Origin of the sequence: Bradyrhizobium sp. NAS80.1, assembly GCF_001908205.1 — a bacterium.
GTDB lineage: Bacteria > Pseudomonadota > Alphaproteobacteria > Rhizobiales > Xanthobacteraceae > Bradyrhizobium.
Window position 1 is genome coordinate 1 of the sequence record NZ_LGHL01000009.1, and the last position, 43,075, is coordinate 43,075.

At 61.6% G+C, this 43,075-nt stretch carries 47 protein-coding genes and 7 pseudogenes; 35 read left to right on the forward strand and 19 right to left on the reverse strand.

Annotated elements, in window-relative coordinates:
* Nucleotides 1-119: pseudogene (locus tag AC629_RS50390) on the forward strand (IS630 family transposase); the annotation flags it as partial.
* A 361-nt stretch (nucleotides 120-480) separates the two neighbouring features.
* On the opposite strand, the pseudogene AC629_RS02490 reads toward AC629_RS50390, so the two are convergent.
* From AC629_RS02490 to AC629_RS02505, 4 genes and pseudogenes are all read right to left on the reverse strand, one after another.
* Nucleotides 481-1,313 (reverse strand): annotated as a pseudogene (locus tag AC629_RS02490) (TRAP transporter substrate-binding protein); the annotation flags it as partial.
* A gap of 82 nt (nucleotides 1,314-1,395) precedes the next feature.
* On the reverse strand, nucleotides 1,396-2,625 hold the full coding sequence (locus tag AC629_RS02495) for an acyl-CoA dehydrogenase (RefSeq protein ID WP_084803193.1): 1,230 nt from the start codon (nucleotides 2,623-2,625) through the stop codon (nucleotides 1,396-1,398).
* Nucleotides 2,537-3,262: a 2-hydroxychromene-2-carboxylate isomerase gene (locus tag AC629_RS02500; protein WP_084803194.1), complete on the reverse strand. Its 726-nt coding sequence runs from the start codon at nucleotides 3,260-3,262 to the stop codon at nucleotides 2,537-2,539. The genes AC629_RS02495 and AC629_RS02500 overlap by 89 nt, the downstream gene beginning before the upstream one ends.
* Nucleotides 3,263-3,280: 18 nt before the next feature.
* The gene (locus tag AC629_RS02505; RefSeq protein WP_084803195.1) at nucleotides 3,281-4,003 is read right to left on the reverse strand and encodes a glutathione S-transferase family protein; all 723 of its coding nucleotides are present in this window, start codon (nucleotides 4,001-4,003) and stop codon (nucleotides 3,281-3,283) included.
* A gap of 219 nt (nucleotides 4,004-4,222) precedes the next feature.
* Here AC629_RS02505 and AC629_RS02510 point away from each other — a divergent pair, with 219 nt between their 5' ends.
* Nucleotides 4,223-5,473, forward strand: a complete 1,251-nt coding sequence (locus AC629_RS02510) for a CaiB/BaiF CoA transferase family protein (RefSeq protein ID WP_084803196.1) — start codon at nucleotides 4,223-4,225, stop codon at nucleotides 5,471-5,473.
* Here the strand turns inward: AC629_RS02510 and AC629_RS02515 are convergent.
* On the reverse strand, nucleotides 5,470-6,414 hold the full coding sequence (locus tag AC629_RS02515) for a LysR family transcriptional regulator (protein ID WP_210418986.1): 945 nt from the start codon (nucleotides 6,412-6,414) through the stop codon (nucleotides 5,470-5,472). The genes AC629_RS02510 and AC629_RS02515 overlap by 4 nt on opposite strands.
* A 131-nt stretch (nucleotides 6,415-6,545) precedes the next feature.
* Between AC629_RS02515 and AC629_RS02520 the strand changes: the two genes are divergently transcribed.
* From AC629_RS02520 to AC629_RS48225, 6 genes are all read left to right on the forward strand, one after another.
* The gene (locus tag AC629_RS02520) at nucleotides 6,546-7,820 is read left to right on the forward strand and encodes a CaiB/BaiF CoA transferase family protein (RefSeq protein ID WP_084803197.1); all 1,275 of its coding nucleotides are present in this window, start codon (nucleotides 6,546-6,548) and stop codon (nucleotides 7,818-7,820) included.
* Between the two features lie 164 nt (nucleotides 7,821-7,984).
* A complete protein-coding gene (dctP, locus tag AC629_RS02525; RefSeq protein WP_168195372.1) occupies nucleotides 7,985-8,902 on the forward strand; it encodes a TRAP transporter substrate-binding protein DctP in 918 nt (305 codons plus the stop codon).
* Entirely contained in the window at nucleotides 8,892-9,482 is a 591-nt protein-coding gene (locus AC629_RS02530; RefSeq protein WP_168195373.1) for a TRAP transporter small permease, read from the forward strand. Before dctP ends, AC629_RS02530 begins: the two co-directional genes overlap by 11 nt.
* Entirely contained in the window at nucleotides 9,482-10,759 is a 1,278-nt protein-coding gene (locus AC629_RS02535) for a TRAP transporter large permease (protein WP_084803200.1), read from the forward strand. The genes AC629_RS02530 and AC629_RS02535 overlap by 1 nt, the downstream gene beginning before the upstream one ends.
* 70 nt (nucleotides 10,760-10,829) lie before the next feature.
* Nucleotides 10,830-11,663: a thiamine pyrophosphate-binding protein gene (locus tag AC629_RS48220; RefSeq protein ID WP_245331681.1), complete on the forward strand. Its 834-nt coding sequence runs from the start codon at nucleotides 10,830-10,832 to the stop codon at nucleotides 11,661-11,663.
* 52 nt (nucleotides 11,664-11,715) lie between these two features.
* Nucleotides 11,716-12,471, forward strand: coding sequence for a thiamine pyrophosphate-dependent enzyme (locus AC629_RS48225; RefSeq protein WP_245331682.1), 756 nt, complete (start codon nucleotides 11,716-11,718; stop codon nucleotides 12,469-12,471).
* Between the two features lie 58 nt (nucleotides 12,472-12,529).
* Here AC629_RS48225 and AC629_RS02545 read toward each other — a convergent pair.
* Nucleotides 12,530-13,324, reverse strand: a pseudogene (locus AC629_RS02545) (DUF3363 domain-containing protein); the annotation flags it as partial.
* Nucleotides 13,325-13,356: 32 nt separating this feature from the next.
* Between AC629_RS02545 and AC629_RS02550 the strand changes: the two are divergent.
* The gene (locus tag AC629_RS02550) at nucleotides 13,357-13,452 is read left to right on the forward strand and encodes a GrpB family protein (RefSeq protein WP_084803243.1); all 96 of its coding nucleotides are present in this window, start codon (nucleotides 13,357-13,359) and stop codon (nucleotides 13,450-13,452) included.
* Nucleotides 13,453-13,484: 32 nt separating this feature from the next.
* On the opposite strand, the gene AC629_RS02555 is transcribed toward AC629_RS02550, so the two are convergent.
* Together AC629_RS02555 and AC629_RS02560 are read right to left on the reverse strand one after the other, a co-directional pair.
* Nucleotides 13,485-14,033 carry a hypothetical protein gene (locus tag AC629_RS02555; protein WP_143198855.1) on the reverse strand — a complete coding sequence of 183 codons (549 nt, stop codon included), beginning with the start codon at nucleotides 14,031-14,033 and terminating at the stop codon, nucleotides 13,485-13,487.
* Nucleotides 14,014-14,625: a LysR family transcriptional regulator gene (locus AC629_RS02560; protein ID WP_084803202.1), complete on the reverse strand. Its 612-nt coding sequence runs from the start codon at nucleotides 14,623-14,625 to the stop codon at nucleotides 14,014-14,016. Before AC629_RS02560 ends, AC629_RS02555 begins: the two co-directional genes overlap by 20 nt.
* Nucleotides 14,626-14,719: 94 nt before the next feature.
* Here AC629_RS02560 and AC629_RS02565 point away from each other — a divergent pair, with 94 nt between their 5' ends.
* The gene (locus AC629_RS02565; protein ID WP_084803248.1) at nucleotides 14,720-15,694 is read left to right on the forward strand and encodes a quinone oxidoreductase family protein; all 975 of its coding nucleotides are present in this window, start codon (nucleotides 14,720-14,722) and stop codon (nucleotides 15,692-15,694) included.
* 8 nt (nucleotides 15,695-15,702) lie between these two features.
* Nucleotides 15,703-15,990, forward strand: coding sequence for a YciI family protein (locus AC629_RS02570; protein WP_084803204.1), 288 nt, complete (start codon nucleotides 15,703-15,705; stop codon nucleotides 15,988-15,990).
* A gap of 42 nt (nucleotides 15,991-16,032) precedes the next feature.
* On the opposite strand, the gene AC629_RS02575 is transcribed toward AC629_RS02570, so the two are convergent.
* Nucleotides 16,033-16,773, reverse strand: coding sequence for a CGNR zinc finger domain-containing protein (locus AC629_RS02575; RefSeq protein ID WP_210418987.1), 741 nt, complete (start codon nucleotides 16,771-16,773; stop codon nucleotides 16,033-16,035).
* Between the two features lie 52 nt (nucleotides 16,774-16,825).
* On the opposite strand from AC629_RS02575, the gene AC629_RS02580 reads away from it, so the two are divergent.
* The 4 genes from AC629_RS02580 (at nucleotide 16,826) to AC629_RS44790 (ending at nucleotide 19,111) form a co-directional block, all read left to right on the forward strand.
* Nucleotides 16,826-17,227 (forward strand): lipocalin-like domain-containing protein, encoded by a 402-nt coding sequence (locus tag AC629_RS02580; protein ID WP_210418988.1) that lies wholly within the window; start codon nucleotides 16,826-16,828, stop codon nucleotides 17,225-17,227.
* Nucleotides 17,228-17,284: 57 nt separating this feature from the next.
* Nucleotides 17,285-17,665: a 5-carboxymethyl-2-hydroxymuconate Delta-isomerase gene (locus AC629_RS02585; RefSeq protein ID WP_084803210.1), complete on the forward strand. Its 381-nt coding sequence runs from the start codon at nucleotides 17,285-17,287 to the stop codon at nucleotides 17,663-17,665.
* Nucleotides 17,643-18,593: a LysR family transcriptional regulator gene (locus AC629_RS02590; RefSeq protein ID WP_084803211.1), complete on the forward strand. Its 951-nt coding sequence runs from the start codon at nucleotides 17,643-17,645 to the stop codon at nucleotides 18,591-18,593. Before AC629_RS02585 ends, AC629_RS02590 begins: the two co-directional genes overlap by 23 nt.
* A gap of 98 nt (nucleotides 18,594-18,691) precedes the next feature.
* Complete coding sequence (locus tag AC629_RS44790) at nucleotides 18,692-19,111, forward strand: hypothetical protein (RefSeq protein ID WP_143198857.1); 420 nt, start codon at nucleotides 18,692-18,694, stop codon at nucleotides 19,109-19,111.
* Between the two features lie 13 nt (nucleotides 19,112-19,124).
* Here AC629_RS44790 and AC629_RS44795 read toward each other — a convergent pair whose 3' ends face one another.
* Complete coding sequence (locus AC629_RS44795; RefSeq protein WP_143198858.1) at nucleotides 19,125-19,550, reverse strand: hypothetical protein; 426 nt, start codon at nucleotides 19,548-19,550, stop codon at nucleotides 19,125-19,127.
* A gap of 205 nt (nucleotides 19,551-19,755) precedes the next feature.
* Between AC629_RS44795 and AC629_RS46455 the strand changes: the two genes are divergently transcribed.
* The 5 genes from AC629_RS46455 to AC629_RS02615 all read left to right on the forward strand — a co-directional run bounded on the left by AC629_RS46455 (nucleotide 19,756) and on the right by AC629_RS02615 (nucleotide 21,925).
* On the forward strand, nucleotides 19,756-19,932 hold the full coding sequence (locus AC629_RS46455; protein WP_168195374.1) for a hypothetical protein: 177 nt from the start codon (nucleotides 19,756-19,758) through the stop codon (nucleotides 19,930-19,932).
* 144 nt (nucleotides 19,933-20,076) lie between these two features.
* A complete protein-coding gene (locus tag AC629_RS02600) occupies nucleotides 20,077-20,427 on the forward strand; it encodes a carboxymuconolactone decarboxylase family protein (RefSeq protein WP_084803250.1) in 351 nt (116 codons plus the stop codon).
* Nucleotides 20,424-20,873 carry a DUF302 domain-containing protein gene (locus tag AC629_RS02605; RefSeq protein WP_084803213.1) on the forward strand — a complete coding sequence of 150 codons (450 nt, stop codon included), beginning with the start codon at nucleotides 20,424-20,426 and terminating at the stop codon, nucleotides 20,871-20,873. Before AC629_RS02600 ends, AC629_RS02605 begins: the two co-directional genes overlap by 4 nt.
* 37 nt (nucleotides 20,874-20,910) lie before the next feature.
* Nucleotides 20,911-21,228 (forward strand): hypothetical protein, encoded by a 318-nt coding sequence (locus AC629_RS48230; RefSeq protein ID WP_143198859.1) that lies wholly within the window; start codon nucleotides 20,911-20,913, stop codon nucleotides 21,226-21,228.
* Nucleotides 21,203-21,925: an SDR family NAD(P)-dependent oxidoreductase gene (locus tag AC629_RS02615; protein ID WP_283845347.1), complete on the forward strand. Its 723-nt coding sequence runs from the start codon at nucleotides 21,203-21,205 to the stop codon at nucleotides 21,923-21,925. Before AC629_RS48230 ends, AC629_RS02615 begins: the two co-directional genes overlap by 26 nt.
* 112 nt (nucleotides 21,926-22,037) lie before the next feature.
* Here the strand turns inward: AC629_RS02615 and AC629_RS02620 are convergent, their stop codons facing one another.
* Nucleotides 22,038-22,925 (reverse strand): LysR family transcriptional regulator, encoded by an 888-nt coding sequence (locus tag AC629_RS02620; protein WP_168195375.1) that lies wholly within the window; start codon nucleotides 22,923-22,925, stop codon nucleotides 22,038-22,040.
* A 129-nt stretch (nucleotides 22,926-23,054) separates the two neighbouring features.
* On the opposite strand from AC629_RS02620, the gene AC629_RS02625 reads away from it, so the two are divergent.
* Together AC629_RS02625 and AC629_RS02630 are read left to right on the forward strand one after the other, a co-directional pair.
* Nucleotides 23,055-23,336, forward strand: coding sequence for an alcohol dehydrogenase catalytic domain-containing protein (locus AC629_RS02625; RefSeq protein WP_084803218.1), 282 nt, complete (start codon nucleotides 23,055-23,057; stop codon nucleotides 23,334-23,336).
* Nucleotides 23,333-24,064, forward strand: coding sequence for a zinc-dependent alcohol dehydrogenase family protein (locus tag AC629_RS02630; RefSeq protein WP_084803220.1), 732 nt, complete (start codon nucleotides 23,333-23,335; stop codon nucleotides 24,062-24,064). The genes AC629_RS02625 and AC629_RS02630 overlap by 4 nt, the downstream gene beginning before the upstream one ends.
* 348 nt (nucleotides 24,065-24,412) lie before the next feature.
* Here AC629_RS02630 and AC629_RS50395 read toward each other — a convergent pair whose 3' ends face one another.
* On the reverse strand, nucleotides 24,413-24,796 hold the full coding sequence (locus tag AC629_RS50395) for a short-chain fatty acyl-CoA regulator family protein (RefSeq protein WP_084803222.1): 384 nt from the start codon (nucleotides 24,794-24,796) through the stop codon (nucleotides 24,413-24,415).
* A 399-nt stretch (nucleotides 24,797-25,195) separates the two neighbouring features.
* Between AC629_RS50395 and AC629_RS02640 the strand changes: the two are divergent.
* The 4 genes and pseudogenes from AC629_RS02640 (at nucleotide 25,196) to AC629_RS02655 (ending at nucleotide 29,416) form a co-directional block, all read left to right on the forward strand.
* Nucleotides 25,196-26,862 (forward strand): annotated as a pseudogene (locus AC629_RS02640) (ShlB/FhaC/HecB family hemolysin secretion/activation protein).
* A 107-nt stretch (nucleotides 26,863-26,969) separates the two neighbouring features.
* Nucleotides 26,970-27,296 (forward strand): annotated as a pseudogene (locus tag AC629_RS02645) (DUF2341 domain-containing protein); the annotation flags it as partial.
* A gap of 407 nt (nucleotides 27,297-27,703) precedes the next feature.
* Nucleotides 27,704-28,387, forward strand: a complete 684-nt coding sequence (locus AC629_RS50400) for a (2Fe-2S)-binding protein (protein WP_502692999.1) — start codon at nucleotides 27,704-27,706, stop codon at nucleotides 28,385-28,387.
* A gap of 36 nt (nucleotides 28,388-28,423) precedes the next feature.
* The gene (locus tag AC629_RS02655; protein WP_084803228.1) at nucleotides 28,424-29,416 is read left to right on the forward strand and encodes a TAXI family TRAP transporter solute-binding subunit; all 993 of its coding nucleotides are present in this window, start codon (nucleotides 28,424-28,426) and stop codon (nucleotides 29,414-29,416) included.
* 352 nt (nucleotides 29,417-29,768) lie between these two features.
* Here the strand turns inward: AC629_RS02655 and AC629_RS44800 are convergent, their stop codons facing one another.
* Nucleotides 29,769-29,936: a hypothetical protein gene (locus tag AC629_RS44800; protein WP_210418990.1), complete on the reverse strand. Its 168-nt coding sequence runs from the start codon at nucleotides 29,934-29,936 to the stop codon at nucleotides 29,769-29,771.
* 256 nt (nucleotides 29,937-30,192) lie between these two features.
* Here AC629_RS44800 and AC629_RS02660 point away from each other — a divergent pair, with 256 nt between their 5' ends.
* Entirely contained in the window at nucleotides 30,193-31,596 is a 1,404-nt protein-coding gene (locus AC629_RS02660; RefSeq protein ID WP_245331685.1) for an MFS transporter, read from the forward strand.
* A 1-nt stretch (nucleotide 31,597) separates the two neighbouring features.
* Here AC629_RS02660 and AC629_RS02665 read toward each other — a convergent pair whose 3' ends face one another.
* Nucleotides 31,598-32,500 carry a LysR family transcriptional regulator gene (locus AC629_RS02665; protein ID WP_084803254.1) on the reverse strand — a complete coding sequence of 301 codons (903 nt, stop codon included), beginning with the start codon at nucleotides 32,498-32,500 and terminating at the stop codon, nucleotides 31,598-31,600.
* Nucleotides 32,501-32,617: 117 nt separating this feature from the next.
* Here AC629_RS02665 and AC629_RS02670 point away from each other — a divergent pair, with 117 nt between their 5' ends.
* The 4 genes from AC629_RS02670 to AC629_RS02685 are packed head-to-tail and all read left to right on the forward strand — an operon-like array spanning nucleotide 32,618 to nucleotide 36,366.
* Nucleotides 32,618-33,319, forward strand: a complete 702-nt coding sequence (locus AC629_RS02670; protein WP_084803229.1) for a haloacid dehalogenase type II — start codon at nucleotides 32,618-32,620, stop codon at nucleotides 33,317-33,319.
* Nucleotides 33,306-34,538: a CaiB/BaiF CoA transferase family protein gene (locus AC629_RS02675; RefSeq protein ID WP_084803231.1), complete on the forward strand. Its 1,233-nt coding sequence runs from the start codon at nucleotides 33,306-33,308 to the stop codon at nucleotides 34,536-34,538. Before AC629_RS02670 ends, AC629_RS02675 begins: the two co-directional genes overlap by 14 nt.
* Nucleotides 34,539-34,549: 11 nt before the next feature.
* Nucleotides 34,550-34,966, forward strand: coding sequence for a PaaI family thioesterase (locus AC629_RS02680; RefSeq protein WP_084803233.1), 417 nt, complete (start codon nucleotides 34,550-34,552; stop codon nucleotides 34,964-34,966).
* Nucleotides 34,963-36,366, forward strand: a complete 1,404-nt coding sequence (locus AC629_RS02685; protein WP_210418991.1) for an FAD-binding oxidoreductase — start codon at nucleotides 34,963-34,965, stop codon at nucleotides 36,364-36,366. Before AC629_RS02680 ends, AC629_RS02685 begins: the two co-directional genes overlap by 4 nt.
* A gap of 323 nt (nucleotides 36,367-36,689) precedes the next feature.
* On the opposite strand, the gene AC629_RS50405 is transcribed toward AC629_RS02685, so the two are convergent.
* From AC629_RS50405 to AC629_RS02705, 4 genes are all read right to left on the reverse strand, one after another.
* Complete coding sequence (locus tag AC629_RS50405; RefSeq protein ID WP_143198860.1) at nucleotides 36,690-37,376, reverse strand: LysR substrate-binding domain-containing protein; 687 nt, start codon at nucleotides 37,374-37,376, stop codon at nucleotides 36,690-36,692.
* Nucleotides 37,377-37,426: 50 nt separating this feature from the next.
* A complete protein-coding gene (locus AC629_RS50090) occupies nucleotides 37,427-37,846 on the reverse strand; it encodes a DNA -binding domain-containing protein (protein ID WP_349531051.1) in 420 nt (139 codons plus the stop codon).
* 141 nt (nucleotides 37,847-37,987) lie between these two features.
* Entirely contained in the window at nucleotides 37,988-38,194 is a 207-nt protein-coding gene (locus AC629_RS48250; RefSeq protein ID WP_245331687.1) for a transcriptional regulator domain-containing protein, read from the reverse strand.
* A 220-nt stretch (nucleotides 38,195-38,414) separates the two neighbouring features.
* Nucleotides 38,415-39,671, reverse strand: coding sequence for an MFS transporter (locus AC629_RS02705; protein WP_084803236.1), 1,257 nt, complete (start codon nucleotides 39,669-39,671; stop codon nucleotides 38,415-38,417).
* Nucleotides 39,672-39,772: 101 nt separating this feature from the next.
* On the opposite strand from AC629_RS02705, the gene AC629_RS02710 reads away from it, so the two are divergent.
* Nucleotides 39,773-40,666, forward strand: coding sequence for a LysR family transcriptional regulator (locus AC629_RS02710; protein WP_084803237.1), 894 nt, complete (start codon nucleotides 39,773-39,775; stop codon nucleotides 40,664-40,666).
* 86 nt (nucleotides 40,667-40,752) lie between these two features.
* Here AC629_RS02710 and AC629_RS02715 read toward each other — a convergent pair.
* A pseudogene (locus tag AC629_RS02715) lies at nucleotides 40,753-41,279 on the reverse strand (antirestriction protein ArdA).
* 555 nt (nucleotides 41,280-41,834) lie between these two features.
* On the opposite strand from AC629_RS02715, the gene AC629_RS02725 reads away from it, so the two are divergent.
* From AC629_RS02725 to AC629_RS49720, 3 genes and pseudogenes are all read left to right on the forward strand, one after another.
* Complete coding sequence (locus AC629_RS02725) at nucleotides 41,835-42,287, forward strand: Hsp20 family protein (RefSeq protein ID WP_084803239.1); 453 nt, start codon at nucleotides 41,835-41,837, stop codon at nucleotides 42,285-42,287.
* Between the two features lie 89 nt (nucleotides 42,288-42,376).
* Nucleotides 42,377-42,681: pseudogene (locus AC629_RS48260) on the forward strand (hypothetical protein).
* A 37-nt stretch (nucleotides 42,682-42,718) separates the two neighbouring features.
* Nucleotides 42,719-43,006 carry a hypothetical protein gene (locus tag AC629_RS49720; protein WP_168195371.1) on the forward strand — a complete coding sequence of 96 codons (288 nt, stop codon included), beginning with the start codon at nucleotides 42,719-42,721 and terminating at the stop codon, nucleotides 43,004-43,006.
* Nucleotides 43,007-43,075: the final 69 nt, after the last annotated feature.

Below are 43,075 nucleotides of genomic sequence, written 5' to 3' on the forward strand. Positions count from 1 at the left end.
CGACCAGTTCGTCATGGCTCAACCAAGTCGAGCGCTTCTTCGCGCTCCTCACCGATAAGAAGATCCGGCGCGGCGTCTATCGCAGCGTAGCCGCCCTCAGGGCCGATATCGCCTCGTTCCAATGCTGCGAACTTCTGGTTCAGGACACTAGCAGGTTGAACGCACGGGACAGCCTCTGAGCCGCTTGGGGCCGGTCCGGCGGGCAGGTGTCCTCCCGAGGGATGGCAGTACTGTCGGAAGTGCCCAATGTTCTTGCTGGTCGGGATATAGGTCGTCAGGCCCGAGGTCCGACCAGCATGGAGACGGAGCTTACCGGTGGAAGAACCTGTAGCTCAAACGAGGGAAAGCAGCAGAGCCACACTCGGGGCTGTAGAGCGCCTTCGGATAGATTCAAATTTTTGGTCCAGCCATCGCTGGTCGACTACCAACGATGCGGCGTAGCTCGCTCGCAAGTAGATTAACGACCTCACGCTTCTCTTTGAGCATGTCGTATTTATCGTACACCTGGGTCGCCTGTTCGAGGACGTTCTGGTAGCGCTTCGGCAGGGCGTTCCATTTATCCAGGTTCACGAACGCCAGATGCATCGTGCCGCGCTCCCACCAGCCTGGATAGTAATAGTGCGGGGCGACCTTGTAGAAGCCGAGCTTCTCGTCATCGTAGAGCCCGACCCACTCGGCGGCATCGATTGTTCCCTTTTCGAGGGCTGGATCGATGTCTCCGCCCGCGGGTTGCTGCGGAATGACGCCGAGCTTTTGCATCACCTTTCCGGCGAGACCCGCGATGCGGAATTTCAGGCCCTGCAGGTCGCTTACGGATTTCAGTTCCTTCCTGAACCAACCGCCCATCTGGCACGTGGTGTTGCCGGCGAACAGAGAGGTGACGTTGTAGTTCTTGTAGAAGTCGTTCAGGAGCTCTTTGCCGCTGCCGACCAAGTACCAGGCCTAGTTCAGTCGCGAATTCGGCCCGAAGGGCACTGACGATCCGAACGCAAAGCAGGGGTCTTTGCCGAAATAGTAGTAAGACACGGTGTGCCCCATCTCGATGGTGCCGTTCTGAACGGCATCGAGGACCTGAAGGCCAGGCACGATCTCACCGGCCCCGAACGTCTGTATCTGGAATTTACCGTCCGTCGCGGCGGCGACCGCTTTCGCGATGACCTCCACGCCTCCGTAGGGAATGTCGAGCGATTTCGGCCAACTCGCCGACATTCGCCACTTCACTTCCGGATCCGACTGAGCGATCGGCGGCGCCGCAACCGCGCTGTCCCGACTGCGGTTGTACCGGCCAGCTTGATGAAATCGCGCCTATTCATGCCTTCCTCCCAGTTTTCGTTTTTTGTTGCGCAAAAAAAGGCCCCGGTCTCTTGAGGCCGGGGCCTTGGAATTCGTCGGCGGTCAGGAGAATGCCTGGATGCCGGTTATGGCGCGCCCGAGTATCAGGGCGTGCACGTCGTGGGTGCCTTCGTAGGTGTTGACGGTCTCCAAATTCTGTGCGTGGCGCATGACCTGGAATTCGCTGGAGATGCCGTTGCCGCCGTGCATGTCGCGGGCGACACGCGCGATGTCGAGCGCTTTGCCGCAATTGTTGCGTTTGACGATCGAGATCATCTCCGGCGCCATCTGGCCGGAGTCCATCAAGCGTCCGACCTGCAGCGAAGCCTGCAGACCGAGCGAGATCTCGGTCATCATGTCGGCGAGCTTCTTCTGGATCAGTTGCGTGGCGGCGAGCGGACGGCCGAACTGCTTGCGGTCGAGCGCGTACTGCCGAGCTCGGTGAAAGCAGTCTTCCGCCGCGCCCATCGCGCCCCAGGAGATCCCGTAGCGCGCCCGGTTGAGACAGCCGAAAGGCCCCTTGAGCCCGGAGACGTTCGGCAGCAGCGCGCTTTCGGGCACGACCACACCGTCCATCACGATTTCGCCGGTAATCGAGGCGCGCAGCGAGAGCTTGCCTTTGATCTTTGGCGCCGAAAGACCCTTCATTCCCTTCTCGAGGACAAAACCTCGGATCTGGTTGTCGTGCGCGGCCGACTTTGCCCACACGACGAACACGTCGGCGATCGGGGCGTTCGAGATCCACATCTTCGATCCGGTGAGCCGGTAGCCGTCCGCGACCTTCTCGGCCCGCGTCTTCATGCCGCCAGGATCGGATCCTGCATCCGGCTCCGTTAAGCCGAAGCAGCCGACCCAGTCGCCGGTAGCGAGTTTCGGGAGATACAGCTTGCGCTGCGCATCGTCGCCGTAGGCGTAGATCGGATACATCACCAGCGAAGACTGCACGCTGTTCATCGAGCGGTAGCCGGAGTCGACGCGCTCGATCTCGCGTGCGGCGAGACCGTAGGAGACGTAACCGGCGTCGGCGCAGCCGTACTCCTCTGGGAAGGTCACGCCGATAAGGCCGAGTGCGCCCATCTCGCGGAAAATTTCGCGATCGGTGTCTTCGTCCAGATAGGCTTCGGTCACGCGCGGCAGCAGCTTCTCCCGGGCATACTCTCGGGCAGTATCCCGGATCATCCGCTCGTCTTCCGTGAGCTGTTGATCAAGCAGGAACGGGTCGTCCCAGGCGAACTGCGCAAGCGCATGCGCGTGGGGACGGCTCGAGGCGGATTGCTTGAGGGTCTTTTCCATCAGCCGGCCACCTGGGAAGGACTGCGGCGAACCCGGCGGGGGGGGTGGGGTTCGTGAGCTCGTCGTCAATGAATTCCATACGGTCCTTGCCCCAGAACATCTCCTCGCCGACGAAGAAGGTCGGGACGCCGAAGGCGCCGCGCTCGAGCCCACGGTCCGTCTCCGCGATGAGTGCGTCGCGGATCTCGTTGCTCTCGACCAGCTTCTCGAACTCGGCCTGATCCACGCCGAGTTCGGCCGCGATCGGCTTCAGGCCGGCGAGTTCGCCGACGGAAGCGTCGTCGCGCTCCCAATAGGCGGCGAAGATCTTCTCCATGAATTCCCACTCCTTGCCGAAACGGCGCATCGCGAGGGCACCGCGCAGGGCAGGGCTGGTCTTCATCGGGAATTTCTTCGGCATTTGGAACGGGAGATCGTACTTTTTCGCCCAGCGCATCAGGTCGATCTTCCGCGAACGCAGCTTGACCTTGGGCTCTTCCATCAGCACGTAGTTCTGCTTCTTGAAGACGTAGCCGAGATTGAACGGGTGCGGCACGACGGTGGCACCGTGCTTCTTCGCGATCGGCTTTATCAGATGCAAGGCGAAGTAGCTGTTGGTGCTGCCCAGATCCCAATAGAAATCGATGGTCTTCGTCACGACTTTGTCTCCGTTTTGTTATTGCGACGAACTGCCGCCCGAGGGTCGGCCGAATTGCTTGTTTCCGAAAAGGTTGTCCCAGGCCGCGCCCTGTGGCGGCTTCTTGTTCTTCTCAAAGCGTTCCTTCAGCACGGCCAGGCCGCGCTGCACGGCGGGGCGCTCACGGACCGCGCTGTACCAGCGCTGTATCGACGGATAATCGTCGAGATGCTGGCCCTGAAACTTGTGCGACCTCAGCCAGGGATAGGTCGCCATGTCGGCGATGGAATAGTCGCCGGCGAGATACTCGTTCTCCGAGAGGCGACGTTCCAGCACGCGATAGAGGCGCTCCGCCTCCGACGTGAAGCGATCGATGGCGTAGGGGATCTTTTCCTTGGAATATTCCCGGAAGTGGTGCGCCTGCCCGAGCGCCGGCGCCATGCTCGCGGCCTGGAAGGCGAGCCACTGCGTCACCTGATAACGCGGACCCATCTCGGCCGGCATGAAGCGGAAACCGTTCTTCTCCGCGAGGTACATCATGATCGCCGCCGACTCGAATAGCGCGAACGGCTTTCCGTCCGGCCCTTCGGGATCGACGATCGCCGGAATCTTGTTGTTCGGGCTAACCCGCAGGAAATCTTCCGCGAACTGCTCGCCCTTGCCGATATGCACGGCCTGGACGTCGTAGGGCAGTCCGAGTTCCTCGAGAAGGATCGAGATCTTGTAGCCATTCGGGGTCGGCCAGAAGTACAGCTTGATCAATCGAGCCTCCCGCGTTCGTTTTATGGTTCGAGACGTTAGGCAGGGGGATTTGTGCCGTCCAAGACTATGAAAGTCATGATTCAGTCGTAAAACGACTTGCTGGGGAGGCGCTTCGACAAGTCGTGCGGCGTCTCAATCGAGTTGCCTTCCGTATTGGACCGCGCGATGGCCCCCAAATATTCGTAGGCCTCCATAACAAACGAACGGGAGCGCCAAGCGATGACGACGAGTGGTACACTGCCCATGCTGTCCGGCATCAAGGTCATCGACATAACCCAGTTCGTCGCCGGTCCCACCGCCTCGCGCGTCCTCGCCGAGATGGGAGCCGACGTCGTCAAGGTCGAATTGGCTCCTTACGGCGACAGGTCGCGCGTGCAGGGCGTCAAGGCGAAGGACGCGCCGGCGGAGGCCGCGCCCCACAGCACCTACTTCTTCCAGCACAATCACTCGAAGCGGGGCATCGCTCTGGATTTCAAGAACGAACGCGCGCGGGAAATCCTCAAGGGCATGATCGCGAAGGCCGACGTGCTCGTCGAGAACTTCAGCCCCGGCGTAATGGCCCGCGCCGGCATGTCCTACGAAGACCTGAAGAAGCTCAACCCTCGCCTCGTGATGTGTTCGATCTCCTTCGCCGGCCAGACCGGCGACCTCAGCGAGAAGCCGGGCTACGACTACATGGGCCAGGCCTATGCGGGCGTGACCGGAATGATCGGAGAAGCAGACGGCAGCCCCGCGATGGTGACGATGGCCATCGGCGACGTCTCGACCGGCGTATCCGCCGCCCTGGCGATTGTCACCGCGCTCTTCCATCGCGAGCGCACCGGCGAGGGGCAACTCGTCGAGAGCACCTTGCTCGACACCTACTTCCACATGCACGAAGCGAGCATCCCTCGCGTATCGAAGCTCGGGCGGAAGTACGTCCAGAAGCGGACCGGTTCGCAGCATCCGGACGGCGGTCCGACCGGCATTTTCAAGTGCGGCGACGGCAAGTACATCACGCTGATGTCCTTGGCCCATCAATGGCCGCAACTGGTGGGAGCGCTCGAGATGCCCGAGCTTCTCAACGATCCGCGCTTCGTGAGCGCGAGTTCCAGGCGCAACAACAACGACCTGCTCAAGGAGATCCTCGAAGGTTGGCTGGCTTCGGTCGGCACGCGCGAGGCATGCCTCAAGCGGCTCGAGAAGCATCGGATCCCGGTGGCGCCGGTGCTCGACCTGAACGACGTTATCGAGCTCGACCATCTGAAGCAGCGCAACACCGTGCGCACGGCGGTTGATCCGATGCTGGGCGAATTCAAGGTGCCGGGGATGCCGGTGCGCTTCTCCGGATGGCAGGGACCGTCTCGCCTTTCGGCCGCGCGGCTCGGCGAGCACAACGCGGACGTGCTGCGCGAATACGGCCTGACCGAAGAGGAGATCGCCGACCTCCACGACAACAAGGTGTTCGTGCGCGACCGCGCGCTCGGCTAACGCGCCTTCAGCGTCCGCTTCTTCCTTTCCGCGCCTTCCGCGGGCTCCGCGCTCGCCTTGGCCTTGATGCGCGACGCCCGCTGGAACAGATGCCGCACCAACGACGAACGGTCGTCCCATCGCTTGGCGAGCCAGACCGCGGTCTGCGCCTTCGGCTCGCGCAGCGGCACGAACTTTAGGCCCTCCAGCGGAAGCCGCTTGAGGGATTCCGGCAGGATCGAGATGCCCATACCCGCGGCAACCAGGCCCATCATCGTGGGCGTCGCGTTCGCTGCCTGCGCGACATTCGGTGCGAAGCCGGAGTCCCGGCACAGGTCAACGATCTTCTGGTACAGCCCGCTGCCGATCGAACTGGCGTAGAGCACCATGGGCTCTTCGGCGAGATCCGCCACTGAGAGGTCGCCCGGCTTGTCGGCCAACGGATGATCCGCTCTCATCACGGCCATCAGCCTCTCGCGCGAGATCTCGACGGATTGGATCGATTCCGGCTTGGGCTGCAGCGGCCGCACGAAGCCCAGGTCGAGGCGCCCGTCGAGGATCGCGTCGACCTGTTGGTAGGTCGGCATCTCCTCCAGGATCAAGTCGACGTCGGGATGCTCGGCGCGGAAGTCGAAGACGAGCTTCTGGAATCCTTCGACGAACGGGGCGGACCCGAAGAACCCGACTCTCACTTCGCCGACCTGGCCGCGGTGGATCCGCTCGGCGCGTATCGCGGCAGCGTCCACCCGTTCGAGCACTTCCTTGGCTTCCTTCAGGAAGTTTTCTCCCGCATTGGTCAGTTCGACGCGCCGGTTCGACCGCTCGAACAGCCGTGCGCCGATCTCGCGCTCGAGCGCCAGGATCTGCTGACTGAGCGGGGGCTGCGAGATGCCGAGCCTGTTCGCGGCCCTGCCGAAATGCAGATCCTCGGCCACCGCTACGAAGTACCGGAGGTGCCTCAATTCGATATTCATATCGACAGAGTAGCAGACAATTCGGTCGTAGAACATATCGAACGTGACCTATTGTGTATTGGACGCCGGATACCCCCCTCGCGAATGTAGACGCAGGGAGTTAAGACCAAGGGTGATCCGTGATTTCGGAAAAAACGCCTTCTACCACATCTGTAGGCGAGAAGCCGCCGATCCTTCGCGGCGTCCGCGTCCTCGACCTCAGTCGTTTTCTGTCCGGTCCGCAGGCGACGTTGTTCCTCGCCGGCATGGGCGCGGAAGTCATCAAGATCGATGATCCTCGGGGAGGTGACCCGACATTTACCGCGCCTCCCTACTTCGGTCCGCGCGGCGTTGCCTTCGACCGCAGGACTCCGGAGGATCTGGGAATAGCTTATCTGAAGCGGACGCGCGGCAAGAAATCGATCAGCCTCGACCTGAAGAAGCCGGAAGGGCACGAAGTGCTCCTCAAGCTCGTCCGCGAAGCGGACGTGCTCGTCGAGAACTTCAAGGTTGGCGTCACTGCCAAGCTGAAAATCGACTACGCTACGCTTCGTGCCGTCAATCCGAGACTGATCTACTGCTCGATCACGGGGTACGGCGCGACGGGCCCCGAGCGGCACCGCAAGGCCTTCGACCTGATGGTGCAGGCCGCGACGGGAATGATGAGCATCACCGGAGACCCTGCCGGGCAGCCGAGTAAGACCGGCGCTTCTCTGTCGGACGGGATAGCGGGCACGTTCGCGATGGCGGGCATTCTGGGTGCGCTTTACCAACGACATGAAACCGGCCTGGGCCAATTCATCGACGTTTCGATGGCGGATTGTCTGCTCTCTCTGATCTTCGACGAACCTTTCGAATGCTACGGCGATCTGGGACTTGCGCATCGGCAGGGCAACCGAATCGCGAGATTCTCGCCGTTCAACACATATCAAGCGCTCGACGGCGCGGTCGCGATCGGTGCCGGCACGACGGCGGACTGGACGAAGCTCCTGCACATCATGGGACGCGAGGACCTCCTGAATTCGCCGGAATTCATGAACCCGGGATGGCGCATCGAAAACAACGAAAAGGTCGACGCCGTCGTCGGAAAATGGGCGGCCTCAATGCCGATCGAAACGATCATCGCGCGGCTAGACGAGGCCGACATCGCCTGCGGCCCGATCCGGACGATCGACGACGTCGTCGCCTGGGATCAATTGCGTGTACGCGACATGCTGCAGCCCGTTCGCAGCCCGCATCTGCCGACCACCGCCGGACCGCTCGCTGCGGGCTTTCCGCTCAAGTTCAGCGAAGCTGCAGCGGTTCATGACCCTCAAGTACCGATGCCACGCGAGCACAACGCCGAAATCTACGAAACTCTGCTCAAGTTGTCGAAAGAAGAGGTCGCTTCGCTAACCGAGGGCGGGGTCCTGTAGCGCCTGCTCGGCGCCACCAAAGAAACAAAAACGAAAAAGAACGAGGAGGAAACGACATGATGATCACGCGAAGGACATTCGCGGCCGGAGTCGCCGCGTCCGCAGTCTTGGCTCCGTTCGTACCGCGCGCGGGCGCCGCCGAGCCGCTGCGTCTTCGATGCTCGTTGGATTCTCCGCTGAATCATGCACGGACCAAGGCGATTACCGACTTTCTCCAAACCCTTGAAACGCGCTCCGACGGTCGCATCAAGGGCGAGGTCTTTCACAGCGGCCAACTGTACAACGACGCAGATGTCGTGAAGGCGTTGGTTCAGGGGCAGGTCGAGATGGCCGCGCCAGGCACGTGGATACTCACGACCGTGATCCCCGACGCAGACTTCCTCAATCTTCCGACGCTCTACGGGCGCGATATCGACGTGATCCACCGTGCGATCGACGGCAAGTCCGGACAGAATCTCAACGCGCAGATCGCCAAGCGGATCAAGTCGGAAGTCATCGGCGGGTGGTTGGATCTCGGCTTTTTCAATTGGTACACGGCCAAGCGCCCGCTGACCTCACTCGAGTCTCTGAACGGAGCCAAGATTCGCAATTCGGGCGGCGTGGGGCAGGCGTGGCGAGCGAAGTTTGTCGGAGCGATCCCGAACACGACGGCGCTGCCGAACGTGCCGCTCGCCTTGTCGCAGGGTACGTTCGACGGGATCTCGACGACCAACGAGACGGTCGCCAGCATGAAGCTCTGGGATGCCGGCATCCGCTTCGCGCTCGAAGACCACCAGTTCCTCGGGGTCTACGTCCCCGTCCTGAGCAACGCGTTCGCCGAAAAGCTGTCCGACGCGGATCGCCAATTGTTCAAGACGGTATGGGCGGAGAAGATCGGCCAGTACCGCGCCGACATGGCCGCCGCTCAGACCACCGCGCACCAAACGCTCATCAAGAATGGCGTCTCGATCGTCACGCCGACCGCCGCCGAAAGCGATGCGGCGCGGGCCAAGATGGTGGAGCACGAAGACGAGGTCGCGACGGCGCTCAAGATCTCGCCGGACTTCCTCAAGCTCGTCATGGCGGACATCCATGGCAAGTGATCAGGCCGCGGGCGTGCTGACCCGCATAGACCATTGGTGCACTAGGATCGAGCAGGCGATCGTCGGACTGCTGGGGCTCGTCGCGCTGGCGTTCGGCCTCGTCCAGGTGATCGGCCGCTACGTGATGCCACACCACGCGATCTCCTATGCCGAGGAAGTCATCGTCTATCTGCTCGTCTGGGCGGTTATGATCACGTCGAGCCAGTTGGTCCGGCGCAACGGTCACGTGCGTTCGGATCTGGTGCTGCGCCTGTTGTCGCCGGCGACGCAGCGCATCTTGGAGATATTCAACTGCGTAGTGGCGATCTTCTTTCTGGTCGGTCTTTGCTGGTACGGCTGGCAGGTGGTCGACACGTCGCTGGCGCTCGACGAGAGAAGCTCTAGCGTGCTGCAGTTCCCAATGTGGGCCTACTACGCCGCGCTGCCGACGGCCGGAGCGCTGATGTCGGTCAGGTATCTCGCGCGGCTCATCGCTCTCTTATGCTTCTACGACGGATCGCTGTTGAGCGCCGGGCACATTCCACAGCACGAAGCGACCCTGCTCGCCGACGAAGGCGACATTCAGACGGTTCGAACCTGATGCCCATAGCTGTATTCTTCACCGCATTCTTCGGGCTGCTGGCCTCGGGCCTTCCGATCTTCCTGGTGCTTGGCATCTGTGCGGCGGCGCTGTTCGCGATTTCGTCGCAGCCCCTGGTCGGCACCGCCCAGCTCATCGTGGATCACCTGAACTCGCCGACCTTGATGTCGTTGCCCTTGTTCGTGATGGCGGCGACCTTCATGCGGGTGGGTGGCGTGGCGCAGGCTCTGGTCGATCTAGCGGTCGCCTGGCTCGGCGGCTTTCGCGGATCGCTCGGCATCGTCACGGTCGTGTCCTGTACGCTGTTCGCCGCGATCTGCGGATCCAGCGTCGCGACGGCCCTGGCGATGGGAACGATCCTGCTGCCCGCCATGATCGAGCGCGGATATCCGCGGTCGTTCGCGCTCGGCGTCATCGGCGCTTCCGGAACGATCGGGATCGTCGTCCCGCCAAGCCTGGCGTTGATCCTGTACGGGATCGTCACGGACCAGTCCGTGCCCCGCCTGTTCGTCGCCGGGATTTTGCCCGGTCTGTTGCAGGCTGCGGCCTTCATCCTTTGGGTGATGTACGACGCCAGGCGCCGCAACTTTCCAGTCGAGCCCGCCTTGCCGTTCGGCGACCGCGTCCGGATGACTCTTCACGCCCTGCCGGCCCTATTGGTGCCCGTGATCGTCGTCGTTGGGATCTACGGCGGGCTCGTCACCGTGACCGAGGCAGCCGCCTTGTCGGCCGTCGCGGCGATGACCGTATCGCTCTTCTACTATCGCGGTTTCCGGTGGGAGCAGACGCTCGAAGTCGTCGCTGACTCTATGCGGAGTGCGGCCGCGATCATGCTCATCGTCGCCAGCGCGCTGGCTTTCGGCCATTGGGTGGCGGAATCGGGCCTTCCCGACAGGCTCGTCAAGTTCACGCTGGCCCACGGACTGTCGACTTGGGAATTCCTGCTCGCGATAAATATCTTGCTGCTTGTGCTCGGTTGTTTTCTTGAGGTCATGGCGACGCTGCTCCTCGTTCTTCCGGTGCTGGCCCCAGTGTTGAAGCCGCTAGGCGTGGATCCGATCCACTTCGCGATCATCTTCACCCACAACATGGAGATTGGGCTGATCCATCCTCCGGTCGGGCTCAATCTGTTCGTTCTCGCCACGATCTCGAACGCGCCAATCGGCGAAGTGATCAAGGGGATACTGCCGTTCCTCATCCTTCTCCTGATCGTGCTCGCCATCATTACCTACGTTCCGTCGTTGACGATGTTCTTGCCCGACTACGTCTTCGGCTGAGAGCTCGACGGTCCAATCCCAGCAAGGGCCTACGGCCCAACAATGAAAAGCAGAAGCGGAGAATCGCGACGTGTCCTACAAACTGCGCGGAGCCGATATCGTCGCCAGGTCGCTCGAACGGCTCGGCTGCGGACGGATCTTTACACTGTCCGGCAACCACATCATGTCGATCTTCGATGCCGTCATCGACACCAAGATCCAACTTACGCATGTGAGGCATGAAGCCGCCGCCGTGCACATGGCCGACGGATGGGGGCGTATCACCGGCGAGCCTGGGGTGGCGATGGTGACGGGAGGACCCGGCCACGTGAACGCACTCGGAGCGTTGTTCGCGGCCCAAGCGGCCGAGTCTCCGATGGTGCTTCTTTCGGGGCACGCGGCGACGTGGGAGCTGGGACGGGGCGGCTTCCAGGAAATCAGGCAGGCGGACATGGCGAAGCCCGTGACCAAGGCATCCTGGACAGCGAAGGCGACCGCGTCGCTTGGAAAGGACATCGGAGAAGCATTTCGACTGGCGCGGGAAGGGCGGCCGGGCCCTGTTCATGTCAGCCTGCCATCCGATCTTCTCGACGAGACAGTCGTCGCGGACGACGTCGTCTGGCCGGACGAACGCGGTCCATCCGAAGGGCCGGGCATCGCGGCGGAGGTCGCGGACAGCATCCTCGCGGCGATCGCTTCGGCCGAACGACCGATCATCTTCGCTCCGCCGTCGCTTTCAAACGTTGAAGGGCGCGAGCTTCTCAAGGACATCGAACTCGCTACGAACACGCCAACGGTAGTCCTGGAGAGCCCGCGCGGTACCGCGGATTCAGGGCTCGGGGGGCTTTTCGGATCTCCTCCGGACTGTCGACCTCGTCGTGCTTCTGGGAAAGGCGTTAGATTTCACGACGAAATGGGCTGCTGAACCGGCCTACCGCCCGGACGTCCGACTTGTCGCTATTGATCCGGACCCGGCCATGGTCGGGCGTGCAATGAACGAGGTGGGTGTTCGTCTTCTGATGGGATGTGTCGCCGATACAATGCCCGCGGCGAAGACGTTGCTCGCACGGGCTTCGAGCGCAAAGCGTCGAAACCCCGACTGGCTCACGCAGGCCCGCGCAGCACTCGATGACAGGCCGGGGGAGTGGACTACGATCGCCTCTTCGACGAAGGGACGCCTCCATCCCGCCGAAGTGTTGCGTGTTCTGCGGACCTACATCGAACGGGACGAACGCTCGGTTCTGGTTTCGGATGGCGGCGAGATCGGGCAGTGGGCTCAGAGCATGCTGCCGTCGAGACGGCGCCTCGTGAACGGCGTCTCCGGAGCGATCGGCAGTTCGCTCTCGCTGGCGCTTGCGGCACGGTACGCAGAACCGAAAGCGCCGGTCTTCGCCGTGATCGGTGACGGCAGCCTAGGCTTCCATTTGGCCGAGTTCGAGACGGCCGTCCGGTGCCGGCTTCCGTTCGTGGCCGTGGTCGGCAATGACGCGTGCTGGAACGCGGAAAGCCAGATCCAGTTGAGGTCCTACGGATCGAACCGCGTGCACCACATGGACCTCACGCCCGCCCGCTACGACCTCGTCGTCGAGGCGTTGGGAGGGCATGGAGAATTCGTCAGTCGTGCGGAAGATCTTCCTGCTGCGCTCGAACGCGCGTTGGCGAGCGGAAAGCCTGCGCTCGTCAACGTCATGAGCGAAAGCATCGCGGCTCCGAACATTCGCCTGAGCGCCTGATCGCAGCGTCGCAACGCCAGCGTTGGAAACGATGAAGAGCTTCAAAGTCACCGAACTGAACGCTCCTCTGAGAGAGGTCGATCATCCGCCGAACTTGAGCATCGACAAAGCCCTCATAGTCGTCGCCCGGAACACGCCCCTCGAACTTTGCCTGTTCGAGATGGCGGCTCGGTCGATAAATGCCGTCCTCGGCGATAGCGGCAATAGCGCGGTCGGATGGACGGTCAGCGGTAAATGGTGGACCAACCTCGATCACGTTGCCTGTGCGTGCGTCCGCGACGCGGGCCGGGTCGATGCCGGCGACATGGTGGGTCCGGCCATCGATCCCATCCACCACGACGGTCAGGTTATCGCCCAGCTCGTCGGACAGATACTTATCGACGACGCGGCCGACGATCGGGACTTCGGGGGCGGCGTCATGAATCTGGAACGTCGTCGGATCTCGTTCCAGTCCATCGGCCTTCAGCGCCTTGAGCATATTGCGGATGATGTCGCCGCGCTCGCCCAGCTCGCGCAAAGTCGGCTCCATCCGCTCGCCCAATTCCCACACGTCCGGCGCTTGCTCGGTGGCGAGGCCCATCTTTTCCAGCTTGGCGAGCCGGCGCAGGCGTAGCATCCGGTCGAACTGGCGCTTGAGATCGGCCGGCTCGCGGCACAGGTCAAGGAGGCGGTCATCAGCTTCCTCGGTCATGGCGCGGTCGATGCGGGTGAAACGATCCTGGTCGATTTCGGCCGACAGTTTGCGGCTTTGCTCGATCTCGGTGACGGGACCAAGCTCCAGCGTGGTCAACTCGCTCGCACGCTCACGGATGCCGTTGGCGAGATAATCGCCGTTGATGACAAGGTTCTCGCCCTAATCCGGACAAGGCCGAACGTTATGGCGTTTTGAAAGAGCGCCTGGCCGCACAATTCGGCAACGACCGTGACGGCTATACCGAGGCGAAATCGGCTTTCATTGCCGAAGCACTCGCCGCGCAGTGATCCATCCCCGCGTATCTTTTTCCTTGGCTCGATCAGTAGGAGCGTTGCTTGATGCCCCAACGGCCACCGTCAAATGTGACAACCCACAAATTGCTATGATTGCTCGCGACCGACCCATCGGCGCGGTTTCGCGTATATTCGACCACAAGATGAACCTTACGGGGGCTAACCAGCACCGCATCCTTGCGCTGATATCTTGTTTCAGCCCATCCCGTGTCGCGTTCGAGGTCTTCGAAGAATGATGCGGGCAGATTGCCCGGTTCAGTCCAGATGACGAGTTGTTCACCTGACAAAATAATGTGAGGAAAATGCAGATGCGCGTCCATCCCGGCAAGGTCGCGCGCATTGAAGCGGTCAGTGAATGCTTCCACGCAACGGACAGCTTCCGCGATCATTGCGGCGTCATCGTCATTGTTCGGAGAAGGTTGAAATAGTGCATCAGCGACAGTCATCATTGAACCATAGCGATTTCCGCGATTTCGGCAACTATCGCCCATGGGACGACCATGGGGATTTCTGAACGACGAAAATTGCCGGATCATGCTGCTGAGTGGCGGCAGATTATCCCGGCCTGCCGTCACCTGATTTGATCGGATAATGGAGCAACAGGCGGTAGCCGCCGCGCATCATCTTGATCCCATGGGCAACAAGGCGACGAGCGGGCAAAGCCATGGCTGGAGTATCGGCAGCGAGCACGGCTGCGGCGGTCGGAGTTTCGCGGCGATCCATGATGTTGCTCAGTCGAACCGCGATGTCCGCCTCCCCACGATCCAAGGCCGCGATGGAAGAAGAACCTTGCAGCACGAGCTTCAGATTCGGGTGCGCTCGCCGTAGCTCGCCGACACAGGGGGCGATGCAAAAGGTCGCTAACGCCGGCGGCGCACTCACTCTTACGGTGGCAGCCAAGAGTGAGGCGCTACCACGGGCGCGTCGCAGCACAGCTTGCGCATCGGCTTCCATCTGGCGGGTTAGCTCCGCAACCGCCACGCCATCCTCCGTCAACGGGCAGCTTCGAGGTAGGCGGTCGATCAAACGCAGTCCAAGAGCGGTTTCAAGCGAAGCGATCCGGCGTCCCACTGTCGCATGGTCCACGCCAAGTTCGCGGGCCGTCGCCGACAGCGAACCATGCTGAGCCAGGACGTTGAAGAAGTGGAGGTCTTGCCAGTCGAACATCGCTACTCGGTGAATTTATACACAGAAAGTGCGCATCGTCACCGAATTCCCACTCAGACTGGAAGGACTTAACAGTGTGGAGAAGGAGAACGATATGTCACTCACCATTCAAATGCAGGCCATCGGCGCCCCCGAGGTTCTGGTGGCCGTCGACGTTGACGTCCCACCGCCGGGACCTTGCCAAGTGCAGGTCCGGCAAACCGCTATCGGCGTCAATTTCATCGACATCTATCACCGCATCGGTCTCTATCCCTTGCCACACCTCCCCGCTGTCATCGGCGTCGAAGGTGCCGGCGTAGTCGAAGCTGTCGGGCCGGAGGTCAGCGGAATCGAAGTTGGCGATCGGGTCGCTTATGCGGGCCTCCCGCCCGGCGCTTATGCCGAGCGCCGCAATCTTCCCGACGCCCGCGTCGTCAAAATCCCAGAGCGGATTTCCGATAGGGTCGCCGGCAGCGCCATGCTCCGCGGCCTGACGGCGCATATGCTGTTGCATAAGGTCTATTCCATTCAGCCCGGCGATTTCGTGCTGGTGCATGCTGCGGCCGGCGGCCTGGGCCAATTCCTGACACGATGGGCCAAGCGTCTAGGCGCCACTGTGATCGCCACCGTGGGCTCGGAAGCAAAGATTGGCCCGGCGGAAGCTGCGGGTGCCGATCTCGTGGTGCTGCACACGGCGTCAGATTGGACTGATACGGTGAAGCGCGCGTCGGGTGGATTGGGCGTGCATCTCGCCTGTGACGGCATCGGCGGCGAAATGCTGGCGCGGACCTTTGCAAGCGTGCGTCCCTTCGGCGTCGTGGCGAGCGTGGGCCAGGCCGCAGGGCCCGTACCGGCTGTCGATGTAAGCCAGCTCGGCCCGGTACGTTGCATCAGCCTCAGCCGGCCGAGCGTCATCGCCTATGCGAACGACGCGACGCTCTACAGGCCAGCGGCAGCCGATCTCTTTGCGGTACTAACCGATGGCCTTCCCAGCAACATCGGCGGTGAATATTCGCTGCGCGAGGCCGCTCGCGCCCACAGCGATCTCGAAGGTGGTCGCACCACCGGCAGCCTCATCCTCCTACCGTGAGACGTATCATGTTCATCATTCTCCTCACCTATACGAAGCCGCTGGATGAGGTCGATCGCCATCTCACCGCTCACAAGGCCTGGGTAAAGCAAGGCTTCGAAGAAGGGGTCCTTATCCTCTCCGGTGGCCAACGCCCGCGCACGGGGGGAGCGTTGCTCGCTTTGGGAGACAACCGCTCCGCTATCCAAGCTCGGGTCGACCAAGATCCGTTTATTTTGGCGGGTGTGGCAACTGCCATGGTCATCGAGGTTGTCCCGTCCACGCTGCACGATCGGCTCGATTGGCTAAAATTGTAACGGTTATGAGAATCCGATAGTGAGGCTCGGGCTGCCTTTGGCTCACGGCTTCGTTGGCAAGCGTGATTTGCCGCCATCGACTTCGCGCTTGCGCCGGCGGAACTCGGCGACCTTGGCCTTGTTACCGCAGGCCGCCATCGAGCACCAACGGCGGTCGCCCGAACGAGACATGTCCACGAAGAAGATCGTGCAAGCCGGCGCCTCGCATTGGCGCAGACGGGCGGCATTTTCGCTGCCGAACAGATGGATCGCTTCCCGCGCTAGGGTCGAAAGCAGCCCTGATGCGGAAGGCTCGATTGCAACCCCGCCATCCGTTCGAAGCGCCGGAATCGCCGCCGGCATGGCGGCGATCCGGTTGAGCGCCTCCACCGCGCCGGCATCTAACGCCCCCTCGAGAACATTTCCCGCCAGGGTGAAGATCGCCTCGCGCAATGTGCGCGCCAGACGCAGATCGTCCTCATCGGCGCCTGGCCTGGATCCGATCAGTCCGGCGGAAACCAGCCAGCGGTCGAGATCGTCCGGGGTGGCGAGCAATTCTCGCGGGGCGGGCTTCAGTCGTCCCTGAAGAGTCGCTGCGAGATCGATCGCCGGGCAGTCCCCGCGGAAGCGGAACCCGTCGCGGTCTTCGGACAAGGGGTCGTCAGAAACTTTCTTCATGTAACCACATTGACAGGTTTCGACTCGTGGCTCAATACGTAACCTGCTTCGCTGGTTACGGAAGGGTGCTGTGATGACTCGTCTTCTCGTTGGAGCCGCGTTTATGGCGCTGGCCTCTACTTCCACGGCAAGTTCCGCGCCCTTGGAAGACCTTCAATCGCTTGCTGGAACCTGGGTGATGGACTCGGCCTATGAAATCCGCCCCGACGGCACGCGCACCACGAATTATGGCGAGCATCCGCAAGGCCTGCTGATGGTGGATGCTGCGGGGCGCTACAATATGCAGATATTCAGGGTCGACCGACCAGTCTTCGCCGGCGGCGACAAGGCGCGCGGGACTGCGGATGAGTATAAGCAGGCGGTAACCGGATCGAGCACCCATTTCGGCACGGTCAGCATCGACCGGGCGAAGCACCAGCTTGTTTTCGAGGTGCAGGCTGCATCCTTCCCGAACTGGGAAGGCAAGCGCCAGGTGCGCGATTACAGCTTTCAAAATGGGCTGCTGAGCTACGCGGTGCCGGCCAGCGCATCGAGCAGCGGTATCGTCGCCTATTCGGTCTGGCGCCGCACTTCCCGGTAAGCGGCGGGTTGTTGTGACGATCGCCACGCGCAGGTCCTAGGATCGAGGAAACACGAAATGCCCCATTGCGTAATCGAGTGCTCGGCCTCCATCGAGGCGAAAGCGGATCTGGATAACCTGGTCAAAGCCGTTCACGACGCCGCGGATGCGACCGGGCTTTTCACGCCCGGCGACGTGAAGTCGAGGTTGACGGTTTACCGTCATGACATGGTCGGCGGCCGGAAGGACGACTATATCCATGTGACGATCGGCCTTCTCAGCGGGCGCTCGGATCGCGAGAAGAAGATGCTTTCCGAGGCGGTGGTGCGTGCGCTGTGCGGGCTGCTTCCCGACGTCCATTTCGTCTCGGCGGACGTGCGGGATTTTCGGGTGGAAACCTACAGCAACCGGGCTTCCCTGAACTTTGGCGAGAGAGTTGCCGGGACTACGCCTCGTTGAAACGCGCCTCGATCAGCACTTCTTTCGGTTCGCCGGGCGCTTCATGACGGATTGGGACGATTTGAAGTTTGTGCTGGCGGTCGCGAGAGAAGGGTCGCTCTCCGCGGCCGCTCGTGCACTGCACACGACACAGCCTACCGTCGGGCGGCGCGTCGCCGCGTTGGAATCGCGTCTCGGAGCCAGACTGTTTCATCGCACGCCAAGCAGCGCGGAACTGACGGAAATCGGACGCACCCTTCTATCCGGGCTCGAGCGCATCGAAGGCGAGATCCTCGCGGTCGAACGCAAGGCGAGCGGCCGGGATGCCGGGCCGTCCGGCATCGTCAGCATTACCGCGCCGGAATGGTTCTGCGCGCACGTGCTCGCGCCTTCATGCGCGGAGATATCGGCTGTTCACCCCGATATTTCGCTGGAACTCGCCGGCGATGCGCGGGCTGCCAATCTTGTCCGGCGCGACGCCGATATCGCCTTCCGCCTCAGGCGTTTCGAGCATCAGGAGGTGATTGCGCAGCGCCTCGGCCGGATCGGTTTTGGTTTGTATGCCGCGCCTGGCTATCTCGAATCGCATGGCATTCCCTCAAGCCAAAATGGATTTGCCGGGCATTTCGTCATCGCGATGCAAGGCGACGCCGGTCCTGTCGCCGATCTCGCATGGCTGACGGAGACAGCCCATGCGGCCAGGATCGCCCTGCGCACGGACAGCCGGGAAGCACAAGCGAGCGCCGCTTCCGCCGGGCTGGGCCTTGCCTGCCTGCCGCACATGCTTGGCGATGCCATTCCGGCACTGTCTCGCCTAGACATCCCGGTTCCGGAGCGAGAGCTCTGGATGGGCGTCCATGTCGACATGCGCGCGCTGCCGCGTGTCGAGGCGACGTCGAAACTGTTGGTAACGCACATCCAGAAACGCATGGCCGCTCAACGCAAATAGGGAATTCCCTGCAACCGCGCTTTTCGCTTTCGCGCGCTGGTCCCACACGTGGAAAGGTGCTCCTGACATGATGGCAACTATCAGGCCATTTTCGCCGCTTGATAACCCTGCTCGCGGCGCTTGCGTCACCGATCGCCGGCGTTGGCGCCGAGGATGCGCCGGCGTGCCTTGTCGGCGCCTATCGCCTCGCTGACGGAAGCATCGTCGATATCGCGCCGTCGGATGGGGACACGCTGCGCTGGCGCCGTTTCGACGGCACGACGGACGGATTGCGCCGGACCGGTGGCGCAGGCTGGTCCAGCAGCTTTGGTTGGACCGGCCGCGCCGACGGGAAAAAAGTGTCGCTTTCCGATTGCGACAGCGGAGCCACCGATTTCGACGGAGAACATGGCCGCCGCCTGACGTTCGACACCATGGATACGAAATTCGAAAGTCACGGCACCTCGCTCGAAGGGCGCCTCGTCATGCCCAAGGGGAAGAAAAAAGGTCCCCATCGTCATTCTCGTGCATGGCGCTGAACGCGATTCAGCCTCACCTACTATTTTCTGCAGTGCCTCCTGCCTGCCCAGGGTATCGGCGCCTTTGTCTACGCTCCTGGCCGATGACGCCGTCGCCGCCATGCGTGAAGCGCGGCGCCTGGCCGGGGGGCGAGTCGGACGGGTCGGGTATCAGGGCGGCAGCCAAGCCGGCTGGATCCTGCCGATCGCCGCCAACAAGGCGCCCGTCGATTTCGTGATCGTCTCCTTCGAGCTCGCGGTGAGTGTGGTCGAAGAGGATCAGCAGCAAGTAGAGAAGGAGATGCGCGATAAGGGGTATTCCGATGCGGAGATCTCGAAAGCGCTCAAGGTCGCGCGAGCCGCCGAAGCTGTTTTCGCAAGCGGCTTCAGGGACGGGTTTGCCCAGCTCGATGCCGTGCGGGCGAAATATCGGGGCGAGCCCTGGTGCAAGGACGTCCACGGCAATTTCACCTACATCTTCTTGCCGCGTCCAGAAGAAAAGCTGCTTCGGACTTCGACTGGGGGACGCCTTTTCATTACGATCCCATGCCGGCCCTCCGCGCCAACAGGACACCCCAATTATGGGTGCTCGGCGGCGAGATTACGAAGCGCCGAGCGCGGAGACGTCGCGTCGCATCGAGTCGCTTATCCAGGATGGCCGCCCCTTGATGCTGGCACTCTATCCGGGCGCCGAGCATGGTATGACGATGTTCGAACAGTCGCTGGCGGGTGAGCGAGCCTCCGCGCGTTACGCGGACGGCTATTTCCGGATGATGCGGGATTTTGCCACGAATGGCCGCATCAGCGGCAGGTACGGCGACGCCCAAATCACTCGGCCGTGACGCCGGGCCCGAGTCCCGGCGTGCGTGCTCCCCGGTCTCAAGGCGAGTTCAAGAACGCATGACCACTCAACGCAAATAGGGAATTCTCTGCAATCGCGCTTCTTGCTTTCTTGTGTGAAACGCACACTAGGAAGGTTTGCCATGATGATCGATTGGAACAGCTACCACCAGACGTTGCTCGGGCGTATCGGCGAAATGGGGAAGCTCTCCCCCGACACCGTCAGAGGTTACAAAATGCTCGGTGCCGCCGGCGAGACCTCTTCGGTTCTTGGGCTGAAGGTCAGGGAACTGATCGCACTTGCCGTGGCGATAACGAGCCGCTGCGATGGTTGCATCGTGGTGCACGCCGAAGCAGCGTTGAAGCAGGGCGCTACCCCGGAAGAGATTTCCGAAGCGCTGGGCGTCGCGGTAGCGCTGAACGCCGGAGCGGCTCTAGTTTATTCGGCACGTGCGCTAGATGCCGTGGCAGCCAAAGCTGCCGGAGACGTCAAATGACCAACAAACCCATTGTCCAGGTGCGCTATGGCGAAGCGGGGAGTGATTACGCTTTTCAATGTGCGATCGTCACTGGTCTGAGCTTCGATGCTGTCATCGCGGAAATCCGCGCCGCGATCTCCGACGGCGATCTCTGGGTGGTTCATGAGATCGATACGACAGCGTTGCTTGCACGCAGCGGGTATGAAGTCGGCCGCCTGAGGCAGATCCTGTTCTTCCATCCTCGTTACATGGTGCGCCTCTTGGAGGCGAACCCGGCGGCTGTGGCCGAGGCACCTCTCAAGATCGTGGTTATGGAAGAAGGTGGGCGGACAGTGGTGCGCTGGCCTATCCCCGAAGCATCGCTCGGCCGGTATGGGGGCCAGAAGGTGGAAGAGCTGGCTGGCGAGTTTTCATCGATTTACCGGGACATATCTGCGCGGCTGAGTCCGATCGTGAGTGCATGATAATAGGGCGCGGAAGCATATCCTCCAATCTTTCGCGTTGCCAAGCGGGGTGAACGCCGCTGCGCAAACGGTCACGGTCGGCGCCGTCTCCGACGTTGACGAGGCGGATTCCGGAATGGCCGGCGCGGTCGTCAACACCTGCATGGAGATCGGACCGACCGTCAGACTGGCCGTGCTCGTCACGGTCGCGGTGTCCGGCGCCCCGCACCTGGGCGGCAGCACCTCGGCCACCGCCTCCGGGTTCTCCTTCGCCCTGGTCACGGCCTGGGTCGTGTTCCTCGCCAGCGCACTGCTCGGGGTTTGGCCGTGCTGGCCGGGAAGACCAGGTAATTCAACACGCACCGCGGCCGCATGAGCGGCCGACACCATCGCAACCCGAAAGGCACGCACATGACCGAGCGCTTCTCGAACCGGATCGTCCTCGTCACCGGCGGCGGCAGCAACATCGGCCGCGAGGCCGCGTTGCGGTTCGCCGGGGAGGGTGCCACCGTGGTCGTCGCGGGTCGGCGGGTCGAGCCGCTCGCGCGACCGTCAAGGACATCGAGGCGGCGGGCGGCCGCGGCGACTTCGTTCAGGCGGACGTCACCAGCTCCGCCGACGTCCGGCAGCTCGTCGCGACCATCGTGGAGCGCCACGACGGCCTGCACGTCGCGTTCAATAACGCGGGCACCGTAGGCAGGCCGGCCCCCACCGCCGAGCCGGAGGACGAGGTCTGGTCGAACGTCTTCGCCGTCAACACCACCGGCATCTGGCTTGCGATGAAGTACGAGATCGCCCACATGCGAGCCAACGGCGGCGGGACGATCGTCAACTGCTCCTCGAACATCGGGTTCCACGGACGCCGGCCCGGTATGTCCGCCTACGCGGCCTCCAAGGCGGCCGTGAGCGTCCTGACCCGCAATGCCGCCCGCGAGTACATCGCCGACGGTGTGCGGATCAGCGGGATCAGCCCCGGTGCGACAGACACCCCGCTCTCGTTCCGGTCCGGCGAGGACCGCGCGGCCCGCGACGAGCGGGGCGACGGCGGGGCCGCAATTGCTGTTGGGAGGTGAGGAGTCGGCCAGCCGCATAATGAGTACACGCCCGAGCTCGCGCGACCCGAGATGCAGCAAGGTACAATGAAGGTGAGGGCGGGGGCAGATGCCGTGAGTCAAACGTGGAAGATCACGAGCGATAGTACTTGCCACACTCATCGGCGAGGAATTCGATGCACTTGCGCTTGTTCGCGACGAATGGAGACTGAACTACCCACACCGCCATTTCAAGCGCGACATTGCGAATGGGAACGATCCTGATCCTGCGCTTATGCTGCGGCGTGATCTTTCTGCGCGGTAGAATGCCGATGCCGATGCCTTTGCTGATGAGCGATACTTGAAGTTCGATGTCCTGCACTTCCGCGGCGAGCCTGAACTGCCCGCCTTGACGCTCGATCGATGCCCGCAGCGCGCGGCGCGCCCCGCACGACGCATCCGGCGTTAGGACCCAGCCGAACTCCGAGAGTTGCTTCAGACTCGGCTGGCGAGACAGTGCCAGTCCTCTGGGCGCGACGATCATGATGTTTTCTTTGGCTACTGCCTGCCCATTCGGCAGCGGAACGCGGGCGTCGTCGCCCGCTGCGAGCAGGATTGCGGCATCTAGTGCGCCTTCTTTAACTTTCTGAAGAAGTTCCGGCATCCATCCGCTTATCAGCCTTAGCTCAAGCCGGTGATAGCGTTGGCGCAACGCCTCCAAGATATCCGCAAGGCCAGCATCAGCGATGGAATGTGATACACCAAGACGAAACGGCCCTGAAGGTTCGGCGTCCGCGGCGACCTGCTGTCTCAACTCATCGATTGACGCTAGGATCGCACGCGCGCGGTCGACGACAACGAGGCCGGCCGGCGTCATCGTCGGGGGTTTCACGCGTCGGTCAAGAAGATCCGCGTCGAGCATGCTCTCCAGTCGCTGGATTTGCCGTGTCACTGCTGGTTGGGTCAATCGAAGCCGCTCGGCTGAACGCTGTATCGACCCTGTATCGGCCAGGAGAACAAAGGCCTTCAATTCGCTGATCATATTAATTTCCAGCATGATGTTTATAAATATTATGCATTTGCGTACGCCGAGGCAATTTCTAAAAGCAGTGGGCGATCAATCTGGCGCCTCCCGCGGCGTCGCCACCAAACAAGACGGAAAACTGACAGTATGAAGGCGATTGTCATTCAAAGGCACGGCATTGACGGGCTGTCGGCGATTGAACGTGCTCCCGCCACTCCGCGCCGACGCGAGGTCCGCATTCGAATGCGTGCCGCCAGCCTGAATTACCGCGATCTGGAAATTATTACTGGAAGTTTCGCTATACCCTACACGTTGCCCTTGGTGCCGCTTTCCGACGGGGTTGGCGAGGTCATTGAAATTGGACCAGACGTAACGCGTTTCAAGCGAGGCGATCGTGTCAGCTCGGCGTTCTGGGGGGGGATGGAATGATGGTCGCTTCGATATTTCGCAGGTCGGAGATCCCTTGGGGGGGGCCTGTTGACGGTTTACTGCAGGAAGAAATCACGCTCGACGAACAGCGGTTGGTGAAGATTCCGGACTCGTTGTCGGACGTGGAGGCGGCAGCAGCTCCCTGCGCGGGATCAACCGCATGGCAGGCGCTTGTCACTTTTGGTGGGATCAAGCCGGGCGACGTGGTTCTTGTTCAAGGAACCGGAGGTGTTGCTCTCTTTGGGCTTCAGGTCGCAATCATGGCTGGGGCGCACGTCATCGTGACCTCTAGCAACGACAACAAGCTCGAACGCGCGAAGGCGCTAGGCGCCTTCGCTGGCGTGAATTATCGCACGACGCCCGAATGGTCCGAAGCTGTCTTGGCGCTGACAGATGGACGCGGTGTCGACCACATTCTTGAGTTGGGCGGACCCGGTAGCTTCGCGCAATCGCTCAAGGCGATCCGTTCCGGAGGACGGATCAGCGCAATCGGCTATCTGGGGAGCTCGGAAGGCGGAATCAATCCGCTCGACGTTTTCCGCAAGCAGGCCGTAGTCCATGGCATTTCGGTTGGTTCGCGCTTGGCGCTCGAGAGTCTTCTGCATGCCATGGGCAGGAGTTCTCAAAGGCCGGTCATCGACAGCACCTTCGAATGGACAAATGCAACCGCTGCGTTCCGTCGATTGCATGCAGGAGAGCACTTCGGGAAGATCGTCCTGACCTTTTGAGAACTGGAGGGGACCTGGCGGGGGCGAGGTTCTCGCCGAACTACTATAATCGTGCTCACATTCGTCGAAATATGCTTGGCCGCGGAATTCTCGACATCCCGCACCCAATCCCGCGGCGGTCTGGGTATCCAGATCCTCTGAGTAAGGTTCTTGTTGGCCTTGGCCAAGACACAGCTTGTAGCAACTTCGTCACTTTCCCGGGTCTCCTGGCGGTTCTCCCCACGTAGGATGCGCTCGATTTTGCGTTGACTGCGGCAAGATTTAGATCTGGCATTAGTGCATCCTGACGATCTAACCTGGGTGCCTGAGAGCTTTGGGGGGAAGTGAGCGCGCGGATGGCGCCAGAACTCATTCCCGATTTTTGTTTTTGCTTTGAAGCGCATCGTGCTCAAGCGTCTTGCTTTCCATTCGATAAGGGCACGGGCCCCGTTCGGCTGTGCCAACGTCCAACGGATGTCCGATCGGTGGAAGCGCGCGATCGCGACAATCGGTACGTTCGCACGACAACCTGGGCCGATCGGATCCGCAGCCAGATCGATGCCCTTTATTAGACCTCTGGCTGGCATGTGTGATCTCGCCCCCCAAGCCGACGGCGACTTCGCGCGAGCGGATGAGATACGAGCCTGCGGAAGGACTAACCGTCCGCGCGATGCAGAGGTAAGTCGTGCCATCGGGCGTGGCAGCGAGTTGAACCAAAATCTGGCCCGGTTGGGAAAACGAGCGGTGCCAAATTGGGCAAGGATTGCTCGGCTTCTAGCAATCCGACGGCCATCGGGTGTTCTTGGTCCCCTCTGACCCTGAACGCAAACCAAGGCTGCGCATCTGGTGAAGGTCAGTTTTAATTGCACTGCTCGTCGTCGTGTTGCTCTTAACGCTGACGTTACCAGCTGCCGCGGCAGACAAGGCTCCAAATGGTCCAAAAAGAATTGCCGATTTTGTGCCGGCCGGTTGTCTCTTAATCGCGCGTTAGGATTTGCGGATTTGTCGCGGCCCTAATGCTCGAATCATTCGGAGGCGTACGGAGCGTTCGTGGGACATCGTCGGGGTGAAATCACTTGCGGATTCAAATCCGCGAGCAGGGGAGTGCTTTGCCTGAGCGTATCGCTTGGTGCGCTGCTGGGCGGCGTGGGAATGTCGTCTTCTGCCATGGCAGAAGCAGGCGCTGCTACAAGGCCGTCTGATACGGCCAACTCGTCAAGTGCGGCCAAGCCCGCACGGCCCGAAAACGCAGCGTCGACTGCGTCCGCACAGAAGCAAGCACCAGCCCAGCGATTCGACATCGACGACTTTGCTGTGCAGGGCGCCGACAAGTTGCCCCAAATCGAGATCGAAGAAGCGATCTATCCCTTCCTCGGACCGAACAAGACGGCCGATGATGTTGAGAAGGCGAGGGCGGCGCTCGAAAAGGCCTATCACGACAAGGGATTTCAGACCGTCAGCGTCTCGGTGCCCGAGCAGAACGCGCAGCGCAAGGTCATCACGCTGAAGGTCACCGAGTTGAAGGTCGGACGTCTGCGGGTGAAAAACTCGCGCTACTTCGACCTTGACAAGGTCAAGGATCGCGCAGGCTCCCTGAAAGAGGGGGCGATCCCGAACTTCAATGACGTGACGAAAGATATCGTCGCGCTGAACCAGTGGCCGGATCGGCGCGTGACGCCGGCGCTGCGGGCTGGCGTGACTCCGGGCACGGTCGACGTCGATCTCAATGTCGAGGACACCGCGCCGATCCATGCCAGCGCGGAGATCAACAACCGGCAGTCGCCGAGCACGACGCCGACACGCTTTGTTGGGACCGTGCACTACGACAATCTCTGGCAGGAGGGACATTCTTTCAGCTTCACCTTTCAGGTGGCGCCGGAGCGCGGCCTTCAGATGCCGAGGTGTTTTCTGCGTCGTACCTGGCGCGCATCCCGAACGTCGAGTGGCTGAGCGTTCTCGCCTATGGCGTGAAGTCCGACAGCAATGTGGCGACCGTCGGCGGGACCAACATCGTCGGGCCCGGCGAGATCGTCGGCGCGCGCGCGGTGATGACGCTGCCGCCGCGCGAGAACGTCTTCCACACGCTGTCGGCTGGGCTCGACTACAAGCATTTCGGGCAAACGGTGACGCTCGGATCGGGCGCGTTCTCCTCGCCCGTGACCTATTACCCGCTGGTCGCCAGCTACGGCGGGACGTTCCAGGGCGAGAAGTCGACGACGCAGTTCAACGCTTCGGTCACCTACAATGTGAGGCCGGGGAGCAGCGACTGGGAGGCGTTCGACGCCAAGCGCTACTCTGCCTCGCCGTCCTTCACGCATTTCAACGCGGATGTCGCGCACACCCAGGAACTGCCGCAAGGCTTCCAGCTTTGGGGCAAGGTGCAGGGGCAGGTCGCGGACGGGCCCCTGGTCTCGAGCGAGCAGTTCAGCGTCGGCGGTCTCGACACGGTGCGCGGCTATCTCAAATCCGAAGTGCTCGGCGACAACGGCGTGGTCGGCAACATCGAACTGCGCACGCCCAATGTCGGCCAGATGCTGCAAAGCCAGTTGAAGGATGAAACCGGGCAGGGAACGCCGCGCTTCACCACCTTCAACGAATGGCGGTTCTTTGCCTTCGCCGATGCGGGCCACGCCACCGTGCTGAAGCCGCTGCCGGAACAGCAGTCGCAGTTCGATCTATGGAGCTACGGCGTCGGCACTCGCTTCAAGGTCTTCAACTACGTCAACGGCATGGTCGCTTACTCGGTACCGATGATCAGCCAGGCTTACACGCAGGGGCGCGATCCGCACGTTAATTTCCGGTTCTGGGGTGAATTCTGATGACAATGGGGTGGGGTTACATGCGCGCATCGCGCCAGATCAAACGTCAGTTGGCAGCCACGAAGGTGGTCTCGGCTCTGCTGTTCGGGCTTGTTGCCGTCGCGGCCATGCTTCCGTCGCCGGCGAAGGCCTGGTGGAACGACGACTGGTCGATGCGCAAGAAGATCACGCTCGATGCGAGCGCGACCGGGGCCAACATCACCGATCCGATCGGCACGACGCCGGTCCTGATCCGGCTGCACACCGGCAACTTCCGCTTCACCTCCGCGAAGGAGGACGGCAGCGATCTGCGCTTTGTCGCCGGCGACGACAAGACGCCCCTGAAATACCACATCGAGAAATTCGACCCGCTGCTCAACGAAGGGCTGGTGTGGGTCGCGGTGTCGAACGTGCAGCCGGGCGCGAAGACCGAGATCTGGCTCTACCGGGGGTCCTGACAGTCGGAGCGGCTCAGACCCTCCTCAAAAGCACTGGTGTTCATTTGCCGGGCAAAGTGGTTCTTGCCGGGACGGGTCCCTTATTGTGGCTACTGGCGGCTCAATACCTGCGTGCCGGAGCCACGATCGAGGCCATCCTCGATACAACACCCCGTAACAATTGGCTGAGAGCGATCCGTCACGCTCCAGAATTCCTGGCCTTACCCTATTTCGGCAAAGGTGCCGCGTTGTTGGCAGAAGTGATTCGACGCGTGCCGATTATTCGGCGCGTCGAACAGCTTGAGGCCACCGGTGCAGTGGCTTTTCGGGAAGTTGCTTACCGACGTGAAGACGGCAGTGGCGGTCAGATTGAAGCAGAGTGGCTGTTGGTGCATCAGGGTGTCGTCCCGAATGTCAACGCGGCAATGGCAGCCGGTTGTCTCCATAGCTGGGATGACGACCAGGCGTGCTTCCATCCCAAACTCGATGACTGGTTCGAGAGCAATGTCGCCGGCATCAGCATCGCCGGCGACGGCGCGGGGATCCGTGGTGCTCGAGCCGCGGAATCCTGTGGACGGATCGCAGCGCTGGGAGCCGTGGCGAAGCTTGGTGCCATTACCTCGGACACTTGCGACCGCCGCGCGCGCCCCCACCGTCGCACTTTGCGACACTGGAGCAGAGGACGTGCGTTTTTGGATCTGCTGCACCGTCCGCGAGCATCGCACCGCGTTCCAGACGACGACATCCTGATATGTCGATGTGAAGAGATTACGGCTGGCGCGCTGCGCAATGTTGTCCGGCTCGGTTGTCCAGGCCCCAATCAGGCGAAAGCCTTCCTCAGATGCGGCATGGGTCCATGTCAGGGACGCCTGTGCGGTCTCACGGTCACCGAAATCATGACTGACGCGACGGGAAGCACACCCGATGCGATCGGGTACTATCACATTCGACCACCCATCAAGCCGATAACGCTTGGTCAAATCGCGAGCTATCCGACAAGCGAAGACGCAATTCGCTCGGTCGTACGCGACCTGCCACCAGGTCTGTCAGGCGCTGAGATTCTGGAGTCGGCTGATGGTGGCGCTGTTACGACGTCGGCGCCATCGTAACGCAGTTCAATCATTTTCCACCGAAAGGATCAGGAGATGCGTCTTTTGAAGAGTCCGGTTCGCTCCGTGGCCAGGTATGCAGCCGCTGCGGTATTTATCTCGATCAGTGTTCTTAGCAGTGGAGCGAGCGCCATGAAGTGGCTTGCGGGTCCTCAAGGAGGTGGTTGGTACGCAATGGCGGAGGGACTCACGGCACTCGTCAACCGCGATGATCCCAGCCTTGACCTGAAAGTAGCCGCAGGCGGCGGCAAGGAGAATCCTCTCCACATCCAAGCCGGCCGTGGTCAGATCGGTATGAGCATCGACTTCCTCGTCGCGGCCGCCTACGCAGGAAAAGCACCTTATGAGGATACGCCCATGACGAAGATCAACACATTGGGTGCAGGCTGGTCTCCGTTGCCATTCCACCTTTTGAGGGCCGCCACGGCCAATCCGGACCTGAGGGCTGCGATCACTGGCCGAGGCTTTCGTATCGCGATTCCTCCGAAGGACACCTCCGACGAGCTGACCTTTCAACGAGTGCTCGCCTTCTACGGGACGTCCTATGACCGCATCGAGCGTGACGGCGGCGCCATTGTGTTCGGCAACTACGACCAAATCGCAGCTGCTCTCAAGGAGGGTAAAGTCGACTATCTGTTTGGTGCTACCACCAAACCCGCCAGCGTCATCACCGACATTGGTAATGGTCCGCGCGAGATAGCTCTGACGGCAATGCCCGCAGACTTGATGACTTCGCTCGCTACAACCTATGGCTACGGGCGCGGTGTTATTCCGAACGGAACATACCCGAAGCTTCAGTCTAGCGATGTCGAGACGACATTCATGGAAACGATCTTCATGATCTCAGCCGATGTCTCCGAAGATGAGGCCTATAGAGTGACCAAGGCCCTGCTCAAGCATCGCGCGGAGCTCGCATCGATCAATGCAAGTTTGGCGGGGTTCGATCCTGCCAAAGCCTGGCAGAACTTGCCCGTGCCCCTTCACCCGGGTGCTGCGCGGGCTTACCGCGAACTCGGTTACATGAAATAGGTCGGCCGAGATCTCGACGGCGCTCGCAAGGTTACGCGGTCAGGCCAAACCAATCGGGCGTGGGCCGCGTCGGCTTTCCTTAAGAGGGCTACCAGATAGTCGACTTGGGAACCGCCGGTATATGCCGAACGCGCGGCAGGGGATCGGCGTCCAAAATTGGCTCTGACCCACTTTTGATGCAGTTGGGGGATGTTGGGCGCTTTGATTGGGGGAGAATCAGCGCCATGCAGCAAGCACTGCACCGCTCCGGTCTGGTGTCGCGTGGGTTTGTTGTACAGCGGCCGCGGACCGGGATCTTCGCGCCCGGAAAAACAAGCCCCGGTCGATCCATCCAGCCAGTGAAGCTAGGTGATCATCGCAACTGCAGCCGATCGAGCTGAATGTCGCGACCAAGCGCATCGAGAATGGCCACGGCGTCCTTCAACGAATAATCGCTAGCGGCCGCGATTTGCGTCACGCTCGCGCCGGCAATCGCCAGGCGAACCACTGCGGTGCCCCCGGTCGCGAAACGTGAGCCCATCGGTATTTGCAAGTGGTATGCGATCGGCAAAAAACTTTGAATACGAGCTTGGTGCGACTCATGCCGATCGAGAGTGCGTCGTTTATTTGAACCCGGCCGATTGCTGGGCCGAGCTCACGCGCAGCCGATCCTGTCGCATAAGGACCCTGAATAGCGCAATTCCGTAAATCGATTGGATTTGCTCAAACCCGGCAGCTCATTGTCCGTCGCAGAAAATGAACGCCTATGCGCGACGGGGAATGAAATGCAGATGGGCTTGGCTACCATTCAGGCGACGAACATAAATGCAGGTGGGCGGCTGGACCGCCTGCCGATATGCGGCTTCCATTGGCGCATTCTTGCGCTCATCGGCGCCGGGATGTTCCTCGACGCCTTTGATATCTATCTGGCCGGTGGCGTGCTTGGCGCCGTGCTGAAGGAGGGGTGGTCAACTCTCCAACTCAACGCGACGTTCGTCTCTGCCACGTTCATCGGCATGACCTTGGGCGCGTGGTTCTCCGGCATCTTGGGAGATCGTTTCGGGCGGCGTTTCACCTATCAGGTGAACCTCGCAATCTTCGGCCTCGCCTCCATCGCGGCTGCGTTAGCCCCCAACATGGTCGTTCTGATTGCGTGCCGGTTCGTGATCGGAATTGGACTCGGCGCCGAGATCGTGGTCGGTTATGCGACCTTGACGGAGTTTGTCCCGGCTTCGTCGCGAGGGCGATGGATCGGCTTGCTGGCTGTCATTACCAACTTCTCGCTGTTCGTCTCTTCGATGGTCGGTCTATGGGTCATCCCAAATCTCGGTTGGCGATATATGTTCGCTCTCGTCGGTATTCTGGCGATGATCGTCTGGGTCCTACGCAAAAACATGCCAGAGTCCCCTCGTTGGCTCGCCGCGCAGGGGCGAAGCGCTGAAGCCGAGAAGATCCTACAGAATATCGAGGCCGAAGCCGCCCGTAAGGGACTCCTGCCGCCGGTCCAGATCACAGTACATGTCGAGCAGCCGGCCGGCACGATCTGGAAACTGCTCGAGCCGCCGTACCTCGGGCGAACCTTGCTCGGTTGCTTGCTTCACATCGTGGTCGGCTTCAGCCTCTACGGCTTCATCGGCTGGTTGCCGACGTTCCTCATCAAGGGCGGGCACAGCGTCGTGTCCTCGCTCGGGTACGCGACTCTGATGTCGCTTGGCGGTCCCGTCGGCTCGCTCATCGGCTTGGTGCTTGCGGACATCGTGGGGCGCAAGGCATCGATCATCGGATCGTCGCTGGCAGCCGCGGCATTCGGCGTCGCCTACCCATTCATGCCCGATGGCGCGCCTGTCGTTCTGGTCGGGTTCTGTCTAGTGTCGGCGATCTACGTCATGCTCGCAACGGGCTTCGCGATGCACGTTCCTGAACTGTTCCCGACCCGCTACCGCCTCCGTGGCACGGCGATCTGCGCGACGGCTGGGCGCATCGCCACAGCGCTGGTGCAGTTCGCGGTCGTCGCGATCTTCGCATGGCAGGGGCTGCTCGGCGTGCTGGGCACGCTCGCGGGAATCCTGGTCTTCCAAGCGCTGATCTTCCTGGTGTTCGGCTTCGAGACCAAGGGCCGCGCCTTGGAAGATGTCGCGAACACCGGCGACGTCCAAGCCACGAGAAGAAGCGAGCGCCCGATCGTCCACGCGGGCACGTAACTTAGTCCAAGGCGGCGCAAACTTGCCGGATGTGCTCCCGAAGCCAGCGGTTTGCGTTGCTCTGATCATAACGTCGATGCCAGTACATCATCCAGGAGAACGGCTTCGATTTGAAGGGAACGTCGAACATTCGGAGCTCGGCGTCCATCAGGGTGGCAGCGAGGTGTCCGGGCATCACGGCCAACAGATCGGTCTGCTTGAGTACGTGAGGAACAACCAGCCAATGCGGTACATTCAAAACGATCTTCCGCTGATGACCCAATTCACCGAGGACGTCGTCGACGAAGCGAAGGTCGGTGGGGCTCATGGACACCTTCATGTGCTCCTGTGAGATGAAGTCTTCGAACGCGATGGCCTTCTTCGCGATCGGATGGCCGCTCCGCATGATGCAGACCATGCGATCGAGCAGCAGCTTTTCGGAGCGGATCGCGTTCGAATGGTCCAGACCCATACTCACGGCAAGGTCGATTTCGTCCCTCTCCAGCGCGTCGACGGTTTGACCGGGCGGCAGGTGGAGAACGTTGAATCCAATCCCTGGCGAGGTCCGGCCGCGCGCAACCAACTGCGGCAGCAGCAAGCAAGCAAGAATATCCGACATCCGGACAGTAAAGGTTCGCTGGGTGGTAGCCGCATCGAAGCCACTGTCGCTCTCCAGGACTCTCTCGACTTGGCGCAAAAGTTGGCGGAGCGGATCGACGAGTTCAAGAGCGCGCGGAGTGGGCTTCATACCGGTGGCGGTGCGTACGAGGAGTTCGTCGGCGAACATGCCTCGAAGACGACTGAGCGCATTGCTCATAGCGGGCTGGCTCAGCCCGACCTTGTCAGATGCCTTGGTGACGTGGCGCTCGGAGAGAAGAGCGTCGAGTGCAACAAGCAGGTTCAAATCGACCGATCGAAGATTCACGGCTTCCTCCAATAGAATATTGATATGGCAAATAACACAAGAAGCCAAATCCATTTTCTAGATGATTGGTTCTGACCTACCAATGATCCGCCAAATGAGAATCTAAGGAAGCACTCCATGAGCTACGAAGACATCAAGAAGGAAGTCAAAGTCTGCATGTTCGACCAGTATGGTACGGTCGTGGACATGCAGGGCGGTCTAGTGAAGATTGCGACGCCGTTCCTCAAGGAAAAGGGCTGGACTGGCAATCCGAACTCCTTCGTCACCTGGTGGCGCCGCACCCACTTCGAGAACTCGATGATCGATGCGCTGCTCCACCGCGAGCACACACCGTATCGCGAGATCGGTCACCGCGCGGTCTCCCAGGTTATGGACCGGTCGGGCATCAAGTATACGAAGGACGAGGTGAAGTACCTGGTCGGCGAGATCGAGAAGCTCGAATGCTTCCCGGAGGTGCCGGCGGCACTGGCGAAGCTGCAGACCAGGTACAAGCTGGTCGTGCTTTCCAACGGCGACCGCGACATGCTCGAGACGGCCAAGAAGTATCACAAGATCCCGTTCGACAACGTGATCTCCGTCGCCGAAGCGGACTCCTTCAAACCACACGTCGCGACCTACACGAAGGCCGCCGAAATCCTCGGCCTCAAAATGGATCAGGTCCTCTTCGTCGCCAACCACGCTTTCGACGTCATCGGAGCGAAGTCGGCCGGCATGCGTAGTGCGATGATCAATCGCCGCGATCGGCCGTTCGAAGAGACGCCACACAAGCCCGACATCACCGTCCCCACAATGAAGGATCTGGCGGATGCGATCGTCTAGTACGGAAGCTCTCTCTGGCATCAAGGTCCTTGACCTCTGCCGCGTCGTCTCTGGCCCATTCGCCACGATGCATCTCGGCGACCTTGGGGCGGACGTCGTGAAAATCGAAGACCCTCGCATCGGCGACGAAAGCCGCCGATACGGTCCTCCTTTCGTCAATGGGGAGAGCTCGTACTTTCTGTCGGTCAACCGCAACAAGCGAAGCTGCGCGATCGATCTGAAGTCTCCGGCCGGGCGCGACGCGGTGGTCGCGCTCACCAAGGCAGCCGACATCGTGATCGACAACTTCAGGCCGGGCACGCTCGACAAGTGGGGTCTGTCCTACGCAGCCTTGAGCGCCCACAATCCCAAGCTCATCCAGTGCAGCATCTCCGGATTCGGCCGGACCGGTCCGGACGCGAGCCGGCCCGGCTACGACCTGATCCTGCAGGGGGAGTCCGGCGTCATGGACATTACCGGGGATCCTGACGGCCCACCCATGAAGGTTGGCACTTCCATCGCCGATCTGGTCACCGGCCTCTACGCGTCGCAGGCGGTACTGGCCGCGCTCATGAAGCGCGAGAGGAGCGGCGTCGGCGGACGCGTGGACGTCTCCATGCTGGACGCCATGGCCTCGCTGCTGACGTTCAACGCCGGCATGTACTTCGCGTCCGGAGAAAGTCCGAAGCGTCGAGGCAACGTGCATCCCACCATCAGTCCGTACGAGACTTTCGAGGCGAGCGATGGCTGGTTCAACCTCGGCGTGGCAAACGACAAGTTCTGGTCGCTGTTCTGCGGCGCCATCGGTCGCAAGGACCTTGAGGCCGATACCCAGTTCGATACCGCGCCCAAACGGGCGGCCAACCGCGCGGTGCTCGCGGGGATGCTTGGCCCGATATTCAAGACCGAGCCGCGCGATCGTTGGCTTCAGGTGTTCGGCAGCGCCGGCATTCCGTGCGGTGCGATCAGGACGGTCGGCGAGGTCTGCGAAGCGCCGCAGCTCGTCCAGCGCGGCATGGTCCAGACCGTGACGCACAGGGTCGCCGGCGAAGTCAAGTTCATTGCCCGGCCGCTGCGTTTCGACGACAAGCCTCCCGCTCCGTCCACGCCGCCGCCGACCCTGGGCGAGCACACCATCGAGGTTTTCGAGAACTGGCTCGGGTGGACGCGGAAGGACGTGCTGGACCTGGCCTCCAAAGGCGCGTTCGGTGATCCCGCGCTGAAGCAGTCGGCTGAATAGGAGCAGAACGAATGGACGAGGCGCAGGTTCGGGAGCTTGTCGAGGCGGCCATGGGCGACGGCCGCCGCGAATTTGGATCGTTCTTTCTGTCGCGTTTCTTCGTCATGACGGTCTCTTACGAAGCCGACTCCTGCATCGTCTCCCTCGACGTGAAACCTTACATGTTCAATCCGCAGGGATCGCTTCACGGCGGCGTGCTGGCGACCGCCCTCGACATTTCGATGGGGCACCTCCTGAAGCATCAGTTCGGCGCCGGTGCAACGCTCGAGATGAAGGTTCAGTATTTCGCTCCAGTCCGCAGCGGCTTGGTCACATGTCGCGCGAGCTTTCTGAAAAAGGGACGCAAGACCTTCTTCCTGCAGTCGTCGTCGATGGACGGTTCCGGAGAGACCATTGCGCACGCGACCTCCACATGGAAGCAACTGTGAACGACGTCGTCTCCAAGCTCCGGAATCTGCTCGGCTCCGATTGTATCACCGATCCGGCGGTGACGGACGGATATCTATGGGATTGGCGTGGTCTGCTTCGTGGGAGCGCGGCCTGCGTCCTGCGCCCCAGATCGGCAAACCTGCTCTCGCAGAGTGTCAGGATCTGCCGAGAAGCTGGCGTCAGCATCGTTCCTCAAGGCGGCAACACCGGGCTTGTCGGTGGCGCGACGCCGGATGACATCGGCCTCCAGATCGTGATCAGCACCGGCGCCATGAGGAAGATCCGGACGGTCGACCCCGTTGACATGTCCATCGTCGCGGAGGCGGGCGCGACCATAGCCGAGCTTCAGACAGCTGCGGCCGAAGCGGGCGCACTGTTTCCCTTGTCCTTCGCCTCGGAAGGAACCGCCACGCTCGGTGGCGCGCTTGCGACGAACGCAGGCGGCATCTCGGCCGTTCGATACGGAAGCGCGAGAGATCTGCTGCTCGGAATGGAGGTCGTGCTACCCGACGGGCGTATCTGGAATGGTCTGCGTACGTTGCGGAAGGATAACACGGGCTACGCCCTAAAATACCTCTTCGCCGGTTCGGAAGGAACGCTCGGCATCATCACTGGTGCGGCGATGAAGCTCGCGCCCTTATCGGTCGGCCGCGAGGTCGCCTTCTGCGCGATCGAGAGCGAAGATCAGGTGCTGGATTTCTGGATGAAGCTGCGCGCGGCCGCGGAGGGGAACGTGCGGGCCATCGAGTACATCTCGAACTCATGCGTCGAGCTGGCGAAGCGCGAAGGGCTGCGCGCGCCAGTCGGGGTGGCGGACCACTACGTCCTCGTTGAACTGACCTCGAGCCGTCCGGACGCTGGTCTGAAGGACGTGCTCGAAGCGTTCCTCGCCGAAAGGCTCGAGGACGGCACCATCGTCGATGCCGCGCTTGCGCAGAGCGGCGAACAGCAGAAGCAGATCTGGCGCCTGCGTGATGATCAGACCGAGATCCAGAAGAAGGCGGGGCGCGACTTCAAGCACGACGTCGCAGTGCCCGTGCCGCGGGTGCCCGAACTGCTGCGCCGAAGCCGCGCCGTCATCGAATCCGACTTTCCCGAAGCCACGGTCGTTCCGTTCGGGCACGTCGGCGACGGCAACATCCACCTGAACGTCGTTCTGCCGGCCACGCTCGGCGCCGAACGAGCCGCGGAGCAGGGCAAGCAGATAAGCCAGGCGATCTACGATATCGTGCTCTCCCTGGGCGGAACGTTTTCGGCCGAGCACGGCATCGGTCGGGCAAAAGTCGACATGCTCGAGGCCAAGCGAGACCCAATCGAGCTCGATCTCATGCGCCGGATCAAGGCCGCGCTCGACGAGGACGGCTCGTTTAATCCCGGCACGGTCTTCCGACCATCGTGAAGCGGACGCGCAGAGGTGCGGCGATGTAAGCAGTCTATTCTCTTCACGACAGTAAAACTCGAAGTGCGCGACGCCGGATTCGACCCCCGGTCCGGGCGACGCAAGCGTGCGATAAAGCCAGCACTTGATCAGCGACGCCAGTGCCGACGGCTGCTCCATCGGAATCATGTGGCCGGACGCCTCGATAATTTCGAGTTTCGAGTTTTGAATGCCAATATTCAGCTCGATGCCTTCATCGAGGCTCCGAATATGGTCTTGCTCCCCGGCAACGATCAGCGTCGGACAGCGGATTTCTCTAAGTCGGTCGAAGTCGCTTGTCCTGGTCAGGCTCGATTGCCGAAGAAAGACATCGCGACCGAGGCGGACCAGGCCGGTCTTTCCTGGCGCATCGCGTTCAGTAGTTCGAGCTTGCGAGGTCTATGGGCAGCGGTCGAAGCGGGTCTAGGTGTCACTCTGCGCACAGCCGTTGGACTACCATACATGGCGAGTGGGATTGGTTCTCCGCCTCGCCAGACATCGGTGTCAGTGGTAGGTCCTATCCATACGAGTGGAAGAGACGCCACCGCTTCTGAATCGCTACGGGAGGCGTTGTTGAGCGCGAGTACAAGATCCAATTCTCCATTGTCCAGGCGATCCAGGAGCCGCCGATTGCGATCGACGACGACCTCTATATGGACGGATGGATGGCTGCGTTTGAAGCGCCCCAAAACGGTTGGCAGCCACGCTTCGGCAAAGTCCGCGGGAAGTCCAAACCGAACGACGCCTTCGATGGCGCGGCCGCGTGCCGCCAACACCATCTCATCATTCAGATCCAGAATGCGGCGAGCATAGGCGACGACGACATCGCCCGCGTTGGTGAGCGCGAGACCTCGACCGTGCTTACGGAACAGGGGCTCGCCTATTTGCTCTTCGAGCTTACGGATTTGTTGGCTGACGGCCGATTGCGATCGACCGATTTGGCACGCATCGCCAGATAGGCGCGAGCTGAGCCGGTTGAGCAGTCGAATCACGGGAGCGGCTCGCCCCTTGCCGGCACGCGGGGGTGCAATCCCTCGGTCGTTTAGAATGATTGAAATGCGCTTGGCCGGAAGGGTGCGAAGCGGTTCGATGATAGGGCGAAGATGTTGCGCGGGCTCTTCAGCCTCAGCCTTGCGCGCGTTCCAAATTTCGTAGTCGCTGAGCTTTTGTCCGCGAGCTTTGGCGGCGGTGAGGGCTTCCCTGGTGCGCTGTGCGATCCGCTCTCGTTCCTTCTCGGCGACAGGATGTGAAACCGGCGAAGCTGCGTCGGCATGGTGCGGAAGTCCGGGCCAGGCGCTCGCCCGTTGAGGGATCGCCAGAGACGGCGAGCGGCATGGGCGCGAAGCTCCATGAAGAAATCCATCGGAAGGGATACGGCGTAGAAGGCTGCCGCGTCGGGCACTTGGCCTGGGGCAGCCAGAATTGATGCGTTACGCCATCGACATGCCAAATACCATGCCATCCGTCCGCCGCGTGCCGGAGGTCGAGGCCGGACAGATGCGCCAGCGTCACGTTAGGCTCTGCTGTCCCCTCGGGATGCTGCACCGGGGACAGGAGAACTGCTTGCGGCTGGAGGCTTGGTATCCAGAGCAGGGATTGTCGGTCAGCGAGGGTTTCGGGATCGCACGGGAAATCGCAAACCCCATCGTTGGGAGAATGTCTCCAGTTGGTTCGCCGCCGGCTTCTTCACGCGGGAAATTATCTGGAAGTCGTGATGATAGTCTTCATGGCGACGAAGATACTCCCAAGCGAAACCGGCGGGGGGGAATGCTCTTTGCGTGCCCGTAAGCGCCCGGCGCGCGCCAATCAATGCTTAGCATTGGCGCACCTCTCGACTCGGGCGCGCGAGGCAACGCCCGGCCAGAGAGTTTCTGAAACTGCCATCTATAAACGTTGTTCGCGCTAGACGCACACTTATGTCTATTTTCTTCACGGTGCTCCCGAGATTGGGCGAGCTTAGTGGAGCCCTGCGTGAAACCGCAGTTGCGACTTGCTTGGCGGCTAGCTCCGGTTCGAAGATCATGGCCTGATCAGGCACTCTCGGGCACCGCCCGCTCTGTCAGCGAAACAACCAGGGCCGTTGCGCCGAACACGGCACCGACCGCGCAGACGCCTGACCAGCCGGAATACACCCAGGCCAAGCCCGACACCGCTGAACCTGCGGCCGCGCCAAGAAAGAAAAGGCCTGTGAACAAGCCGTTTACGCGCCCTCGGGCCTCCGACCGCAGGAGATTGATGGCACGTCGACCGAGGGTCTGGTCGCCGATGACGCCGAGATCGAGCAGCACTGCCGCCGCCACGAGGATCGCCAGTGCGACGTTAGCGGACACAGCGGATGCCCCCGGAGCCAGCTCATGCCCGCCGATTCCAGCCAGGGCCATGGAGCCGATCACTGCCAGATGGGCAAGGCGCGTCGCCCCCTTGGTCCAGCCGCGATCGCCCGCGCGGCCTGCGATCGGCGCAATGATTGCGCCGGCGGCCCCCGCCAAAGCAAACAGCGCGATTCCGGTTTGATCGAGCGAGAAGGGAGGAGCCGAGAGGCGCAAGGCGACCGAAGTCCAGAAGACGCCGAAAGCGCCCATGCACAGCGCCTGGTAAAGCGCACGGCGCTGTAGGACCGGCTCTTCGCTAAGAATGGTCCACATCGAACCGATCAGGCGAAAATAGGTCGTAGAGGTTTGCGGGGATCGCTTGGGAATCACGAACATCAACACCAGTGCGAGCATCGCCACGATCACCGCCAGCACTCCGTAGAACCATCTCCACCCAGCAAACTCGGCGACGAGGCTGGCGGCGGGACGGGAGAGCAAGATGCCGAGCATCAAGCCGCTCATCACATTTCCGACGACACGACCTCGCCGCGCCTCGGCACTCAATTGCGCTGCGACGGGGACCAGCATCTGAATCGCGCTCGTCGTTAAGCCGGTGACGTAGCACGCGATGAGGAAGAGCGAGGTTGTCGGAGCGCAAGCGACGGCCGCAAGTGCAATGACGTCAACCGCGAGCGTGGCGACGATGACCATGCGGTTCTCGACGAGGTCCGTCAGCGGCACAAGCAGGAACAGGCCGCTCGCATAACCCAGCAAGGTGAGCGTGGTGACGAGGCTTGCCTCACTTGCGTTCAGACCAAACGATGGGCCGATAAGCCCGACGAGGGGCTGAGACGAGTAAAGGCTGAGGACAACGACGCCCACTGCTATCGCGAAAAGCAATGTGAGTGTGCCGGATATCTCTGTTGTTTTATCTAACCCGGCTGGGCTGGGGTTTGTTCTGGATATGGATGACATCGGGCGTCCTTGGTCAGGCGTTTAGTCCCGATTTTGCATTAATCCTCTGATAGTGATAATCCGCGATTTGATTGATTAATTATTCCTACAAACGTGAGAATATGGCCACCCTTGAGCAATATGAGGCGTTCGTCGAAACCATCGATCGCGGTAGCCTGACCGCCGCCGCGAAGCGTCTCAATCGATCCCTTCAGTCGGTTAGCCGGGCGCTCGCAACGCTGGAGGGAGAACTCGGCGTCGAACTCGTTCGCCGGACGACGCGGCGGCTAAATCCAACTCCAGCCGGCCTCGCGCTCCACGAACGGCTCCGATCAGCACTGAAGGACATTGCCGACGCTCGCGCCGAAGCGAGGCGAGAAACCGCGCGGGTGACCGGCCTTTTCAGGATCGGAGCTTCCGTGCTGTTCGCCCCGAATTTCGTCGTGCCGTCCGTCGTCGCGTTTCTGCATAAGTTTCCAGATGTCGAGATCGAGCTTGCGTTAACGGACGCCCAGTCGGACTTGATCGAAGATCGGCTCGACGTCGCGATCAGGATTGGGAATCTCGGCGCTGCAAGTCTTAAGTCGAGGAAGGTCGGGCAGCTTCGCCGGGTCGTCGTTGCGGCGCCAACCTATGTTTCGCGCCATGGGTATCCACGCAAGCCCGATGACCTCTCGGCGCATCTCTGCGTCGTTCGCACCTTCGGGCCTGAGGGCGACGCTTGGCCTTTGACGAGGGATGGCGCGGTTACTCGGACGGCCGTAAAGGGTAGCCTGCGCTGCAACGACGCCGCCGCCGCGAACGCGGCAGTGCTCTATGGTGCGGGGATCGGGCTCGCCCCGTTGTGGCAGGTACGCCCGGACATTGACGCAGGCCGGCTTGAAATTCTGCTCCCCGAATACGAGCCGCCGCCAATTCAAGTGAGCGCCGTCTGGCCGAACAGCGTCGGGACTCCGGCCCGGACCCGTCTCTTTGTCGAGATGCTCGCACGTCGACTGGCGGGCGAACGGATTTAACAGTTCGCAGGCCGATGACTGCTATCGCCTCGTCGCTGAGAAGCCAACGCTGCTTTGCCCGCGACGCAGGCAAAGCACCTCAAGTCTTATCGGCTGGAAAAAACGTGCACTTCATTGTGCGCGATCTCTATCGTGAAGAACTCGCCGTTCATCTCGGCGTCACGCGCCATTGCCTCCCAATCAATATAATAGCGCAAGGCTTCGGGATTGTGACGCTCTCGGCGGTCAGTTTCTCCATGTAGTCGGCAAGGCTGGCGTGCTGTCCGTGATAGCAGTCTTGCAGAGCGGTTTCGGCTTGGTCGATGTCGCCGACAAACTGCTCCAGCAAGCCCGCGCCTAGTGCGCCGTGCGCGGCAATGAAAGCACCCATCCGCGCCACACTCTCGATGCTGGCAAATTCCCTGATAGTGACGCCTTCAAAGCCCTCATAGTCATGGATGGCATATTCTTCTGCACCCTTGATCGGCGAACGCGCGAGCATGGCGGAAATCTCGTCCCTGATTTCGTCGGCGTCCTGATCCGCGTCGATCCAGGCACCATGCAGATAGCCGTTATTGTAAGCGGCAAGGCAGGCAACATAGATGCGGGGATTGCTGTCGGCTGCGCTGGTCATGTCTCTATTCCTTCGGGTTTGGAGTTCAGAGCAGCGAAGCGCCGCTCTTGAACCCTTGCCCGTCGGCGAGACCGGGGTAGCAAGGTGCCAGACAACTCTTTGGCACCGTGGAATAAATGGAGGGGAGCGTCGCAGGGAAGAGGCGACGAGAGAGAACGAGCGCGCCAAGCGCGAAACAGCGATCGCAAGAGCGCAGGCGGCGCTCGACAAGGCGCGGAAGGAGCACGAAGAGCGGGCGGAATCTCTTGAGGCGAAAAGGGGCTGCGATTGAGAAGCGGGTCGAGGCCGAGGACGCCCGATGGGAGAGCGAGAAGGAGCGGCTGACGGCGGCAATGCGTCGCGCGCGGGAGTAGGCCGGCAAGACCGGATTAACCGTCGCGATTTCCTGCCAAAAAAAATCGCGTCGGGGTCTTGAAACTTTTTTCGATCTTCCAAATTTTTTCGACGTCGCCATTGCGGCGGCCGGGACGCCTTCGGGGTCCCGCGACTTGAGTCGGGCGCCGGACGGTGTCCGGAGCCCGCTCGTACCCATCTTGCTCTTAGGAGGACTTGGATATGAGGTATGATTGGACTCCCCTCTGGAGGTCGACCATCGGGTTCGACCGCCTGTTCGACGTTCTCGACGAGGTCCAGCGAACCGCCGAAGAGACCTATCCCCCCTACAACATCGAACGTCTCGACGAGAACCGCTTTCAGATCTCCGTGGCGCTCGCCGGCTTCACGCCGGACGAGGTCGCGCTGACGGTCGAGCACAACGTCCTGACGCTCGAAGGCCAGAAGGCCGAGAAAGAAGGCAAGACCTTCCTGCATCGCGGCATCTCGGCTCGCAACTTCAAGCGTCAGTTCACGCTGGCCGACCACGTCGAGGTCAAGGGCGCCCGCTTCGAGAACGGCCTGCTCGCCATCGATCTGGTGCGTGAGATCCCCGAGGCGATGAAGCCGCGCCGCATCGAGATCAACGGCGCCGCCCCGAGCAACGTGACGCAGATCGAAGCCAAGGCCGCCTGATTATCGGAGCCGGCGGACAGGGTTGATCTCGGCCGCGCGGGATTTCCCGCGCGGCCTTCCCTCAAATCGTCTTTGAAATGGAGGCATCCATGCGGCCGACGACCGCCATCGACGACAATGTATTCGATTTTGAGTACCTACTTCATCCGGCACCAAATTCGAACACCCGCGGGACGTGGTCTCACATACCGGCCTGAACCTCGGCGAGAAGCGGGCCATCCTGGCTTCGTGGGCCTCTGATGCGTCGGCCATTGCGTCGTGCCCCTCGCTGCGGGCGCCGGTCACCATTGACGATATCCTTGAGGCGCTGTGCGCGCTGCATGGCGGCCCCCGGCCACCCCCTGGCGGCAAGCCCATGCGGCTGCGCTCGACCGAGCGGCGTGCGGCGGCTTGAAAGAGAGTAATCCAAAAGAATCACAAAGAGCGTCAGGATGGAAACGATGTTCGAAGCGAACTTGGCCCGTATCCGTACCCACCGCAACAACATCCACCGTTATCGAGGACTGCTTCGAACGGAATTGTCCGGCCTCGAGCGCGAGTTCATCGAGAAGCGGATGGCCGACGAGCAGACCGCGCTCGATGCCCTGGTTGCCGACTTTCAATTACCCACATTTCCAGCCGCTCCGATTTCGGCGCCGAGTTCGATATCGGTTAATCTGGAAAGGCCACGCCAGATGGCAATATTTCCGGGTGGCGGATCGCCGGCCCTGGCCAGATAGCCACCCAATCGTGCAAGTTTGGTCAGGTAGAATGCGAGGGTTCCGGGGCGACATCGTCGATTGCCGGCG

Coding starts and splice junctions, on each gene's coding strand:
- AC629_RS02495 (WP_084803193.1), bottom strand. CDS start 2,625: ATGGAAAAGACCCTCAAGCAATCCGCCTCGAGCCGTCCCCACGCGCAT.
- AC629_RS02510 (WP_084803196.1), top strand. CDS start 4,223: ATGACGACGAGTGGTACACTGCCCATGCTGTCCGGCATCAAGGTCATC.
- AC629_RS02530 (WP_168195373.1), top strand. CDS start 8,892: ATGGCAAGTGATCAGGCCGCGGGCGTGCTGACCCGCATAGACCATTGG.
- AC629_RS02535 (WP_084803200.1), top strand. CDS start 9,482: ATGCCCATAGCTGTATTCTTCACCGCATTCTTCGGGCTGCTGGCCTCG.
- AC629_RS48225 (WP_245331682.1), top strand. CDS start 11,716: ATGGTCGGGCGTGCAATGAACGAGGTGGGTGTTCGTCTTCTGATGGGA.
- AC629_RS02560 (WP_084803202.1), bottom strand. CDS start 14,625: ATGTTCGACTGGCAAGACCTCCACTTCTTCAACGTCCTGGCTCAGCAT.
- AC629_RS02565 (WP_084803248.1), top strand. CDS start 14,720: ATGTCACTCACCATTCAAATGCAGGCCATCGGCGCCCCCGAGGTTCTG.
- AC629_RS02570 (WP_084803204.1), top strand. CDS start 15,703: ATGTTCATCATTCTCCTCACCTATACGAAGCCGCTGGATGAGGTCGAT.
- AC629_RS02580 (WP_210418988.1), top strand. CDS start 16,826: ATGGACTCGGCCTATGAAATCCGCCCCGACGGCACGCGCACCACGAAT.
- AC629_RS02585 (WP_084803210.1), top strand. CDS start 17,285: ATGCCCCATTGCGTAATCGAGTGCTCGGCCTCCATCGAGGCGAAAGCG.
- AC629_RS02600 (WP_084803250.1), top strand. CDS start 20,077: ATGATCGATTGGAACAGCTACCACCAGACGTTGCTCGGGCGTATCGGC.
- AC629_RS02605 (WP_084803213.1), top strand. CDS start 20,424: ATGACCAACAAACCCATTGTCCAGGTGCGCTATGGCGAAGCGGGGAGT.
- AC629_RS02620 (WP_168195375.1), bottom strand. CDS start 22,925: ATGATCAGCGAATTGAAGGCCTTTGTTCTCCTGGCCGATACAGGGTCG.
- AC629_RS02625 (WP_084803218.1), top strand. CDS start 23,055: ATGAAGGCGATTGTCATTCAAAGGCACGGCATTGACGGGCTGTCGGCG.
- AC629_RS02630 (WP_084803220.1), top strand. CDS start 23,333: ATGATGGTCGCTTCGATATTTCGCAGGTCGGAGATCCCTTGGGGGGGG.
- AC629_RS50400 (WP_502692999.1), top strand. CDS start 27,704: ATGGCAGCCGGTTGTCTCCATAGCTGGGATGACGACCAGGCGTGCTTC.
- AC629_RS02655 (WP_084803228.1), top strand. CDS start 28,424: ATGCGTCTTTTGAAGAGTCCGGTTCGCTCCGTGGCCAGGTATGCAGCC.
- AC629_RS44800 (WP_210418990.1), bottom strand. CDS start 29,936: ATGGGCTCACGTTTCGCGACCGGGGGCACCGCAGTGGTTCGCCTGGCG.
- AC629_RS02670 (WP_084803229.1), top strand. CDS start 32,618: ATGAGCTACGAAGACATCAAGAAGGAAGTCAAAGTCTGCATGTTCGAC.
- AC629_RS02675 (WP_084803231.1), top strand. CDS start 33,306: ATGCGATCGTCTAGTACGGAAGCTCTCTCTGGCATCAAGGTCCTTGAC.
- AC629_RS02680 (WP_084803233.1), top strand. CDS start 34,550: ATGGACGAGGCGCAGGTTCGGGAGCTTGTCGAGGCGGCCATGGGCGAC.
- AC629_RS50090 (WP_349531051.1), bottom strand. CDS start 37,846: ATGGCATGGTATTTGGCATGTCGATGGCGTAACGCATCAATTCTGGCT.
- AC629_RS02705 (WP_084803236.1), bottom strand. CDS start 39,671: ATGTCATCCATATCCAGAACAAACCCCAGCCCAGCCGGGTTAGATAAA.
- AC629_RS02710 (WP_084803237.1), top strand. CDS start 39,773: ATGGCCACCCTTGAGCAATATGAGGCGTTCGTCGAAACCATCGATCGC.
- AC629_RS02725 (WP_084803239.1), top strand. CDS start 41,835: ATGAGGTATGATTGGACTCCCCTCTGGAGGTCGACCATCGGGTTCGAC.
- AC629_RS49720 (WP_168195371.1), top strand. CDS start 42,719: ATGGAAACGATGTTCGAAGCGAACTTGGCCCGTATCCGTACCCACCGC.